Source organism: Herbaspirillum sp., assembly GCF_017744395.1.
Lineage (GTDB): Bacteria > Pseudomonadota > Gammaproteobacteria > Burkholderiales > Burkholderiaceae_D > Herbaspirillum.
On the sequence record NZ_JAGIBI010000002.1, the window covers coordinates 562321 to 619991 of the forward strand.

The following is a 57671-nucleotide window of genomic DNA, read 5'->3' on the forward strand; positions in this document are numbered from 1 at the left end:
CAGCGATACCGCCAGCGCGTCGCCCATGGCCAGCGTGGCGGTGGTGCTGGCGGTCGGCGCCAGGTTCAGGGTGCAGGCCTCCTTGTCCACCCCCACATTGAGGTGGATGGTGGCCAGCTCGGCCAGGCTGGAGGCATCGTTGCCGGTCATGGCGATGATCGCCGTGCCCATGCGCTTGATGATGGGGACGATGGCCAGCAGCTCGGCGGTTTCGCCCGAGTTGGAAATGGCGATGAGGACATCCTTGGGCGTGACCATGCCGAGGTCGCCGTGGGCGGCTTCGGCCGGATGCATGAACAGCGAAGGGGTGCCGGTGGAGGCCAGCGTCGCCGCGATCTTGCGGCCGATGTGGCCGGACTTGCCGATGCCCGAGACCACGGCGCGGCCTTGGCAGCCGAGCAACAGTTGCACGGCGCGGGCGAGCGGTTCGGAACTGTCGTCGGACAGGCGGTTTTTCAGCGCCAGGATGGCATCGGCCTCGATCTGCAAGGTTTGGCGGGCAAGCGCGATTGCGCGCCGCGCGTCCTCGGCCGAAAAAGATGCTGGCATGTTTTTATCATCGGTTACACTCATAACCGAAGTATAAACGAATTAGCAAAGCAAGAAACTTGCCAGATGTAAGGCGGAGGTAAGGTCGGCAAGAATGCCGCCAGTGCGGTTGCGATGCAGCATGCGCGCCCCATGACCCAGGCATGTTTCTCGCTTAGTTGGTTCGCATATAACAATAAGTTCTGACAAGCGAATCCTCCCCACATGTTCTCCGGACTGGAACTGACCTTATTCCTGCTCGCCGCCGCCGTGCTGGGCGTGGTGGCCTTCCGCATGATGCACCTGCCGCCGATGCTGGGCTATCTGGTGGTCGGCATCGTGATCGGTCCCCACGGCCTGGGTTTCGCCGAGGACAATGAAACCACCCACGCGCTGGCCGAGTTCGGCGTGGTGTTCCTGATGTTCTCGATCGGGCTGGAATTCTCGCTCAACAAGCTGTCGGCGATGCGGCACATCGTGTTCGGCCTGGGGCTGGCGCAGGTGCTCTCCACCATCGCCGTGACCATGGTGTTCGGCTGGGCGGTGGCCTATTTCCTGCCGCAGTTCACCAACATCAGCTGGCAGGGCGCCTTCGCCCTGGGCGGCGCGCTGACCATGTCTTCCACCGCCATCGTCTCCAAGCTGCTCACCGAACGGCTGGAGCTGGAGACCGAACACGGCCGCCGCATCCTCGGCGTGCTGCTGTTCCAGGACCTGGCGCTGGTGCCGCTCCTGATCGTGGTGCCGGCGCTGGCCAGCCATTCCGGCAACCTGATGGTGACGCTGGGCTGGGCGGTGGCGAAGGCGATGATCGTGCTGGCCCTGCTGCTGTTCTTCGGCCACAAGCTCATGCGTAGCTGGTTCAAGATCGTGGTCAAGCGCCGCTCGCAGGAGCTGTTCATGCTCAACCTGCTGCTGATCACGCTGGGCGCGGCCTGGATTACCGAGAAGGCGGGGCTGTCGCTGGCGCTGGGCGCGTTCATCGCCGGCATGCTCATTTCCGAGACCGAGTTCAAGCACCAGGTGGAGGAAGACATCAAGTCCTTCCGCGACGTGCTGCTGGGCCTGTTCTTCATCACCGTCGGCATGCTGCTCAACGTGCAGACGCTGATCGAGCACTGGTTCCTGGTGCTGTTGTTGCTGGCCGGGCCGGTGCTGCTGAAGTTCGGCCTGATCGCGGCGCTGGCGCGCCTGTTCGGCTCGGGCACGGGCGTGGCCTTGCGCACCGGCCTGGCGCTGGCGCAGGCGGGTGAATTCGGTTTCGTGCTGTTGAATCAGGCCGGCGGGCTGCAACTGATCGATCCCCTGCTGATCCAGGTGATCCTGGCCTCGATGGTGCTGTCGATGCTGGCCGCGCCGTTCATCCTGGCCAAGTCCGATGCCATCGTGATGAAGCTGTCGGCCAATGAATGGATGTTGCAGTCGCTGGCGCTGACCCAGCTGGCCACGCGCACCATGAGCGTGCAGAAGCACGTGATCATCGCCGGTTTCGGCCGCAGCGGGCAAAGCCTGGCGCGCCTGCTGGAAGAGGAAGGCATCGCCTACCACGCGCTGGAGATGGATCCGGAACTGGTGCAGGACGCCCGCAGCGGCGGCGCCAACGTCTCCTATGGCGACGCCGCCCGGCGCGAGAGCCTGGTGGCCGCCGGCATCCACCGCGCCGCGGCGCTGGTGGTGACTTACGCCAGCACCCCGTCGGCCCTGAAGGTGCTGCACCATGCGGCCGAACTGGCGCCGGAACTGCCGGTGATCGTGCGCAGCTACGACGACGCCGACCTCGACAAGCTGCTCGCCGCCGGCGCCACCGAGGTCGTGCCGGAGTCGCTCGAAGGCAGCCTGATGCTGGCCTCGCACGCGCTGGTGATGCTGGGCATCCCGCTGCGCCGCGTGGTGCACCGGGTGCAGGACGCGCGCGACGAGCGCTACGCCTCCCTGCGCGGCTATTTCCACGGCGCTTCCGATATCGACGACGCCAACGACGGCCTCAACGTGCGCCTGCAGTCGGTGACGCTGATCGACGGCGCGCACGCCATCGGCAAGACCTTGGCCGAGATCGACCTGCCCGGCCAGTGCGACACCGAGGTCGCCATGCTCAGGCGCGGCAAGCAGCGTGTCGAGGCGGCCCAGGAGACGGTCCTGATGGGCGGCGATATCGTGGTGCTGCGCGGCACGTCGGAAAACATCCTGCGGGCGGAGAAGCGCCTGCTCAGCAAATAAGCCCCGCATGGCGCTCATCGAACGCATCTGCAGCATCATCCTTCCGGTGTTCGCCATCATCGGCATGGGCTACGGCTACGCCCGCTGGCGCGGCGAGGTGGTGCGCATGGACATGGCCTCGGTCAACCGCGTCTCGATGGAAGCGCTGGCGCCGCTGATGATTTTCAGCGCGCTCTCCTCCAAATCCTTTGACCTGTACCACAACGGCTGGCTGATCCTGGCCAGCGTACTGATCTCGCTCGGTTCCGGCTTGCTGGCGTGGCCGCTGGCGCGGGCGCTGGGCTACGACCGGCGCACCTTCCTGCCGCCGATGATGTACAACAACGGCGGCAACATGGGATTGCCGCTGCTGGTGCTGGCCTTCGGCCAGGAGGCCTTGCCGGCGGCGGTGGCGCTGTTTACCGCCTCCACCTTCGTCTACTTTTCGCTGTGCGTGAAGATGATCCAGTCCGGCCGCGAGCAGCGCCCCGGCTCCTTGCTGCGGCTATTGTCCAGTCCAATTATGCTGGCCATGATCCTGGGCATCCTGTGCGCGGTGTTCCGCATCGGCCTGCCGGGGCCGCTGTTTTCGGCGATGAAGCTGCTGGGCGAGGCCAGCATCCCCATCATGCTGTTTTCGCTGGGCGTGCGCATGATGGATATCAGTTTCAAGAGCTGGCGCATCGGCCTGATCGGGGCGGCGGCGTGCCCGCTGTCCGGGCTGCTCTGCGCGCTGCTGCTGGACCGGTTGCTGCCGCTGACCGCGGTGCAGCGCGGCGAGATGTACCTGTTCGCCGCCTTGCCGCCGGCGGTGCTGTGTTTCATGGTCGCGGAGCAATACCGGCAGGAACCGGACAAGGTCGCCGCCATCGTGCTGATGGGCAACCTGGCGGCGATCGTGTTCGTGCCTTTCGGGCTCTGGCTGGGGTTGCCCGGCCATTGACCGCGGCTGAAGCTCTGGTACGGGAAATGCTTGGACTTAGCCGCGCTATTCCTCCATATCGGTAGCCGCCGGTCGCGGTATAAATAGGAAAACGCGAGAAAACGCGGGGAAATGCGAAAAAACGCGAGAAAACGGATGCCGCATGCATTTTTATCCGGCGTCCGTCGTCATGACTTTGGGGAGATATATGTTCAGTAAATTGACGATCAAGGCGCGCCTGATCTTCGTTATCGGTTTTCTGGCCGTTCTGCTGGTGGTTTCCGGCGTGGTCGGGTTGCTCAGCCTTAAATCCACCAATGCGCAAATGCGTTCGCTGTACGAGGACCGCATGGCCGCGCTGGCCCAGCTGGAGACGGTCGGGGGCGCCATCGATGCTGGCCGTTATGGGATTTCCACGGCCATTGTCGGCGACTCCGGGGAAATCGATAAAGGCATGGACAAGCTGGAAAAGACCATCAAGGACAGCGATGCGGTTCTGAAAGACTATCTCGCCACCTACCTGACGCCGGAAGAGAAGGTCCTGGCCGACAAGTTCATCCCGCAGCGCCAGAAGTTCATCGCCGAGGGCGTCAAGCCGGCGGTCGAGGCATTGCGCAACCGCGATTTCCAGAGCGCCGGCGACATTTACGGCGGCGTCATGCTCAAGCTGTTTTCCGAAGTGCATGCCACCATGGAAGAGCTGATGAGCCTGCAGCACCGGGTCGGCCGCGAACTCTATGAGGATGCGCAGCGGCGCTACCAGATCCTGGTGGTGGTGATCGCGGCGACCATCGTGGCGGGGCTGGCGGTCGCGCTGGTCATGGGCGTGCTGCTGGTGCGCGCTATCTCGCGCCCGCTGGAGAAGGCGGTACGGCTGGCGCAAGGCGTCGCCGCGGGCGACCTGACCCAGGAGATAGAGGTGCGCAGCCAGGATGAGACCGGCCAGCTGATGCAGGCGCTGAGGGACATGAACAGCAACCTGCGGAAGATCGTCGGCGAGGTGCGCATGAGCACCGACACCATCAATACCGCTTCGGCCGAAATCGCCAGCGGCAACCTCGACCTGTCTTCGCGTACCGAGCAGCAGGCCGGTTCGCTGGAGGAGACCGCTTCGGCCATGGAAGAACTGACTTCCACCGTCAAGCAGAACGCCGACAATGCGCGCCAGGCCAACCAGCTGGCCGCATCGGCCTCGGATGTGGCCTTGCGCGGCGGCGACGTGGTCAAGCAGGTGGTCGATACGATGAGTTCGATCAACGAATCCTCGCGCAAGATCGTCGACATCATCAGCGTGATCGACGGCATCGCCTTCCAGACCAATATCCTGGCCTTGAACGCGGCGGTGGAAGCCGCGCGCGCCGGCGAGCAGGGCCGCGGCTTCGCGGTGGTGGCTTCCGAAGTGCGTTCGCTGGCGCAGCGTTCGGCGGCGGCGGCCAAGGAAATCAAGGGCCTGATCGACGATTCGGTGGAGAAGGTCGGCAACGGCAGCGCGCTGGTGGCGCAGGCCGGCGAGACCATGGAGGAAGTGGTGGCCAGCGTGCGGCGGGTGACCGACGTGATGGGCGAAATCACCTCGGCCAGCCAGGAACAGAGCACCGGCATCGAGGAAGTCAACCGCGCCATTACGCAAATGGATGAGACCACCCAGCAGAATGCCGCCTTGGTCGAGCAGGCCGCCGCCGCCGCGCAGTCCCTGCAGGAACAGGCCGGCCGGCTGTTGGGCGCGGTCGGCGTATTCCGCCTGGATGGGGCGCAGGAGGTGCGTACGCATGTTGCTGCTGTTGCCGATACGGCATCTGCTCCTGCAGTGAAGGCGGCTCCCAAGCCAGCTGCGCTGGCGCGCGCCAAGCCGTTGGCGGCGCCGAAAGCCGTCGCTGCCAAAGCGGAGGCGCCCAAGGTGGCCGCCGCCAGGCTGGCGACGGACGATGGCGATTGGGAGCAATTCTGAGTGGCTGACCCGTCTTGGCGGTTTGTCTCCGCCAACAATAAAAAAGCGCAGCGGATGCTGCGCTTTTTTTGTCCCGGGAGTCCGGTCAGGATGGCCCGGGCTTCAGGCGTCCAACTGGATATCGTCCGACGCCGCCGAGCGCGTGCCCGGCACCGGCGGATTGCTGCGGCCATGGTAGGCGAACACCGCCGAGCATTTGACCTGTTCGCTGTCGTTGCGGCCGGCGGCATGGAACAGGCCGCTATGGAACAGCACCACGTCGCCCGGCTCCAGGCTGAGGGCGATGCCCTGGGCGAACAGCGCCTGGTTGGCCGGCACTTCCGGGCGCAGGAAGTCGAGCTCGTCCATCTGTTCCGGCTGCAGCTGCAGCAGGTGCGAGCCGGGGATGAACTTGAGCGCGCCGTTCTGCGGGGTTTCGGCGCCCAGCGCCAGCCATACCGAGATCAGCTCGTTGCGCGGGAAGGACCAGTAGCGGATATCGCGGTGCCAGCCGGTGGCGGTGCCGAAGGTCGGGTGCTTGGTCATCACGCAGTTGTGGTGGGCCAGCGTGATGCAGACCGGTTCGCCGAACAGCTGGTGCAGGATGGCGACCAACTGCGGGTCGCTGGCCCACTGGCGGTAGACCGGATCGCGCTGCCAGGCCGCGCGCAGGCGCCGGGCGGTGCGGCCGCCTTCGGCCTCGAGCGAGGAGGGGGCGCCTGCGTAGCCGACCTCGGCTTCGTATTCGAGCGGCGCGACGGCGCGGCTGAGGTGTTCCCGCGTCACGGCCAGCATCTGTTCGCGCCGGTCGGCGGGCAGCATGCCCTTCAGCAGCAGATAGCCCTCCTTGCGGAAAGATTCGACCTGGGCGGGGGAAAGCGGATTTTGCATGGCGTTTTTTTAACAGGTTCTAAGGCACGGGCCTGCCGATATTGTGCGCCTGACGGCGGCCGGATGCATGACTCTAATCGCATCGGGCCGGCGCGCAAGATACAGTTGCCGTTTTATCTGTATCGTTTGCGCGCCGTCAAGAACCTCACTTTTTCTTCTTGAGCAACGGCGCCAGGTACTTGCCGGTGACGCTGGCCGGGTTCTGCGCCACGTCTTCCGGCGTGCCGGTGGCCACGATCCGCCCGCCGCCGGCGCCGCCCTCGGGACCGAGGTCGATGATCCAGTCGGCGGTCTTGATCACGTCCAGGTTGTGCTCGATGATGGTCACCGTGTTGCCCTGGTCGCGCAGGCGGTGGATCACCTTGAGCAGCAGGTCGATGTCGTGGAAGTGCAGGCCGGTGGTCGGTTCGTCCAGGATGTACAGCGTGCGGCCGGTGTCGCGCTTGGACAGTTCCAGCGACAGCTTCACGCGCTGCGCCTCGCCGCCCGAGAGCGTGGTGGCGCTCTGGCCCAGCTTGATGTAGCCCAGGCCGACGTCCAGCAGGGTTTGCAGCTTGCGCGCGATCAGCGGTACCGGCTTGAAGAACTCGTGCGCGTCTTCCACCGTCATGTCGAGGATCTCGGTGATGTTCTTGCCTTTGTACTGCACTTCCAGCGTTTCGCGGTTGTAGCGCTTGCCGTGGCAGACGTCGCAAGGCACGTACACGTCCGGCAGGAAATGCATCTCGACCTTGATCACGCCGTCGCCTTGGCAGGCTTCGCAGCGGCCGCCCTTGACGTTGAACGAGAAACGGCCGGCGCTGTAGCCGCGTTCCTTGGCCATCGGCACGGTGGCGAACAGGTCGCGGATCGGCGTGAACAGGCCGGTGTAGGTGGCCGGGTTGGAGCGCGGGGTGCGCCCGATCGGCGCCTGGTCGACCGCGATCACCTTGTCGAAATGCTCCAGTCCGCCGATCGCCTCGTGCGCCGCCGGCTCGGTCTGCGAGCCGTACAGGTGGCGCGCCGCCGACAGGTAGAGGGTGTCGTTGACCAGCGTCGACTTGCCCGAGCCGGACACGCCGGTCACGCAGGTCAGCAAGCCCACCGGCAGTTCCAGGTCGACGTTCTTCAGGTTGTTGCCGGTGGCGCCGGAGATGGTCAGCATGCGCTCTTCGTCGCAGGGCGTGCGCTTCTTGGGCACGGCGATTTCCAGCGCGCCGTTGAGGTACTTGGCGGTCAGGGATTTCTTGTTCTTCAGGATGTCTTCCAGCGGGCCCTGGGCGATCACGTCGCCGCCGTGCACGCCGGCGCCGATGCCCATGTCGACCACGAAGTCGGCGGTGCGGATGGCGTCTTCGTCGTGTTCCACCACCAGCACCGTGTTGCCGATGTCGCGCAGGTGTTTCAGGGTATCGATCAGGCGGTCGTTGTCGCGCTGGTGCAGGCCGATTGACGGCTCGTCCAGTACATACATCACGCCGGTCAGGCCGGAGCCGATCTGCGAGGCCAGGCGGATGCGCTGCGCTTCGCCGCCGGAGAGCGTATCGGCGCTGCGCTCAAGGGACAGGTAGTCGAGGCCGACGTTGTTGAGGAATTTCAGGCGCGAGACGATTTCCTTGATGATGCGGTCGGCGATTTCCTTCTTGGCGCCGGTCAGCTTCAGGGTTTCGAAGAAATGCAGCGTGTCGCGTAGCGGCGTGGCCGCGACTTCATAGATGGCGCGCTGTTGCTTGCCTGCGCCGACTTTCACGTAGCGCGCTTCCACCCGCAGGCGGGCGCCGTGGCAGGAGGGGCACTGCTTTTCATTGATGAACTTGGCCAGTTCTTCCTTGACCGCCATCGAGTCGGTTTCGCGGTAGCGGCGCTGCAGGTTGTTGACCACGCCTTCGAAGGTGTGCTCCTTGACCACGGTGCGGCCGCGCTCGTTGACGTAGGCGAACGGAATCGTCTGGCGGCCGGAGCCGAACAGCACCGCCTGCTGGGCCTTTTCATCCAGTTGCTCGAAGGGGATGTCGAGGTCGAAGTTGTAGTAGGCGGCGATGCTGGTGAGCATCTGGAAATAGAACTGGTTGCGGCGGTCCCAGCCCTTGATCGCGCCCGAGGCGAGGGACAGGTTGGGGAAGGCGACGATGCGCTTGGGATCGAAGAACTCGATATGGCCCAGGCCGTCGCATTCCGGGCAGGCGCCCATCGGGTTGTTGAACGAGAACAGGCGCGGCTCCAGTTCCTGCAGCGAGTAGCCGCAGATCGGGCAGGCGAACTTGTTGGAATACAGGTGTTCCTTGCCGGTATCCATTTCGAGTGCGATGGCGCGGCCCTCGGCCAGGCGCAGCGCGGTCTCGAAGCTCTCGGCCAGGCGCTGCTTGATGTCGGCCTTGACCTTGACGCGGTCGATGACGACGTCGATGGTGTGCTTCTCGGTCTTCTTCAGCTTGGGCAGGTCGTCGACCTCGTATACCTTGGCCGTGCCGGTGCCGCTCTGGATGCGGAAGCGGATGAAGCCCTGGGCCTGCATTTCTTCGAACAGGTCGGCGTGCTCGCCCTTGCGGTTGGCCACCACCGGCGCCATGATCATCAGCTTGGTGTCTTCAGGCAGCGCCAGCACGGCGTCTACCATCTGCGACACCGACTGCGCTTCCAGCGGGTGCTCGGGATGGTCGGGGCAATACGGCGTGCCTACGCGCGCATACAGCAGGCGCAAGTAGTCGTGGATTTCGGTGACGGTGCCGACCGTCGAACGCGGGTTGTGCGAAGTCGCCTTCTGCTCGATCGAGATCGCCGGCGACAGGCCTTCGATCATGTCGACGTCGGGCTTTTCCATGAGTTGCAGGAACTGGCGCGCGTAAGCCGACAACGACTCGACGTAGCGGCGCTGGCCTTCCGCATACAGGGTATCGAACGCCAGCGACGACTTGCCCGAACCGGACAGGCCGGTGATCACGATCAGTTTGTTGCGGGGGAGGTCGAGGTTGATGTTCTTCAGGTTGTGCGTGCGTGCGCCGCGAATGCGAATTTCTTCCATGGATGCCTTCAGCAAAGTTTTCCTGCCGCCGCGCGGGCCAAGGCCGGGCGCGGGGGAACCGGGGGAGACAATCTGTAACTATAACAGGACTGCCAATCGCCGGCAGGGCTGGCCGGTGGGGCGAAGCGAGATAGGGACGGGGAGGGTAAATGCCCGTGGTGCCGGGCATGGGTCGAGGGTTGTTTCGTTGCGAAAACGCCCGATGCCATGCATCGGGCGTTTGGGTTGCGGTGCGCTGGATTTCGGGTTTCCGTTACGCTGGGACAGCGGCTTGCCGGCGTCATTGCTCCCGACGGTAAAGCTTGAGCATCTGCCCGTCGTCACCATCCCGATGGCCTTCCCAGAACTGTTTCCACGAACCCTGTGGCAAGGGCGGTTGGCCAGGGGTACCCTGGAGCAGCCAGCGGCACAGGGTTTGGTCACGGCCATCGAGAGGCTGGTGGAGGATACCGGTGTAGTAATACAGCATGGGGGCTTCGGACTCGCCGATGTTCTGGCTGGCCATGCAATCGCCGGGTTCCCATGCCTGAGCGATGGCCCGATGCAGGTCACGATAGACATATTCATAACTCTTGCCGTAGTCGCTCCAGGGCAGCAGCAATGTATAGGCCAATCCCCAGATCAGCGTGATCCCCGCGAACCAGCTGAAGGCACCACGCCATTTTCCCGCCAGCCGGAGCTTGCCGAGCGACCAGATCCAGAGGGCGCTCATGATGGCGGCAGCGGCCAGGGCCAGCGGCTGCAACGGCGTGACGAAGTCCAGCGGCAGCCACTTGCCGAAGTAGGCGATCCAGTGGTGCTGTTCGGCCGGCATGGACGAGACCACGTAGGTCACCCAGACGGCCGCGGCGATCAGGCCGAAACTGATGCGCGAGAACCAGTCCCAGGCGGTATACAGCCAATCCGGGAGCTGCGGCACCGCGCGGGCGCCGACCATGGCCAGCGGCAGCAAGACCGGCAGCAGATAGAGCTGGCGCGCCGTGGCCGAGCTTTGCAGCACGGCGATGCCGATGGCGGCAAACGACAGCGGCAAGGCTAGGCGCGGAGCCTGGATCTGGCGCCATTCGCCGGCGGCCAGGGCCAATACCGCGAGGAGCGAGCCCGGCAGGGCGAAACCGGAAAGCGCCCGCAGGATCACGGTCTGGTCATTGTCGGAACCGAGCTTGGCGACCGAGAAGCCGAAGAAGCGCCCGACGTTGTTGTCCCAGAACCATTCCATGAACAGCGGCATCGAATGCTGCGCCAGCAGCGCCGGCCAGATCACGAAGAACGGCAGCGACACCAGCACGGCGATGCCGACCATCTTCCAGTACGACCAGGAGCGGCATTCGCGCACCAGCACGCCTACGCACACGGCGGTGGCGGCGAACAGCAGCGGCACGAACAGGCCCTTGGTCATTTGCGTGATGCCGACTCCCAGGCCGAACCACAGCGCGGCCGCGAGGTGGGGCGTCTTGTTCTGCTCGTTCAGGGCGATGGTCAGCAGGCCGTAGATGGCGATGGCGCCGCCGCAGACCAGGGCAACGTCGGTGAACATGTCGTGGGCGTGCTTGACCATGCCGGGCGAGCCTGCGAACAACGCCAGCGTGCCGAGTACCGGCAGGCTCCAGAGCGTGCGCTCGTTCCAGGCCATCATCGCAATCCTGGCGATGAACACCAGCGTGACGATGTTGTAGAACACCGTGGCTACGCGCGCGCCATTGTGGTACGCCAGCAGCGGATGCAAGGCCTTGGCGAACAGCAGCGCGGTCCAGTAATACAGCGGCGGCTTTTCCATGAACGGCTGGCCGGCGTTGGTGGGCACCAGGTAATCGCCCGAGACCAGCATGTGGTGGATGATGCCGAAGGTATAGGTCTCATCCTGTTTCCACGGGCCATGGCCGAAGATGCCGGGCAGCAGCCAGGCGCAGGCGATGAGGATCAGCAGCAGCCAGGCGAAGCGGGGCGCGTAACCGGTGGTGGAGTTTGTGTGAAGCGGTTGGCCCGGTTTGGCGCCGGCAGCCGAAGTGAAGGAAAACATGCTGATATATACGAGCGCGGCGCTTGGCCGGCTGACAAGAAAAACAAAAAATCAAAGCTTGGGGACAGGTACGGGCCGACAATGGCCGCTGCAGTTGTCCGCCCAGGCTTTCCCCCTGCAATACCGAGAATGTCGAGCGATTGCTTCTTTTTCTTGGCGACAGTTATTGCTTAGGGGTAACGCGAATATGCATCGCGCGCCGGCGGCTTTTATGAATGGTGCAGAAAAATGAGCAAGGCCGTATTTTTACATAAAAATTTATGAACAATCCCGAGTTCAGCCGTGCGGGGATGAATTTTTCCTGAAGACAAAATGAAGTGTTGGCGGAATGCCGCACGTGGACGGATGCCGATTCGAATAAGCGCTATTGATCCCCGTTGGCTGGGACTTGCGCCGATGCTGTTACCATAACGCTTTCGTCTTGTAGCAAGCGCGCAGCAGGAACGACGCGCAGCCGCCATTTTCGTCATGACCCAGCCCGTTACCTTATCCGCACAGTCCGAAAAATCCGGCATGTCGCGCGCGGAAGTGCGCGCCAGCGCGTCGCTGGCGTCCATCTTCGCCTTGCGCATGCTGGGCCTGTTCCTGATCCTTCCGGTGTTCGCCGTGTATGCCCGCGGCTTGCCCGGCGGCGACAACGCGGCCATGGTCGGCCTGGCGATGGGGATCTACGGGCTGGCGCAATCGTTCGGCCAGATTCCGTTCGGCATCGCCTCGGACAAATACGGCCGCAAGCGCATCATTGTCATCGGCCTGGCGCTGTTCGCGCTGGGCTCCTTCATCGCTGCGGCGGCCGACAGCGTGGCCTGGGTCATCGCCGGCCGCGCGATCCAGGGCGCCGGCGCGATCTCCGCCGCCGTCACCGCCTTCATCGCCGACTCCACCCGGGAAGAGCATCGCACCAAGGCCATGGCCATGGTCGGCGCCTCGATCGGGCTGACGTTCGCCATTTCGCTGGTCGCTTCGCCGGTGCTCTACCGGCTCATCGGCATGGGCGGTATCTTCGGGCTGACCGGCGTGCTGTCGCTGCTGGCCATCGCCGTGGTGCTGTGGGTGGTGCCGGATGCGCCGATGATCAAGGCCGGCCGCGTGCCGTTCCGGGAGGTGCTGCGCCATGGCGAGCTGATGCGGCTGAACTTCGGCGTGTTCACGCTGCACATGACCCAGCTGGCCATGTTCGTGGTGCTGCCGGGCGCGCTGGTCCAGTATTCCGGTATTCCGGTCGATGAGCACTGGAAGATCTACCTGCCGGTGGTGCTGGCTTCGTTCGTGCTGATGCTGCCGCCGATCTTCGTCGCCGAGCGGCATGGCCGCATGAAGCAGGTATTCATCGGCGCCATCGCGCTGTTGCTGCTGGTGCAACTTGGTTTCTGGGCCGCGCTGTCGCACCCTGTCACGCACTGGTGGGTATTGGTGGCGCTGCTGTTCCTGTTCTTTGTCGCGTTCAATATCCTGGAAGCCTCGCAGCCTTCGCTGGTCTCGCGCATTGCGCCGCCGGCCGCCAAGGGCGCGGCGCTGGGCGTCTACAACACCTTGCAGGCGCTGGGACTGTTCTGCGGCGGCGCCATGGGTGGCTGGCTCAAACAAAATGTGAGTACGTCGGCAGTGTTCCTGTTGTCGGCTGCGGTGACCCTGTCCTGGCTTATAATCGCGGCTAACATGAAAAACCTGCCGCGGCGCGGTGCGCATGCGGCAGGTGCAACTGCCTAACAGTCATCAGTAATCCAGGAGAAACAATGGCCTCGGTCAACAAAGTCATCATCGTCGGCAACCTCGGGCGCGATCCGGAAACACGCTACATGCCGAACGGCGAAGCCGTCACCAACATCGCCGTCGCTACGACCGAAAGCTGGAAGGACAAGAACTCCGGCGAGAAGAAAGAGCTCACCGAGTGGCACCGCATCACCTTCTACCGCAAGCTGGCGGAAATCGCCGGCCAGTACCTGAAGAAGGGCTCGCAAATCTACGTCGAAGGCCGCCTGCAGACCCGCAAGTGGCAGGACAAGGAAGGCGTCGAGCGCTACACCACCGAAATCATCGCCGACACCATGCAGATGCTGGGCAGCCGCCAGGGCGGCGGCGGTGGCGGTTCCTCGATGGACGACGGCGGCTACGGCGGCGGCAGCCCGGCGCCGCGCCAGAACATGGGTGGCGGTGGCGGCAGCGCTCCGCGCCAGCAGCCGGCTTCGCGTCCTGCGTCGAATTTCTCGGACATGGATGACGATATCCCGTTCTGACCGTTGCGGATCGGCTTGCCGGTTTCGGCAAGAAAAACGGAAACCCGTGAATTATTCACGGGTTTTTTATTGGGCGAACGCCAGGGGATCAGCCGGAGCGCCGCTCTTGCCGACCGCCCAGTAATTCCAGCGTGGCGCGGTCATGCCGGTGGGCGAAGTACTGCCCCAGGGCATCGGCGAATTCGGGCTGCGTTGGCGCTGCCTGTGCGAATAGCGTCATTGATGAGTGGAATTTGATGTCGTCGGGATCGCCGAAGATGTCGTGGGCGCAACGTTGCGGGTCTTTCTGGCGTACCGCCAGCACGAGCTGTGTGCATTCGATCAGCCGGGGCCCGAGGATGGGGTGGCGCAGGTAGGCCCGCGCTTCGTCGAGGGAGCGGATCGCATAATGCCGCGCTGTCTCGCTGCGGCCCAGCCCGGCGAGTTGCGGGAAGATAAACCACATCCAGTGGCTGCGCTTTTCCCCCGCAAGCAGCTCTGCGATGACGTGCTCGAACACCGGCGCCTGGGCGTCGACGAAGCGTTGCAGGGAATAGGGATCTTGCATCGCCGTTCCTGTCCGGGAGAGGGAAGGGGAGGAAGGTTTTCATTATGGCCACTGCCGCGCGCTTTTCAAGGTCGGATAATTTCCCAATGCGGCGTCAGTGTTGGAGAGGGCCGGCGGCCGGCATCGCGTATAGGCCGTGGCGCGGATGGGCCCGGAAATAGAAAAAGGGCCCATCTGACGATGGACCCTTTTGCATTTGGTGCGGCTGGCAGGAATCGAACCCACGACCCCTTGGTTCGTAGCCAAGTACTCTATCCAGCTGAGCTACAGCCGCGTAAGGAGCGAGATTATATAGGCAATTCAAAAAAATGGGCAAATTTTTTTTAATATGTCTCATCAATACACCGGACTGGTCTTGAACGGGTGGTACTGGAACAGCCAGGTCTCGGTCAGCGCCTCGCCTTTGTCGCGCAGGAACAGGCGCATGTCGACCGGTTCGTCGCCATCCACCGCCAGGTCGAACTGGGCGCGCCAGTGGCCTGCCACGCCGTCGGGGACCGGTTCGGTGAAGATGTAGGAGAAGTTGCCGCGCGAGGCGCTCAGCACAGCTTCCGGCCTGGCGCCGAAGGGCAGTTTTTCCAGCGGCGCGCCTTTGAACTCGACCATGAACTTGCGCACATTCGGCGGGCGCGGCTGTCCCGGCTGGCCGCCGTTGCCCAGGCGCGTGGCCACGCAGCGCGCCAGCGGGGTGGGGAAGGGCTCGTCCTTCTGCCAGTACAGGCGATAGCGCAGGCGGTAGCTGCTGCCCGCGACCGCCTTGGCCTTGGGTACCCACATGGCGACGATGTTGTCGTGGATCTCGTCGTCGGTCTTGATCTCGATCAGTTGCACCGTGCCTTCGCCCCAGTCTTCCAGCGGTTCCACCCACAGGCTGGGCCGGCGCTGGTACATGACGCCGTCCTGGTAATGGTCGAAGTCGCGGTCGCGCTGCAGCAGGCCGAAGCCATGCAGGCTGCTGCCGGCGAAGGCCGAGGCCATGGTATGCGGCGGATTGTTGAGCGGGCGCCAGACGTGCTCGCCGTTGCCGCTCCAGATCGCCAGGCCGTCCGAGTCGTGTACTTCGGGGCGCCAGTCGACGCCGGCGCCTTTGACCGCTTCCGAGAACCAGTACATCGAGGTGGCCGGGGCCAGTCCCAGGCGTTCGACGTCGCGGCGCAGGAACAGCGACTTGTCGATTTCCATGGTCACGCCTTCGGCGCGGCGCATCGTGAACCGGTACGCGCCGGTGACGCTGGGGCCTTCCAGCAGCGCATAGGCCACCACGGTATCGCTGTCCGGCGCCGAGGGTTCGAAGAAGAAATGGGTGAAGTCGGGAAATTCCTCTTTCTTGTCGGCGATTGCCGCGTCGATGGCGATGCCGCGCGCCGATAGCCCGTATTGGTACTGGTCGCCGATGGCGCGGAAATAGGAGGCGCCGAGGAAGGCGATCCAGTCGTTGCGGCGCCAGTCCTTTTTCTGCTGGTCGGCAAGGCGGCTTTCCTGGAAGCGGAATCCGGCGAAACCGCTGCCGGCCGGCAGCTTGTGGGCGGGGCTGTCGGCCGGCATGTCGAAGTAGCGGTCGTCGTACAAAATCTCGCGCGCGCGGGTGGGGGCGTTGCCGGGGCCGTCCAGGATATGCATGCGCACCGGCACCAGGAAGAACTTGCCGAGGTGGAAAAATGTCAGCGGAAACTGGCCCGGGCCGTTGGCGAACGGCGCGTAAGCGGTATTGAATTTGATCTTGCCGTGCGCTTCGTAGTCGATCTGGCCGAGTATGTCGCGCGGGACCTTGTTGCGCGGGTTGTATGGGGTCTTCGCCATGTCGCGCGCGCGGGCCACCAGCGCATCGAAGGAGAAGGCTGCGGGCGCCCCCATCCTGATCCGCCCGGCGGCCATCGCTTGCGGCGGGATGCCCAGGGCGGCCAGTGCGGCGGCTGCGGTAGCGGAGGTCAGGAAGCGGCGTCGATTCGGCATGGGCAGGCGTTCTTGCAGTTTGTTGTCGGGAGTACGGGGCACGAAGGGCGCCATGCTGCGGCGCATTCGTTCCGGCCATGCCATTAAAGAGTTGCCGCCGGAGGCGATGGTTCCGCCGTCGGCGGGGCGGGCCGCGAAGTTCAGCGCTTGTCTGACGCGCCGTGTGGGAAATGAGGGGGCGGGCGCCTTGGCGCGAAAAATTCGCCGGGCGCATGGACTCGGCAATCCAAAGTCAGTACAATGCGCGGGTCATTGGGGAGTAGTCGCCCTTCGCCTGAGAAGGGGCCCGCGTCAACATACTTGATCCACAGATCATGGCGCCGGCGGTTCCTGGGAATGCATCCTTCAGCGGGATGTGTTCCTCGCTTGACAAGACCTTTGACCACGAAGCCTCCGACAATGGCCGGGGAGCGCGCGTGGTCATTCGTTTTAGTCCGGCCATGGAGAGAAAAACCCAATGGATGCATTCCTTGTTTCCACAGGCATCGTCGCACTCGCCGAAATCGGCGACAAGACCCAGCTGCTGGCCTTCATCCTGGCCGCCAAGTTCCGCAAGCCCGTTCCCATCATCGCCGCCGTCCTGGTCGCGACCATCGCCAACCACGCCTTTGCCGGCGCGCTGGGCGCGTGGATCACTTCGCTGCTGTCTCCTGAAACCCTGCGCTGGGTGCTGGGCGTTTCCTTCATCGCGATGGCGGTGTGGACGCTGATTCCCGACAAGTTCGATGAAAGCGAAGCCAGGTTCGGCCGCTTCGGCGTGTTCGGCACGACCTTGCTGACCTTCTTCCTGGCCGAGATGGGCGACAAGACCCAGGTCGCCACCGTGGCGCTGGCGGCGCAATACCATGCCTTCGTGCCGGTGGTGGCCGGCACCACGCTGGGCATGATGATCGCCAACGTGCCGGCGGTGATCCTGGGCGACCGCATCGCCGGCAAGATCCCGGTGCGCGTGGTGCATGCGATCGCCGCGGCGATCTTCGCCATCCTGGGCGTGGCGACCTTGCTGGGCGCAGGAAAATCGCTGGGATTCTGAGTTAGCTGGCCGGATAAGAAACAGCCCGCTGCATTTGCATGCAGCGGGCTGTTTTTATTGCGCCTCCATGAAGCGGCGGCCTGTCCGGCGCGCCGCCCTGGCGGATCAATATTCCCAGAACATCTTCTGGATTTCCTTGGTGTCGGTGGTCTTGGTCAGCGCCAGCATCAGCAGGATGCGGGCCTTTTGCGCGTTCAGCGTATCGGAGACGACGAAGTCCAGCTTGTCGTCGTCGGCTTCGCCGTTGCGCGCCACGATGCCCTGGCCGACACGGCTGGCGCGCACGATTACCACGCCCTTCTTGCGGGCTTCGGTCAGCGACGGCACCACGGTGTTGTTCAGGCTGCCGTCACCCACGCCGGCGTGGATGATGCCTTGCGCGCCGGCTGCCACGAAGGCGTTGAGCGCGATCGGGTTCATGTTGGCGTAGCCGTAGACGATGTCGACTTGCGGCAGCTTGTCCAGGTTGCTGACGTCGAACGGGGTGTCAGCGGTGTTCTTGCGGGTCGACTGGCGATAGAAGAACGGCTTGCTGCCCTGGATGTAGCCCAGGAAGCCCAGTTCCGGCGTCTTGAAGGTATCCAGCGTCGAGGTGTTGGTCTTGGTCACTTCACGGCCGGCGTTGATCTGGTCGTTCAGGGTGACCAGCACGCCCTTGCCGATGGCTTCCTTGCTGCCTGCCAGCAGGACGGCGTTATACAGGTTGATCGGGCCGTCGGCGCTGATCGCGGTCGACGGGCGCATGGCGCCGACGATCACGACCGGCTTCTTGCTCTTGACCACCAGGTCCAGGAAGTAGGCGGTTTCTTCGATGGTGTCGGTACCGTGGGTGATCACGATGCCGTCGACATCGCTCTGCGCCAGCAGGGTGTTGACGCGCTTGGCCAGCTTCAGCCAGTAGTCGTTGTTCATGTTTTCGCTGGCGATCTGGAAGACTTGTTCGCCCTTGACGTTGGCGACCTTCTTCAGCTCGGGCACGGCGGCGATCAGCGCGTCCACGCCGACCTTGGCGGCGGTGTAGCCGACCGTGGTGGTGCTGGTGGCGCCGGTGCCGGCGATGGTGCCGCCGGTCGCCAGGATGACGACGTTAGGCAGGTTTTGCGCTTGTGCGACGGCGGTTGCAGCCAGGCAGAGCAGGACCAGGATATGGCCGAGGAATTTTCTTGCGAGCATGTGTGTGCCTCTGTAGGTATGTTGGGTGTTTTTATGACTCCGATAAGCCGGTGTGGATCGGTTGGCCGGCGAGCCGTGTGGGCTTCGGAGTCTGCAAGATAGCACTCGGCTGTGCCGCGATCAAAGTTTTTTTTAATGGATTTTGGGCATGCACCGGCAACGGGAACGGATGCTCTTGGATGGTGTGCGGCAAGCACTGTTGCAGAGCAAAAATGCTGGACCTGTCCAGGATTTCCGGCCTCGATGCCGGTGTTTGGGACTGGGGGCGTCAAGCCCTATGGAAGAATTCCACGATAGCACCGAACCCGCGGTTGGCAAAGGGAATGAAAGGGGGATGTTGCGCCGCCAGATCGGCGCCGATGCAGAAGCGCCGACTCGGGTAATATCGGAGGTGCACACAAGGATTTTCAATCTCCGGCAATGGCCGGTAAAAGCCGCACACCGGTTGTGCTGCGTGCGGCAATGATGGAGAAAGATGATGTTTGCCACCGAAAAATTCACCGACCCCGAAGCCGCGTATGCGCGCGTGCTTGAAATCTACGAACGCAACACTTCCATCCTGCGCGATGCCTTCCGCAAGTTCTCGTCCGGAGCGGTCCTGGAGCAGCGCGTGCGCGCCTGCTATCCCTTCGTGCGCATCACGACCGAGAAGACGGCCCATACCGATACCCGCCAGTCCTTCGGCTTCGTGGCCGGCCCCGGCTGCTACGAAACCACGCTGACCCGGCCGGCGCTGTTCCGCAATTACCTGCTGAGCCAGTTCAAGCTGGTGCTGGAAAACCACCAGGTGCCGCTGGAGATCGGCGTGAGCGATCTGCCGATCCCGGTGCATTTCGCTTTCCCGGAGGGCATCCACGTCGAAGGCAGCCTCGATCCGGAGCACTTGCGTTCGCTGCCGGACGTGTTCGACCTGCCGGATCTGGCGGCCATGGACGACCGCATCGTCAACGGCACCTATGAGGTCGACAACGGCGCCTGGCGCGACGGCGTGCATCCGCTGGCGCTGTTTACCGGACCGCGCGTCGATTATTCGCTGCATCGGCTGCGCCATTACACGGCCACTTCGCCGGACCAGTTTCAGCGCTACGTGCTGTTTACCAACTATGCGTTCTATGTGGACGAGTTCGTGCGCCTGGGGCGCAAGCTGATGGAACCTACCGACGATCCGCAAGAGCGCGCCTACCGCCAGCAATATGTGGCCTTCGTCGAACCGGGCAACGTCACCACCTGGAGCGCCAACCAGGAAGGCGGCGGCGCCCAGCCCGCTTCGGGCGTGGCGCCGGCGCGCCAGCCGCAGATGCCGGCCTACCACCTGCAGCGCGCCGACGGCAGCGGCATTACGCTGATCAATATCGGCGTGGGGCCGTCCAATGCCAAGACCGTCACCGACCATGTGGCGGTGCTGCGCCCGCACGGCTGGCTGATGCTGGGCCACTGCGCCGGCCTGTCGGCGTCGCAGCGCATGGGCGACTACGTGCTGGCGCACGCCTATGTGCGCGACGACCACGTGCTGGACGACGACTTGCCGCTGTGGGTGCCGATCCCGGCGTTGGCCGAGGTGCAACTGGCGCTGCAGGATGCGGTGGCCAGCATCACCCAGCTCAAGGGATACGAGCTCAAGCGCATCATGCGCACCGGCACGGTGGCGTCGGTGGACGACCGCAACTGGGAGCTGCGCGATCACCGCCTGCCGCTGCTGCGCTTTTCCCAGAGCCGCGCCATCGCGCTCGACATGGAAAGCGCCACGGTGGCGGCCAACGGTTTCCGTTTCCGCGTGCCTTACGGCACCTTGCTGTGCGTGTCGGACAAGCCGCTGCATGGGGAGATCAAGCTGCCCGGCATGGCCAACAGCTTTTATGAGCAGCGGGTGGCGCAGCACCTGCAGATCGGTATCCGCGCGCTGGAGCTGCTGCGCACCAACGGCATCGAACAGTTGCATAGCCGCAAGCTGCGCAGCTTCGCCGAACCGGCGTTCCGCTGATGCGCCGTCCGGGCTCCAGGCCCGGATGCGAAAACGCCCGCTGCATCGTCTGCAGCGGGCGTTTTTGTTGGGGGCTTCGGCAGCCTGGTCAAGCCGCCTTGCTGGCCAGCTTGTGGCTCAGCGTCAGCCGGTAATAGAGCAGGGCGCCGAGCAGCAGGGCCGCCACCGCCACGCACAGCGATGGCGTGAACGAGCCGCTGCTGCGCACCAGGGCGGTCGCCAGCGGCGGGCCGGCGATCTGGCCGATGCCGTAGGCGGCCGTCATCAGCCCCATCAGGCTGCTGGCTTGCGCCTGGCGCAGGCGGCGCGCCTCGCGCATCGCAAACAGCGTGATGGCGGTGAACGGCAGGCCCAGCAGCAGGCAGCTCAGCGCGAAGCCGATGGCGTTGGGCAGCAGGATAGAGAGCGCCACGCCCGCGGCTTGCATGACGTAGCTGCAGGCCAGCAGCCGGCGCTGGTCGCCGTGCACCGGCAGGCGCGTCGCGCCGAAGGCGCCCAGCGCCACGCCGAAGCCGAAGATGGGCCAGAAGAAATCGGGCCAGTTCGACCCCGGCAAGGCCTGGCGGGCGATCACCGGAAGGAAGGTGGCAGTGATGATGTAGCCGAAGCCGGCCATGCCGTAGGCGATCACCTGCTGGCGCACCTCGCGCTTTTGCTCCGGGGATCCCTGCCGGAGGTTGTCGGCGTGGGCGGTGGACGCGCCGTTTTGCGCGTGGCCGGCGTCGAACTGGAAGGTCTTCCAGATCAGGCCCGTCAACAGCAGCGAGATGAGGCCGAACGCAATCCATCCCGAGGCGGCCAGCCAGCCGGCCGTCACCATGGCGCCGGTCAGCAGGCCGCTGACGGCGATGCCGATGCCGGGGCCGCAGAAGATCACGCCGCCCAGTTCGGGATGCTTCAACTGCGTCAACTGCTGCAGGCACCAGCCGGCGGTATAGACGAACACATAGGCGCTGGCGACGCCCGAAAGAAAGCGCAAGCCCAGCCACACCGCATCGTCGTGCAGCAGCCCCATGCCCAGCGTGAGCAGGATGGTGGCGACCAGGCCGCCGCGTATCAGCGGCACCGGCTTGTCGCTGCGGCGCAAGGCGCACAGCATGGCGCCGATGAAATAGCCCAGGTAGTTGGCGGTGGCCAGCCAGCCGCCCATCTGCAGGTTGAGGCTGCCTTCATGCAGCATCATCGGCAATAGCGGGGTGAAGGCGAAGCGGCCGATGCCCATGGCCACCGACAGGGCCAGCATGCCGGCCAGGCAGACTTTCCAGGCGGTGGCGCGGCCGGCTTGCGGCGTTGGGTTGGGGGCGGCGGCGTTCATGTGCGAGATCTCGGCTCGGCGGCAAGATGGCGGGGATGGTTTCGGCTGCGATGGCGATTCATGGCGGGCGAATATTCTTATTGGGAAGGGGCTCCATGCTATCTTGTTTCATGCATTCGAAAAAATGAATAATAAGAATGACTTCATCTTGAATGGAGAATGATATGGAACTGGCCGAGCTGGAAATCTTCCGCGCCGTGGTGGCTGAAGGCGGCATTACGCGCGCCGCGGAACGCCTCAACCGCGTGCAATCCAACGTCACCACGCGCATCAAGCAGCTGGAGGAATCGATCGGCGTGCCGCTGTTCGTACGCGACCGCCGCCGCATGGTGCTGACCGCCGCCGGCGAGGCCATGCTGGATTACGCCGAGCGCATCCTCGACCTGGTGCAGGAGGCGCGCCAGGCGGTCGCGCCGCAAAGCCCGCGCGGGCGCCTGCGGATCGGTTCGATGGAGAGCGCCGCGGCCAGCAGGCTGCCGGTGCCGCTGGCCGAATTCCACAGCCGCTGGCCGGAGGTGCGGCTGGAACTGTCGACCGGCCCGACCGAGACGCTGATCGCCCAGGTGCGCGACTTCAAGCTCGACGCCGCGCTGGTGGCCGGCCCCATCGACGATCCGGCCTTCGATGCCACGCCCCTGTTCAAGGAAGAGCTGCTGCTGGTGGCGCCCAAGAGCCACCGCCGGGTGCGTTCGCCCGAGGATGTCGTGCTCGATACGCTGATCGTGTTCGAGCAGGGCTGCGCCTATCGCCGCCATGCCGAGAGCTGGTTCCTGGCCGCCGGGAAGGGGCGGCGGCCCGGCCGCACGCTGGAGTTGGCGTCTTACCATGCCATCCTGGCATGTGTGGCCGCCGGCGCCGGCGTGGCGGTGGTGCCGCGTTCGGTGATCGATATGCAGAGCGAGCCGCACGGCTTTTCGACTTATTCGCTTGGCAAGGATGGACGCATCATCACTTATCTGATCAGTAGGCGAGAGCAGCATTCCTCGTCTTTTCTGGCGTTGCGTTCTTTACTTATGGCTCGTGTTTGATATATTGAAATCAGCGATGGAGGCAGCGGTTCGCTTCGTATCTACGTCATATGAAGATGGCGTAACAATTTGTAAAAAACACTGCGGCCCAACACTGTTTTTTTTATATTGAAGTTCCCCCTCCATTCTCTCCCCCGAGAATGGGATTTGCCCCACGGACTGCAAAGGACGTGGGGCCTTTCTTTTGCATCTTCCCTTTTTTTTCTTCTTCGAAACCCGCAGCAGGACTGGCTTTGCGAGGAATGCGCAAAATGTGCGCGACAACATCGGGCATGTCGGTTCCCGTTGCGCGGGAGGATTTTCATCTTGTCTCCACTCCATCCGGATTATCCGTGCGGCAAGCCGGGAGCAGCGCTTTGCTTGTGTATCTGCAAGCTTATCGGCGCGAGCTGCCGATGATGAGGTTGTCGCGCGCCGCGGATTGGATGGCGAGCACGGCCGGGTGCGTGAGCTTGCGTTCTACCGAGATGGCGTAGAACTGTTCCCTGACGGCATCCGTCTTGCCTATTTCCACCAGGCCATATTGCTTCTTGATCTGCGCGGCGATGGCGGCGGGCGCGGCAAAGATGCCGGCGCCGGCATCGCCGAAGGCCAGCAGCAGGGCGCCGTCGTCGAATTCGCCGGTGATTTGCGGGCGGATCCTTTCCTTTTCGAACCAGCGCAGCAGGCGTGGACGCACCGCCGCATCCTCTCCCGGCATCAGGAACGGCGCGCCGTCCAGGCTGTGCGGGAATCCCTTCTTGTAGCGCCTGGCCAGTTCGGGCGTGGCGAAGAAGCTGGTATCGCACTCGCCCAGCAGGTGGTGGTAGCCGCGTACGTCGACGTTGGCCGGCATCGGGCTGTCGGCGATGACGATGTCGAGACGATGGATGGCCAGGTCGGCCAGCAGCACGTCGAGTTTGCCTTCCCGGCAGACGATACGGATCGGTTCCTGCATCGCCAGCGCGGTTTCCAGCAGCAGGTAGGCGATCGCCTTGGGGACGGCGTCGGCCACGCCCACGCGCAGCTGCAGCGCACGGCCGCCGGGGCGGAAGCGCAAGGCTTCTTCCAATTCCTCGCCGATGGTGAAGATGCGGTCGGCGTAATCGAACACCATGCGCCCTTCGTCGTTCAATTCCAGCCTGCGCCCGACGCGGTCGAACAGCTGGTATCCCAGGTTTTCCTCGAACAGCGCCAGCTGGCCGCTGACGGTTTGCGCCGTCAGGTGCAAGCGTTCGCTGGCGCGCGCTACGCCGCCGGCCTTGGCGATGGTCCAGAAATAATGGAGATGCTTGTAATTGAGCGAGGCCATCTTGGGATCGTCGTATCATCGGTTTTTCCGATGAATTATCTCAGAATATTCGAATTTTCATTCATATCGTTTTTCCCTAAAGTGACGCTGTTTACGGTCGGACTACGGCCGGACGGCCAACAATGGAAAGGGGAAAAACGTGAACGGCGTTGAGAGTTTCGCAACCGGGCCGATGTGGCTGGGTTTCATCGTATTTGTGCTGGGCATGCTGGCGCTGGATATGTTCGCCCTGGGCGGACGCCAGGCGCACCGCGTCTCGCCCAGGGAGGCGCTTGGCTGGTCGCTGGTATGGGTGTCGCTGGCGCTGCTGTTCGCGGGCGCGCTGTGGTGGTACCTGGATGTGAACGTGGGGCGCGAATTCGCCAACCAGAAGGGGGCCGAATTCCTTTCCGGCTACCTGATCGAGAAGGCGCTGTCGGTCGACAACATCTTCGTGTTCCTGATGATCTTCGGCTACTTCGCGGTGCCGCCCGAGATGCAGCGCCGCGTCCTGCTGTATGGCGTGTTCGGCGCAATCGTGATGCGGGCGGTGATGATCCTGCTGGGCGCCTGGCTGATCGCGCAATTCAGCTGGATCCTGTACCTGTTCGGCGCTTTCCTGGTCTTCACCGGCGTGAAGATGCTGCTGTTCGCCGACAAGGAGGCCGACCTGGGCGACAACCCGCTGCTGCGATGGCTGCGCAATCATCTGAAGATCAGCAAGGATTATGACGGCGAGAAGTTTTTCACCGTCCAGAACGGCGTCAAGTACTTCACGCCGCTGATGCTGGTGCTGCTGCTGATCGAGATATCCGACCTGATCTTCGCGGTGGACAGCATCCCGGCCATCTTTGCGATCACCAAGGACCCGTTCATCGTCTTCACCTCGAACATGTTTGCGATCATGGGCTTGCGCGCGCTGTACTTCCTGCTGGCCGACTCGGCCGAGCGCTTCCACCTGCTCAAGTACGGCCTGGCGTTGGTGCTGCTGTTCGTCGGCGTGAAGATGCTGGCCGCTTACTGGTTCCACATTCCGGTGGTGTGGTCGCTGGCGGTGGTGGGGGCGATCCTGCTGGTGTCGATCGTCCTGAGCCTGCTGTTGTCGCGGAAGGCCAAAGAAGTCTGAGTGGTGGGCGAGTTGGCATTGAAGCGGCCGGAGCGATCCGGCCGTTTTTTTTTGTGCAAGTGGCCAGCGGCAAATGTCTTGCAATAATTGGGGACGGAGTGGATTAGAATATCGCCTCCCTATCCAGTATTGAGCGAATCGTCCCATGGCCCGTCTTCCGCGTCTTGTCGTTCCCAACCATCCCCACCACGTCATCCAGCGGGGCCATGACGGTTTGGTGATTTTCCGCGACACGGACGATCACCTTGCCTTCCTCGGCTGGCTGAAAGAGGCCGCGCGCCAGTTCAAGGTCGCGATCCATGCGTATGTCCTGATGCCCGACCATCTGCACTTGCTGGCCACGCCGGCCGACGACCAGGGGCTGGCACGGATGATGCAATGGATAGGACGCCACTACGTCCCCTATTTCAACCAGAAATACGGACGCAGCGGCACGCTGTGGCAGGGGCGCTACCGGGCCACCGTGATCGATGCCGAGCCCTACCTGCTGGCCATTTGCCGCTACATCGAGCTCAATCCCGTGCGCAACGGGCTGGCAAGCGCGCCCGGGGAATATCCGTGGTCCAGCTATATGCATCATATTGGTGCCAAGCAGGATGGCTTGATCACCGACCATCCGATGTATTGGTCGATTGGCAACACGCCGTTCGATCGCGAGATTGCCTACAGGCAATCGATCGAAGACGGTTTGGCGCAGGAAGAGGTCGCGCGTATTACGGACGCCACACTCAAAGGCTGGGCGCTCGGAACCGACGCCTTCAAGCTGGCGCTGGAACGCCAGACGCAGCGCCGGGTCAGCCCGGCCAAGCGCGGGCGGCCGGCTATTGTGCGGCCGCTGCCGGATGCCGAAGGAACGCAGGAAGAATAGGTCGGAGCGATATCGAAAAATAAAGTTGCTGAATCAATGACTTAAGTCGAAGTCTTTTACTTTGTCCCTAATTTAAAAATCACAAAAATAATGAGAGTATTAATTTAACTCAGACCCTATTTATTCTTGTTGAACAATTAGGTGCGCTGCACTATTCTTCAAATCCTTACTGTCAATGTGGTGGAGTACCGTTATGCACGCGCAAGGCCTTTACGACCCAGCCAATGAACATGACGCCTGTGGCGTCGGTTTCATCGCCCACATCAAGGGCAAGAAGTCCCATTCCATCGTTGACCAGGGTTTGCTGATTCTGAAGAACCTGGACCACCGGGGCGCGGTTGGCGCGGATCCGCTGATGGGCGACGGCGCCGGTATCCTGATCCAGATCCCCGACCAGTACTACCGTGAAGAGATGGCCAAGCAGGGTGTGGACCTGCCGCCTCCGGGCGAGTACGGCGTGGGCATGGTGTTCCTGCCCAAGGAAAACGCTTCGCGCATCGCCTGCGAACAGGAAATCGAACGCGCGGTGCTGGCCGAAGGCCAGATCGTGCTGGGCTGGCGCGACGTGCCGGTCGACCGCGACATGCCGATGTCGCCCACCGTGCGCGAAAAAGAGCCGGTGATCCGCCAGATCTTCATCGGCCGCGGCCCGGACATCATGGTGACCGACGCGCTGGAACGTAAGCTCTACGTGATCCGCAAGTCATCCGGCCACGCCATCCAGGCGCTGAACCTGCTGCACGGTAAGGAATTCTTCGTGCCCTCGATGTCGGCCCGTACCGTGGTCTACAAGGGCCTGCTGCTGGCCGACCAGGTCGGCGTGTATTACAAGGACCTGCAGGATGAGCGCTGCGTCTCGGCCCTGGCCCTGGTGCACCAGCGTTTCTCCACCAACACCTTCCCCGAGTGGCCGCTGGCCCACCCGTACCGCCTGATCGCCCACAACGGCGAAATCAACACCGTCAAGGGCAACTTCAACTGGATGCGCGCCCGCGAAGGCGTGATGCAGTCGGCCGTGCTGGGCTCGGACCTGAAGAAGCTGTTCCCGCTGATCTATGAAGGCCAGTCCGACACCGCCAGCTTCGACAACGCGCTGGAACTGCTGGTCATGGCCGGCTACCCGCTGCCGCAGGCGATGATGATGATGGTGCCCGAAGCCTGGGAAAACCACACCGCGATGGACGACAACCGCCGCGCCTTCTACGAATACCACGCCGCCATGATGGAGCCGTGGGACGGCCCGGCCGCGCTGGCCTTCACCGACGGCCGCCACATCGGTGGCACGCTGGACCGCAACGGCCTGCGCCCGGCGCGCTACATCGTCACCGACGACGACCTGGTGGTGATGGCTTCCGAATCGGGCGTGCTGCCGATTCCCGAATCCAAGATCATCCAGAAATGGCGCCTGCAGCCGGGCAAGATGTTCCTGATCGACCTGGACGCCGGCCGCATCATCGACGACAAGGAACTGAAGGACACCTACGCCAACGCCAAGCCGTATAAGCAGTGGATCAACTCGGTGCGCGTCAAGCTCGACGAGCTCGCGGACGAGCCGCGCGAACCGTCCTCCAAGCTGGCGCTGCTGGACCTGCAGCAAGTGTTCGGCTACACCCAGGAAGACACCAAGTTCCTGATGGCGCCGATGGCCACCGGCGGCGAAGAGGCGATCGGTTCGATGGGCAACGACTCGCCGCTGGCGGTCATGTCCAACAAGAACAAGACGCTGTACAACTACTTCCGCCAGCTGTTCGCGCAAGTGACCAACCCGCCGATCGACCCGATCCGCGAAGCGCTGGTCATGTCGCTGGTGTCGTTCATCGGCCCCAAGCCCAACCTGCTCGACACCAACAACATCAACCCGCCGATGCGCCTGGAAGTGTCGCAGCCGGTGCTGGACTACGACGACATCGCCAAGCTGCGCAACATCAGCAAGCACAGCGGCGGCAAGTTCAAGTCCTATGAACTGAACATCTGCTATCCGGTCGCCTGGGGCAAGGAAGGCATCGAAGCGCGCCTGGCCTCGCTGTGCGCCAAGGCGGTGGACGCCGTCAAGTCGGGCCACAACATCCTGATCATCTCGGACCGCAAGGTCGATGCCGACCAGTTGCCGATCCCGGCGCTGCTGGCCACTTCCGCGATCCACCAGCACCTGGTCAGCAAGGGCCTGCGCACCTCCACCGGCCTGGTGGTGGAAACCGGCTCGGCCCGCGAAACGCACCACTTCGCCCTGCTGGCGGGCTATGGCGCCGAAGCCATCCACCCGTACCTGGCGATGGATACCCTGTCGGAAATGGCCAAGGGCCTGCCGGGCGACCTGTCGCCGGAAAAGGCTATCTACAACTTCCAGAAGGCCATCGGCAAGGGCCTGATGAAGGTCATGTCCAAGATGGGCATCTCGACCTACATGTCCTACTGCGGCGCGCAGATCTTCGAAGCCATCGGCCTGTCGAAGTCGCTGGTCGACAAGTACTTCAAGGGCACCGCGTCCAACGTCGAAGGCATCGGCGTGTTCGAAGTGGCCGAAGAAGCGCTGCGCCTGCACACCGCGGCCTTCAGCGCCGACCCGGTGCTGGCCAACGCGCTGGACGCCGGCGGCGAGTACGCCTTCCGCATCCGCGGCGAAGAGCACATGTGGACGCCGGACGCGATCGCCAAGCTGCAGCACTCGACCCGCTCCAACAGCTACAACACCTATAAAGAGTACGCCCAGCTCATCAACGACCAGTCCAAGCGCCACATGACGCTGCGCGGCCTGTTCGAGTTCAAGATCGACCCGTCCAAGGCGATCTCGATCGATGAGGTGGAACCGGCCAAGGAAATCGTCAAGCGCTTCGCCACCGGCGCCATGTCGCTCGGCTCGATCTCGACCGAAGCGCACGCCACACTGGCCATCGCGATGAACCGCATCGGCGGCAAGTCCAATACCGGTGAAGGCGGCGAAGACGTCAACCGCTACCGCAACGAACTCAAGGGCATCCCCATCAAGCAGGGCGCGACCCTGGCGTCGGAAATCGGCCGCGACGTGATCGAAGTCGACATCCCGTTGCAGGAAGGCGACTCGCTGCGTTCGCGCATCAAGCAGGTGGCGTCGGGCCGCTTCGGCGTCTCGGCCGAGTACCTGATCTCCGCCGACCAGATCCAGATCAAGATGGCGCAGGGCGCCAAGCCGGGCGAAGGCGGCCAGCTGCCGGGCCACAAGGTGTCCGACTACATCGCCAAGCTGCGTGTGTCGGTGCCGGGCGTGGGCCTGATCTCGCCGCCGCCGCACCACGACATCTACTCGATCGAAGACCTGGCGCAGCTGATCCACGACCTGAAGAACGTCAACCCGCGCGCTTCGATCTCGGTCAAGCTGGTGTCCGAAGTGGGCGTGGGCACCGTGGCCGCGGGCGTGGCCAAGGCCAAGTCCGACCACGTCGTGATCGCCGGCCATGACGGCGGCACCGGCGCATCGCCTCTGTCCTCGATCAAGCATGCCGGTTCGCCGTGGGAACTGGGCCTGGCCGAAACCCAGCAGACGCTGGTGTTGAACGGCCTGCGCAACCGTATCCGCGTGCAGGCCGACGGCCAGATGAAGACCGGCCGCGACGTCGTCATCGGCGCCATGCTGGGCGCCGACGAGTTCGGCTTCGCCACCGCGCCGCTGGTGGTCGAGGGCTGCATCATGATGCGCAAGTGCCACCTGAACACCTGCCCGGTGGGCGTGGCCACGCAAGATCCGGTGCTGCGCGCCAAGTTCTCAGGCAAGCCGGAGCACGTGGTCAACTTCTTCTTCTTCATCGCTGAAGAAGCGCGCCAGATCATGGCCCAGTTGGGCATCCGCAAGTTCGACGAGCTGATCGGCCGCGCCGACCTGCTGGATCGTTCCAAGGCGATCGCGCACTGGAAGGCCAAGGGCCTGGACTTCTCCCGCATCTTCCACCAGCCGGAATCCTCGGCGCCGGTGTACCACACCGACGACCAGGACCATGGCCTGGACAAGGCGCTGGACCACAAGCTGATCGCGCAAGCGCAGATCGCGCTGGAAAAGGGCGAGAAGGTTTCCTTCATCTCCCCGATCAAGAACCTGAACCGCACCGTCGGCGCCATGCTGTCGGGCGAAGTGGCCAAGCGCTACGGCCATGAAGGCTTGCCGGACGATACCATCCACATCCAGCTGCAAGGCACCGCAGGCCAGTCGGCCGGCGCCTTCCTGGCGCACGGCGTGACGCTGGACCTGGTGGGCGAGGGCAACGACTACGTCGGCAAGGGCTTGTCGGGCGGCCGCATCATCGTGCGTCCGAACACCGAGTTCCGCGGCCGCGCCGTGGACAACATGATCGCCGGCAACACCGTGCTGTACGGCGCGATCAATGGCGAAGCCTTCATCAACGGCGTGGCCGGCGAGCGCTTCGCGGTGCGTAACTCCGGCGCCATCGCCGTGGTGGAAGGCACCGGCGACCACGGTTGCGAATACATGACCGGCGGCACCGTGGTGGTGCTGGGCAACACCGGCCGCAACTTCGCAGCCGGCATGTCGGGCGGCATCGCCTACGTCTACGACCCGGACGGCGATTTCGCCGGCAAGTGCAATACCTCGATGGTGGCGCTGGACAAGGTCCTGTCCGACACCGAGCAGGAAGCCTCTGTCGGCCGCAACGTCTGGCACAGCCTGGAACGCGGCGGCGAGCGCCAGACCGACGAAGCGATCCTGCGCGGCTTGATTGAACGGCACTTCAAGTACACCGGCAGCACGCGCGCGCGCTACCTGCTGGACAACTGGGCGGCATCGCGCAGCAAGTTCGTGAAGGTATTCCCGACCGAATACAAGCGCGCGCTGGCTGAACTGGCCGCCGCTGCCGAAACGAAGAAGGAAAAGGTCGCCGCCTGAGCGGCGGTCTTTTCGGACCAATCAAGCACGCCGACGGGCGCCGCGGAATTGAATCGCCGCCCGTCGCATCCTTAGCGAGAAATGTGAGAGGAAAATGGGAAAAGCAACCGGTTTCATGGAGTACCAGCGCCTGAAAGAGGCGAGCGAAGCGCCTGCCGCGCGCACCAAGCACTACAAGGAATTCGTCCTGCACCTGAGCGACGCCGACGCCAAGATCCAGGGCGCGCGCTGCATGGACTGCGGCATTCCGTTCTGCAATAACGGCTGCCCGGTCAACAACATCATTCCGGACTGGAACGACCTGGTCTACCGCGGCAACTACAAGGAAGCGCTGGACACGCTGCACTCGACCAACAACTTCCCCGAGTTCACCGGCCGCATCTGCCCGGCGCCGTGCGAGGCCGCCTGCACGCTGGGCATCAACAGCGACGCCGTGGGCATCAAGTCGATCGAGCACTTCATCATCGACAAGGGCTGGGAAAACGGCTGGGTGGTGCCGCAACCGGCCGCCATCAAGACCGGCAAGAAGGTCGCCGTGGTCGGCTCCGGCCCCGCCGGCATGGCCGCGGCCCAGCAACTGGCGCGCGCCGGCCATGACGTGACCGTGTTCGAGAAGAACGACCGCGTCGGCGGCCTGCTGCGCTATGGCATCCCCGACTTCAAGATGGAAAAGTCGCACATCGACCTGCGCGTGGAACAGATGAAGTCCGAAGGCGTGACCTTCCGCACCGGCGTGTTCGTCGGCAAGGACTTCCCGGAGACCGTCAACAACTGGTCCAAGGAAACCGTGTCGCCCGACGAGCTGAAGAAGGAATTCGACGCCATCGTCATCGCCGGCGGCGCTGAAGCCCCGCGCGACCTGCCGGTGCCCGGCCGCGAGCTCAAGGGCGTGCACTTCGCGATGGATTTCCTGCCGCTGCAAAACAAGGTCAACGCCGGCGACAAGCTGAAGAACCAGATCATGGCCACCGGCAAGCACGTGGTGGTGATCGGCGGCGGCGATACCGGTTCCGACTGCGTGGGCACTTCCAACCGCCATGGCGCCGATTCCGTGACCCAGTTCGAGCTGATGCCGCAACCGCCGGAGTCCGAAAACAAGCCGCTGGTCTGGCCGTACTGGCCGATCAAGCTGCGCACTTCCTCTTCGCACGAAGAAGGTTGCGCGCGCGATTTCGCCGTCACCACTAAGCGCCTGGAAGGCAAGGGCGGCAAGGTCGAAAAGCTGATCGCCGCGCGCGTCGAGTTCAAGGACGGCAAGATGATCGAAGTGCCGGACTCGGAATTCGAAGTCAAGGCCGACCTGGTGCTGCTGGCCATGGGCTTCGTCTCGCCGGTGCAGCAAGTGCTGGACGCCTTCGGCGTCGAGAAGGATGCGCGCGGCAATGCCAAGGCCACGACTGATGGCGAAGGCTGCTACAAGACTTCGGTGGACAAGGTGTTTGCCGCCGGAGACATGCGCCGCGGCCAGTCGCTGGTGGTTTGGGCGATCCGTGAAGGACGCCAGTGCGCACGTGCGGTCGACGAGTACCTGATGGGTGCATCGTTGCTGCCGCGCTGATGCCGGTTCGATAATAAGTTTTGCTTCATTTTTTCCTGGAGCCGGACAGATGAAAGTCTGTCCGGTTTTTTTTCGCCCGGTCGGACGGCCCGCGCCAATCCTTGGAATGCGCGAGGTGCCGGGCGCTCAAGTAAAATGAGCCGGTTCACTGTTGTATTCGCTAGGCTCACAGGACCCACATGGCTACTCCCATCCGCTACACCATCACTTCCAACGATCCGGCCTCGCACGTCTACGACGTCACCGTCACGGTCGACAAGCCTGCTGCCGACGGCCAGGTGTTTTCGCTGCCGGCATGGATTCCGGGCAGCTACATGATCCGCGAGTTCGCCAAGAACATCGTGCGCCTGCGCGCCGAGTCCGGCGGCAAGAAGGTGTCGATCAGGAAGATCGACAAGCACACCTGGCAGGCCGCCGCCTGCGCCGCGCCATTGACGCTGAGCTACCAGGTCTATGCCTGGGACTTGTCGGTGCGCACCGCGCACCTGGACCAGACCCACGGCTTCTTCAACGGCACCAGCGTGTTCCTGGCGGCGCATGGGTTCGAGCAGGCGCAGCACGTGGTCGACATCCGCCGTCCGGAAGGCGAGGCCTTCAAGCGCTGGCGCGTGGCGACCGCCATGCCGGAACTCAAGGCCAAGCGCTATGGCTTCGGCACGTATGCGGCACGGAACTACGATGAACTGATCGATCATCCGGTTGAACTCGGTGATTTCGCGCTGGCCAGTTTCAAGGCGCATGGCGTGCCGCACGACGTGGTGATCACCGGGCAGGTGCCCAATCTCGACATGCCACGCCTGTGCGACGACCTCAAGAAGATCTGCGAGGCGCAGATCGCGTTCTTCGAGCCAAAGAGCAAGCGCGCGCCGATGTCGCGCTACGTCTTCATGACGCTGGCGGTGGGCGACGGCTACGGCGGCCTGGAGCATCGCGCCTCGACCGCGCTGATCTGCGCGCGCGCCGACCTGCCGGTCAAGGGCCGGCCGGAGCAGACCGAGGGCTACCGCACCTACCTCGGCCTGTGCAGCCATGAATACTTCCATACCTGGAACGTCAAGCGCATCAAGCCGGCGGTGTTCGCGCCCTACGACCTGCGCCAGGAAAACTACACTTCGCTGCTGTGGCTGTTCGAGGGCTTCACCAGCTATTACGACGACCTGTTCCTGGTGCGCACCGGCGTGATCGATACCGATGCCTATCTCGACATGCTGTCCAAGACCGTCACCGGCGTGCTGCGCGGCAGCGGGCGCAAGAAGCAGAGCGTGGCCGAATCCAGTTTCGACGCCTGGGTGAAGTACTACCGCCAGGACGAGAATGCGCCCAACGCCATCGTCAGCTATTACACCAAGGGTTCGCTGGTGGCGCTGGGGCTGGATTTGACGATACGCCAGCAGACGCGCGGCCGTCGGACCCTGGACGATGTCATGCGCGGCTTGTGGAACCGTTTTGGCCGGGATTTCTATGAAGGCGGCGCGCGCGGGCAGGGGGTGCCGGAGGACGAAATCCTGGTGCTGCTTGAAGAATTGGGCGGCGCCGACCTGAAGCGTTTCTTCGAGCGCTGCATCAAGGGAACGGAAGATGTGCCGATGGCTGATTTGTTGCCGGGATTTGGCGTCAGCTACGATGATGCATTGCCGAAGGAGGCCAAGCCCTGGCTGGGCGCGCGCATTGTCAAAGACGGCGGCGACGCCAAGCTGGCCAGCGTCTACGAAGGCAGCCCGGCTGCGCAGGCGGGCTTGTCGGCCGGCGACAAGCTGGTGGCGCTGGACGGTTTGCGCGTGCCGGCGTCCGGCCCGGATGGCTTGCTGGCGCGCTATCGCGTCAACGATGCGGTGCGTGTGCATGCCTTCCGCCGCGATGAATTGATGGAGTTTGTCGTGCGCCTCAAGGCCGATGTCGCGCCAAAGGTGAAGCTGTCGGCGCTGGGCAAGCCGGCGGCGGTGCGCCAGCGCGAAGCCTGGTTGAAATGATCGGTGACCGGTTCCGGAGGATCTGCCGGAATTGGAATTGGCAGGCATAAAAAAACCCGCTTCGGTTGAAGCGGGTTTTTTCTTGATGCCGAAGCGAATTACTTGGCTTCTGCAGCGTCGCCGGCAGCGGCTTCGCCTTCAGCGGACACTTGACCGGCCGGCACGGTAGCGGTGACGATGGTCAGGTTTTCCTGGGACACGGCGGTCACGCCGTTGGGCAGCTTCAGGTCAGCCAGGTGGATCGATTGGCCGACGTCCAGCTTGGACAGGTCGACTTCGATGAATTCCGGCAGGTTCTTCGGCAGGCAGGAAACGTCCAGTTCCGATTGCACGTGGGAGATGATGCCCGAGTGCAGCTTCACGGCCGGCGAGACTTCAGCGTTCACGAAGTGCAGGGGGACCTTGGTGTGCAGCTTTTGCGATGCGTCGACGCGTTGGAAGTCGACGTGCAGGACCAGTTGCTTGTATGCGTGGACTTGGAAGTCGCGCAGCAGGACTTGCTCGACCTTGCCGTCGATTTCCAGATCCAGGATCGACGAGTGGAAGGTTTCCTTCTTCAGCGCGTGGTACAGCGCGTTGTGGTCCAGGGAGATGTTCAGCGGCGCAGCGGTGCCGCCGTAGACGATACCCGGGGTTTGGCCGGCATTACGCAGGCGGCGGCTCGCTCCGGTGCCCTGTTCTTTGCGCGGAAATGCGATGACTTTCATGTTAAAGCTCCAATGTTGGCAGGGCGCGTCGTTGGTTTGACGTATGCCCTGCGTGGTAAATATCCCCCGCGACCAGGGGATACGAAAAACCTCGCTGCATTGCTGCAGCGAGGCGAATCCTGTTTCTTACTCGGCGAACAGCGACATCACCGAGTCGCCCTTCGTGATGCGCTTGAAGGTCTCGGCCAGCAGGTCCGCGCAGGTCAGTTGGCGGATCTTCGGGCAGGCGCGGGCGGCGGGCGACAGCGGAATGGTGTCGGTCACTACCAGCTCGTCCAGCGGCGAATTGCTGATGCGGTCGATGGCCGGGCCCGACAGCACCGGGTGCGTACAGTAAGCCACGACCTTCTTGGCGCCGCGGTCCTTCAGCACTTCGGCGGCCTTGGTCAGGGTGCCGGCGGTGTCGACCATGTCGTCCATGATCACGCAGTTGCGGCCTTCGACTTCGCCGATGATGTTCATCACTTCCGAGACGTTGGCCTTCGGGCGGCGCTTGTCGATGATGGCCAGGTCGCAACCGAGGCGCTTGGCCAGCGCGCGGGCGCGCACCACGCCGCCGACGTCGGGCGAAACCACCAGCAGGTCGTCGTAGTTCTTGGCCACCAGGTCGCCCAGCAGGATCGGCGAAGCGTAGATGTTGTCCACCGGGATGTCGAAGAAGCCCTGGATCTGGTCCGCATGCAGGTCCATGATCAGGACGCGTTCGACGCCGGCTTCCTGCAGCATGTTGGCGACCACCTTGGCCGAGATCGCGACGCGCGCCGAACGCGGGCGGCGATCTTGGCGGGCGTAGCCGAAATAGGGGATGGCGGCGGTGATGCGGCCGGCCGACGCGCGCTTCAATGCATCGACCATGATCATGATTTCCATCAGGTTGTCATTGGTCGGCGCGCAGGTGGACTGCAGCACGAAAACGTCCTTGCCGCGAACGTTTTCATTGATCTCGACCATGACTTCGCCGTCGGAGAACTTCGAGACGTTGGCCTTGCCCAGCGGGATACCGAGCTTGTCAGCGACGCCGCGCGCCAGTTCCGGGTTGGCGTTGCCGGTAAAAACCATCAGGTTCTCAAGTGCCATGTGGGTATCCCTGAATGCAATCGTAAAAAAAGTCGAAAAGCAAAAAGTCGAAAAGCCGACAATGCTTGACTGTTCGGTCTCACATTGACGGCTTATTTTTCTGACTGGACGCTCAGTCTGAGACCGGTCCTGAATTAATGGCAGGGGAACAAGGATTCGAACCTTGGAATGCCGGAATCAAAATCCGGTGCCTTAACCAGCTTGGCGATTCCCCTACACAATCTGCTGTTTTCCGTTTCATCTCGCCTGCGACTGCTTTGCATGCGGCGCTGATTCTACGTCAAACCAATTCTTTTCACGACTGCAACAAATGGGCGAGAGGATGTTCCTGCATCGCTTTGGCTTTCCAGCCGATCCAGCGCGAAGGCAATTGTTTCAGCACTTCGTCTGCCTGTCGTTCGTGCTCGAAGGCACAAAATACACAGGCGCCGGACCCGGTCATTCTGGCGTTTCCGAATTTGCCGAGCCACTCGATGGCTTCTGCAATTTGCGGGAAATGCCGTGTTGCCACCATTTCCAGATCGTTCTTCCCGAAGCTCGAAGCGATTTGTTTCGTCGCATCAGGAAAGTCCGTTATTCTGACGGCTTTTGTATCTCGTGTCAATTCTATTGACGAAAAAATTATTGCGGTCGGTACGGAGACGCCCGGTTCGATCACCACATACCAGCAATTCGCGGTTTCCAGCGGCGAAAGCGCCTCGCCGACACCCTCGGCGAAGGCATTGCGGCCGAACAGGAAGAACGGGACGTCGGCGCCCAGTTTCAGGCCGATGTCCATCAATTCCCGGCGCTTGAAGCCGGTTCCCCATAAATGATTCAGCGCCAGCAGGGTGGTGGCGGCGTCGGAAGAACCGCCGCCCAGGCCGCCGCCCATGGGCAGCCGCTTTTCCACGGTGATCGAGGCGCCCAGATCCGGCTGGCCGGCGGCTTCGCGCAGCAGGCGCGCGGCGCGCACCACCAGGTCGGTTTCGGCCGGCACGCCCGGGATGTCGTTGGTGCGCACGATCCGGCCGTCCGCGCGCACGGCGAAGTCCAGGCTGTCGCAGCGGTCGATCAGCTGGAACGCCGATTGCAGCAGGTGGTAGCCGTCGGGGCGGCGGCCGGTGACGTGCAGGAACAGGTTGAGCTTGGCGGGGGCCGGGCAGGCCTTCAGGGTGGCGGTCATGGTCAAGCGTGGTGCGTCAGGGTTTCTTCCAGCTGTCGACGGCGATGCGGATCGACACCTTGCCGGCTTGTTCGGTGTTGCGGGTCAGGTCGATGCGCTTGGGGCGGGTGGCGCCGCTGTCCGGGTCGGTTTGCCAGTTGGCATACGCCACGCGCCAGCCGTCCAGGGTGGCGAAGGCGGCGTAGTCGGTGCCCGGCTGGGCACGGAACGGCTTGCCGGCGCTGTCGGTGCCGCTGCCTTGCAGCCACTGGCGCATGCCTGAGACCGGCAGCGGCCAGCCCAGCGATTGCGCGGCCAGTTCATCCACATCAGGCGCTACCCGCGGCGGCTTGCCCGACTCCACCAGCGTGGCGATGCCCGGCTTGACGCTGATGGTCGCCACGGTCTGGCCCAGCGGAGAGAGCAGTTCCAGGTCGGTGTTTTGCGCGGTCTGCGACCAGATGAAGCTGCCGTGCAAGGATTGCGGGCGGTCGTTCTGTTCGTATTGCACCGAGATGCGGCCGCTGATATCGATGCTTTCCTGATAAGCAGGCGCCGCCGTCGCAGGCGCGGCCGATTCTTGCCCGGGCATGCCGGCGCAGCCGCCCAGCAGCAATGCGGCCGAAGCCGCGCCCAGCGCGGCGGCCCGGCGCAGGCCGGGGCGTGGCAGTCGCGTCATGGCTTCACGTTCAGCCGCGCCAGCGTGCTTTTCAGGACGTCGTTGTTGGGATCCTTGGCTTGCACTTCACGCCAGACCTGCCGGGCTTCATCCTGCTTGCCGCGCGTCCACAGCACTTCGCCCAGGTGTACGCCGATTTCCGGATCGGGGCGCAGCGAATAGGCCAGGCGCATCTGGGTTTCGGCCTGCTCCAGGCGGCCCATGCGGAATTGGACCCAGCCCAGGCTGTCGGCGATGAAGGCATCCTGCGGCGCCATGTCGGCCGCCTTCTGGATCAGTTCCAGCGCCTCCGGCAGGCGGATGTTGCGGTCGGCCAGCGAATAGCCCAGCGCGTTGTAGGCGTGCTGGTTGCCGGGCGCCAGCTTCATCACGCGGCGCAGCGAGCTTTCCATCTCGGTGTAGTTGCCCAGCTTCTCGCTCACCATCGCATAGTCGTACAGCAGGTCGGTGTTGTTGGGGAAGCGCCCCAGGCCGCCCTTGAGGACGTCGGCCGCTTCCCGGTTGCGGTTGGCGTCGCGCAGCAGCAGCGATTCGGCCTGGATCAGTTGCAGCTGTTCGGCATCGGTGGCCGATTCGGACTGGGCCGCTTCCAGCGCCTTGCGGGCGCCGTCGATGTCGTTCTTGCGCGCCAGCAGCTGGGCGCGGCGCACCTGGATGTTGATGTAGCCGTCGGCGCCGAGTTCGGCCTGGTCCAGGTAGCGCAATGCGCCGTCGAGGTCGTTGCGCTCTTCGGCGATGCGCGAGAGCAGCAGGATGGCCTGGCTCGGGTCGCGATCGTCTTCCGGCTGCGCGGCCAGCACCTGCAGGTAGCGTTTCAGGTAATTTTCGGCATCGTTCAACTGGTCGGTCTGGGCCGACAGCACGCCCAGCGCGAACAGCGTGGTCGGATCGTCGCCGTCGTCCTTGAGCAGCGTCTCGAACTGGGAACGGGCATCCTTGTAGTTCTTCTGTTCCACCAGGCTGCGCGCATAGGCTACGCGCACTTCCCGCGAATTCGGGTACTTGCGCAGGAAGTCCGACACCAGCCTGGTGGCTTCCCTGGTATCGGGGGCGACTTGCGCCGCGGTCAGGATCGCCAGTTCGGAGTCGGGCTTGATCTTCAGCGCCGCGCGCGCTTCGCGCTGCGCATAGGCGGCGTCGCCGGTGTTGAAGGCGCCTTGCGCCAGCGCCAGATGGGTTTCCATCAGGTCGCCGTAGGGCTGCGTCACTTTTTGCAGGATGGCGAAGCTGGCCTGTTTATCCTTGGCGCGCGCCAGCAGGCGCTGGATCTGCAGGATCATCGGGCCGCGCGCCTGCGGCGCGGCATCGGCCAGGCGCTGGGTCAGCAGCGGTTCGATCTCGTCGATGCTGTCGGAGAGCATGATCAGGCCGAGGTAGTTCTGCAGCGCCTCATCCGAGTGCGGCGCCAGTTCGGTCCACAGGCGCACCGCCACCAGCGCTTCGCTGGGCTGGCGGGCGGCCACCGCCATCTCGGCGGCGCGCTTGGCCAGGCGCGGATCGCGCGTTTGCTGGGCGGCGGCCAGGATGGTCACATAGGCCGATTGCCACTGGCCGCGCTGGAAAGCGATCTCGGCCGTCAAGACCTTGTACAGGATGTCTTCGCTCAGTTCGACCGCCGGCAGCGCGTCTTCCTGTTGCTGGGCGCGGGCCTTGGGCGTTTTCTTGCGGCTGGCCGCGGAGGATTTCGCGAGAGCGGGTTTCTTGTCTTGCGCCGCTTCGGCATTCGCCTTGTCGCCGGACTGCTGGAAGCTTGCGCACGCGGTCAGCAGCAGGGAACTGGTGAGGAGGGCGAGAGTTTTTTTCAAGGTCTAGTCCTGAATATTCGGTAAGTTTCGATTTTACGCCCAACGACAATGTGTTTGCTGTAGGCAGAGTGTAATTCATCCCTGTGCTGAGATAGCGCCTGCGGCCTCGTTTCCGGCATCTGGATTATCATACGGGGCTTCTCATCCGCAGCCTTACCGACGTAGCCAGATGCCAGAACTGCCAGAAGTTGAAGTCACCCGACGCGGGGTCGCCCCTTATCTAGAGGGGAAGACCGTGACCGGCGTCGTCACCCGCCACACCGGGCTGCGCTGGCCTTTTCCGGCCGGGCTCGACGCGCTGCTGGCCGGGCGCACCGTGCGCAGCACCAGCCGCCGCGGCAAATACCTGCTGATCAATTTCGACCACGGCACCCTGATCGTGCACCTCGGCATGTCCGGCCACCTGCGCATTTTGCCGCCCGGCATCGCCCCGCAGAAGCACGACCACTTCGACCTGCTGGTCGGCGGCCAGGTATTGCGGATGACCGATCCGCGGCGCTTCGGCGCGGTGCTCTGGCACGACCTGGCAGACGGCTCGGTCGAAGAGCATATGCTGCTGCGCAGCCTGGGGCTGGAGCCGCTGGAAGACAAATTCACCGCGCGCGAGCTGTTCCGGCAGACACGCGCGCGTTCGGCGCCGATCAAGCAGGTGCTGCTGGCCGGCGACATCGTGGTCGGGGTGGGCAACATCTACGCATCGGAAAGCCTGTTCAAGGCGCGCATCAATCCCAAGACGCCGGCCTACAAGATCAGCCTGGCGCGCTACGAGCGCCTGGTCGATGCCATCCGCGAGACGCTGGCGGCGGCCATCGAGCAAGGCGGCAGCACGCTGCGCGACTTCATCGCCGTCAACGGCCAGTCCGGCTACTTCCAGCAAAGCTATTTCGTCTATAACCGCGCCGGCCTGGAATGCCGCGTGTGTGGCACGGCTATCCGCCAGATCAAGCAGGGCCAGCGATCCACCTTCTACTGCGTGAGTTGCCAGAAATGAAGGGCCTGGTTGACAAGCCGCGACGCAAGGGCGCGCCGGTCGATGGCGAGCGTTATGAAGATCCGTCGTTCTCGGCGGCGGTGATCGCCTGGCAAAAACAGCATGGCCGCCATGCGCTGCCCTGGCAGAACACGCGCGACGCCTATCGCGTGTGGCTGTCGGAGATCATGCTGCAGCAGACCCAGGTGGCCGCGGTCATCCCTTATTACCAGCGCTTTCTGGAGCGCTGCCCGGATGTGTTCAGCCTGGCGGCGGCGCCTTCCGAAGACGTGATGGCGCTGTGGAGCGGCCTCGGTTATTACACCCGCGCGCGCAACCTGCACAAGTGTGCGCAGCGCGTGGTCGCCGAATATGGCGGGCGCTTTCCCGACGATCCCGATTTGCTGGCCGACCTGCCGGGCATCGGCCGTTCCACCGCTGCCGCCATCGCGGCCTTTTCCTACGGTCGGCGCGCCGCCATCCTGGACGGCAACGTCAAGCGCGTATTCGCGCGCGTGTTCGGCATCGACGGCTATCCCGGCGCCAAGCCGGTCGAAGACAAGCTGTGGCTGCGCGCCGTGGCATTGTTGCCGGATGAAGGCATCGAAGCCTACACGCAAGGTTTGATGGATCTCGGCGCCACGCTGTGCGTGCGCGGCACGCCTTCATGCGGCAAATGTCCGCTGGCCGATCGTTGCGTGGCGCTGGCGCAGGGCCGGGTGGCGGAGCTGCCAGTGAGCAAGCCGAAGAAGGCGGTGCCGGAAAAGGAAACCGTCATGCTGGTGGTCGCGCACGGCGGCGATGTGCTGCTGGAGCAGCGCCCCGACAGCGGCATCTGGGGCGGTTTGCTGTCGCTGCCGGAAATCGCGGCAGGCGATGCCGAACGCTTCGACGCGGCAGTGCGCACTCTGGTCGCGCCCTATGGGGAACTGGAAGGCTGTCGCAAGCTGCAGCCGTTCTCGCACGTCTTCACGCACTTCAAGCTGCACGTCGCGCCGTTCCAGGTCGCGCTGAAAAGCCGTTCGCAGCGCATCGCGCAACATGCGCTGGTCTGGTATCCGGTGCAAAAGCTGGCTGACGCGCCGTTGCCGGCGCCGGTGAAGAAGCTGCTGCTTGGGGTATTGCGCAGCGACGACCTGTTGTCGGCGGTCTAGGCGGCGCGGGCCGGATCAGTCCAGCTGGCGATGCCGGCACACGACCTGTTCGGTGGCGCGGAAATGCCGCGCCAGCTGTTCGGCGATGTAGACCGAGCGGTGCTGGCCGCCGGTGCAGCCGATGGCGACGGTGAGGTAGCTGCGGTTGTCGTCCTTGAAGGACGGCAGCCATTTCTCCACGAAGCCGCGGATGTCGCCCAGCATGTCGGCCACTTCCTGGTAGCCCGAGAGGAACTCGATCACCGGATCGTCGCGCCCGGTCAGCGGACGCAGCGCCGCGTCATAGTGCGGGTTGGGCAGCATGCGCACGTCGAACACCAGGTCGGCGTCCAGCGGCAGGCCGTGCTTGAAGGCGAAGGATTCGAACAGCAGGGTCAGCGGCGAGCGCTCGATGTCCACCAGGCCCTTGATCCAGCGGCGCAGCTTGTTCGAACTCAATTGCGAGGTGTCGATCACGTGCGCGATTTCCTGCATGTCGCCCAGCATCTCGCGCTCGATGGCGATGCATTCGATCAGCGTCAGGCGGTCGGCCGGGTTGCGGCCGGGCAGCAGGCGGTGCGACAGCGGATGGCTGCGGCGGGTTTCGGAGAAGCGGGTGATCAGCGCCTCGTCGGAGGCGGTCAGGAAGAATACCTTGACGTCGTGGCCGGCAGCCTTGAGCTTGTCGATATCGGTGCGCAGTGTCGCCAGCGAGTCGGCGCTGCGGGCGTCGGTGGCCACGGCCAGCGTGCTGGCGCCTTCGCGGATGCGGGTGTCGACCAGGTCGCACAGCAGGGCTGGCGGCAGGTTGTCGACGCAGAAATAGCCGGCGTCCTCGAGCACATGCAGTGCCACCGATTTGCCGGAACCGGAGATGCCGGTGATCAGAACGATTCGCATGCGGACAATGATAACGCATGCGACATGAACGCCGCATGACAGAACAGAGGCGTCTCGCCGGGCGGGATTATTCTCCGTTCATCGCGCGGCGCTGGCGTTCGATGAATTCCTTGAGGGTGTCGATGCCGCGCAGCTGCAGGATGGTGTTGCGCACCGCCGCTTCCAGCAGCACCGCGATGTTGCGGCCGGCGGCAACGGGGATCACCACCTTGCGGATCGGCAGGCCCAGCACTTCCTCGTATTGCGCATCCAGCGGCAGGCGTTCGTAGTTCTCTTCCAGCGTGCTGCGGCGGACCAGGTGCACGATCAGCTTCAGGCGCATCTTGCGGCGCACCGCGGTCTCGCCGAAGATGGCCTTGATGTCCAGGAGGCCCAGGCCGCGCACTTCCAGCAGGTTCTGCAGCAACGGCGGGCAACGGCCTTCGATCATGTTGGGGGCGATGCGCGCGAACTCCACCGCGTCGTCGGCCACCAGGCCGTGGCTGCGCGAAATCAGTTCCAGCCCCAGTTCGCTCTTGCCCAGGCCGGATTCGCCGGTGATCAGCACGCCCACGCCCAGCACATCCATGAACACGCCGTGCATGGTGATCTGCTGGGCCAGTTTCTTGGACAGGTAGACGCGCAGGTAGTCGATCACCTGCGCCGCCGGCAGCGGGGTCGAAAACAGCGGGATGTTCTTCTCGTCGCACACCGCGAGGATGTCAGGCGGCGTCGACAATCCTTGCGCGATGATGAAGGCGGGCGGCTCGCCGGCCACCAGCTCGGAGGTCTGGTAGGCGCGCGAGGTGTTGGACAGGCGCTGGTAATACTCGACTTCCTGGTGCCCGAAGACCTGGATGCGGCCGGGGTGGATCAGGTTGAGGTGGCCGACCTGGTCGGCGGCCGAGACCGCGTCGCCGGAGATCAGGCGTTCGCCGCCAGGGAAACCGGCGAACCAGCCCAATTGCAGGGATTCGCGGTTTTCTTCATAGAGCTGCTGTATCGACAGCGCGGAGTAATGGGGCATGTAGATCCGATTCTGCTGGCAGAGGTGGGCAAGGGACGGCCAGGGCGCGCTCTACCCTGCTTTTTCCAGAGACGGTTGCCAGGTCACGATACGGGAATGCACCGTTGCGCTGTCGGGTTCGGCGGTCAGCTCGTTGCGGAAGGCGTCGTCGGAAAACATCTCGGCGATCTCGGAGAGGATTTCCAGGTGCTGCTGCGTGACATGGTCAGGGATCAGCAGGAACACCAGCAGCTTGACCGGTTGCCCGTCGGGGGATTCGAACGGGATCGGGTCTGCCAGCCGCATGAACAAGGCCAGCGGCGCCTTGAGGCCCTTGATGCGCCCATGCGGGACTGCGACGCCATGGCCAAGCCCGGTCGAACCGAGGCGCTCCCGCGCAAACAGGTTTTCGGAAACGGTGGAGCGGGCGATGCCGCAGTTGTTTTCGAATGTCAGGCCGGCTTGTTCGAAAGCTCTTTTTTTGCTGGAGACTTCCAGGTCCAGAACGACATTTTCTGGAGACAGGATTTTTGCAAGATTAGTCATGACGCTCAAAGAATTACTACAGGGGTGGTACTTTGAGCAGGATTATAGGCTTGTTTGGGAACCCCGCAATGCTCTGGAAGCGTGAAACAACGGGGGAATTTGACCAGACCGGCGGGATTTGAAGCGAGCTGGGGGATTTCCCCGGGAAATCAGGCGGAAGTTGTTGAAAATCAAGTCTTTCCGCCCTTGTCCCGGCCGCGCGGGGCCGGGCCGGCTTTACATTTCGATGCGGCCGAAAATCAGCAAGACGTCGCCGTTGTTCTTGTTGGCACTCAGGCGCGGCACGTAGGCGAACATCAGCTTGCCTTTCTTGGTGCCGATGGAGGCCAGCGGCAGCGGTACCGGGAAGGGGATGCTGTTGAAGTAGTCCTGGCGGCTCATGAGCATGGCGGTGCCACCCAGGCCGAGCTCCAGTCCGGTGTGCGCAATCGGGAACACCCATTCATAGGCATAGCCGGCCATGTATTGCGGATGGCGGTGGGAGTCCTTGATCACCAGGCCGTACAGCGATTCGTCGTCGCCCTTCTCGTTGCGCAGGGTCTTGCCGTAACCCAGGCCCCAGGCATGCTCGTTGAGCTCGTTCAGTTTTTCCTTGGTGTAGGTGCCGCGTCCATGGTGCGCCACGCCGGACAGGTAGATGGCGTCGTCGCCCTTGTCCCAGATGTTGGAGACATGGTCCTTGGTGCTTTGCCACAGGCTGTTCTGGTTGTCGTCGGCATGCGCGGCCAGCGGCATGCTCAAGGCGCAGGCGGCAGCGACGGCGGCAAGCAGGCCGGCCTTGTTGCGGCGGCTGGAATGGAATGAAGAAGAGGCGCCGTGGCGCGGGATGGTGTTTGTCATATTTATTGTCCGATGGGCCAATCCTCCGCGGGCCGGGGCCGGGAAGATGGCTGCATGTTGCTGATTGATCGGTGTTTTGTTTCGGCAGTCACTGCCGAAACGCGATGAGTGCCGTGAAGACAGGCATTTTCAGGGAAAAATTCCCTGACGGCTCCGTTTTACCTGGGCAATTTGTTACGAATGTGCAGGTTGCGTCGCCGGCGGTTGAACCCGGTGGCTGCCGCAAGCATGCGCTTGCGGCAAATTCCTCCGACATTTTAGCGTTTACCGGCGGCAAGAATCTGTAACAATTTATTGACGGATATTTGCCGCGAAACGAATCGTTCCGTGCCTTTGCCGGCACTTACTGGCGCGCGTTGCGCAACTGCGAAGGCGCGTGGCCGCTGGAGAAATTGCTGCGCCAGGGATTGATGTCCAGGCCGCCGCGGCGCGTATAGCGCGCGTAGACCGCCAGTTTCTGCGGTTTGCACTGGCGCATGACGTCGATAAAGATGCGCTCCACGCACTGCTCATGGAACTCGTTGTGCTCGCGAAAGCCGATGATGTATTTCAGCAGCCTTTCCTGGTCGATCGGCGCGCCCACGTAGTGGATCTGCACGCTGCCCCAGTCGGGCTGGCCGGTCACCGGGCAGTTCGATTTGAGCAGGTGCGAAACGAAGGTTTCCTCCACAGTGGCTTCGTCCTGGCTGGCGCGCAGGATGCTGCCGTCAGGATGGGACGATGCCTCGATTTCCACATCCAGGCGGTCGAGCGGCAGGCCGCCCAGTTCGCCGAATTGCAACTGGCCGAATTGCGCCGGTTCGGTCAGTGCTACCTGCACCGGGGCGCCGGCCGCGGCCGACAGGTCGGTGCGCAGTTTTTCCAGCAACTGCGCCGAGCTTTCCAGGCGTTCCTGGTTGAACGAATTCAGATACAGCTTGAACGACTTCGACTCGATGATGTTGGGCGAGTCGGCCGGCACCGTAAAGGTGGCGATGGCGATCTGCGGCTTGCCGCGCAGGTTCAGCCACGAGATTTCGTAGGCGGTCCAGATGTCCACGCCGAAAAAGGGCAGGGTGCCGGCGATCTGCAGTTCGGCGCGCTTGGGCGCGCGCGGGATCGGGAACAGCAGCGACGGATCGTAACGGTCGGGATAGGCCGAGCTCTTGCCCAGCGGCGAGGTTTCCGGCGAGTGGCCGGAAGCGGACGGGTTTGGCTTGTCCATATGATTTCTCCTGCGATGTTGCCGCGGCATCGCGATGGCGAGGCCGCGGCGCCCGGAATTTATCCGAGGAACAGCTTGTACAACGGGTTCTTGGTTTCATCCCAGTGACGGTAGCCGAGCTGGGCCAGGAAGGAGCGGAACTCCTTCATGTCCTTCTTCGGCACCTGCACGCCGACCAGGATGCGGCCGACGTCGCCGCCCTGGTTGCGGTAGTGGAACAGGCTGATGTTCCAGTTCGGGTTCATGCTGCTGAGGAACTTCATCAGCGCGCCCGGACGCTCGGGGAATTCGAAGCGGTACAGCAGCTCGTTGCCCGCCAGGTCGCTCTTGCCGCCGACCAGGTGGCGGATGTGCACCTTGGCCAGCTCATCGTGCGTCAGGTCCAGTACGCCGAATCCGGCCTTCTCGAAGTTGCGCGCGATCTTGCCGGATTCGTCGGCGCTGCCGATCTGGATGCCGACGAACACGTGCGCGGACTTGGCGTCGCTGATGCGGTAGTTGAATTCGGTGACGTTGCGCGGGCCGACGGTTTCGCAGAAGCGGCGGAAGCTGCCGCGCTCTTCGGGAATGGTCACCGCGAACACCGCTTCGCGCGCCTCGCCGACGTCGGCCATCTCGGCCACGAAGCGCAGGCGGTCGAAGTTCATGTTGGCGCCGCAGGCGATGGTCACCAGCGACTGGCCCTTGACCGGGTGCTTGCTGCCCTTGGCGCGTTCCACATACGCCTTGGCGCCGGCCACGGCCAGCGCGCCGGCCGGCTCGACGATGCTGCGGGTGTCCTGGAAGATGTCCTTGATGGCGGTACAGACGGCGTCGGTGTCGACGATGATGATGTCGTCGACATACTTCTTGGCCAGGCGGAAGGTTTCCTCGCCCACCAGTTTGACGGCGGTGCCGTCGGAGAACAGGCCGACGTCCGGCAGCGCCACGCGGCGGCCGGCTTTCAGGCTGCGCGCCATGGCGTCGGAGTCGGCGGTCTGAACGCCGATGATCTTGATGTCCGGGCGCACCGCCTTGACGTAGGCCGCCACGCCCGAAATCAGGCCGCCGCCGCCGATGGCCACGAAGATGGCGTGGATCGGATCGGGATGCTGGCGCAGGATTTCCATCGCCACCGTGCCCTGGCCGGCGATCACGTAAGGGTCGTCGAACGGGTGGACGAAGGTCAGCTTGTGCTTCTTCTCCAGCGTCAGCGCGTGGTTGTAGGCGTCGGTGAACGAGTCGCCGAACAGCACCACCTCGCCGCCGCGCGCCTTGACGGCGTCGATCTTCACCTGCGGCGTGGTGGTCGGCATCACGATCACGGCGCGGCAGCCCAGCTTGGCCGCGGACAGCGCCACGCCTTGCGCGTGGTTGCCGGCCGAGGCGCAGATCACGCCACGCTTCAATTGCGCCGGCGGCAGGTGCGCCATCTTGTTGTAGGCGCCGCGCAGCTTGAAGCTGAATACGCTCTGCATGTCTTCGCGCTTGAAGTAAATTCGATTATCAATCCGTTGCGACAGCGTGTTGGCCAGTTCGAGTGGCGTTTCTTGGGCGACGTCGTAGACGCGGGCGGTCAGGATTTTCTGGAGATAATCGTTATTACTCATTTTGGTCATGAAGAATGGCGTTTCAGCGCAGTCATAGAATGAAAAGATGGTGGGGAAAACGGCTTGGTAAGCCGGAGTCGGGCTCCTCCCGCATGCGGCAGGCGATAGCCGGCCGGCGCGGGGGAACTGATCATTATAATGGAGCCGCGTTGCCTGCCAACTTCTTGATATGCGCCGTTGCGGCACAGGCTAGAATGCGGGCTTCGCCATTTGCCGCGGCAGGGCCGCCGGCACGTTTCCATCCGGACTTCCGGCCGCCGACAATCCATATCTCGCCCGCATGATCGAATCCGCCATCCTCTGGCTCCTGAATGTCCTCGCCGTTCCCACCGTTGGCCTGACTTCCGTCTTCCTTATCAGCTTCATTTCCGCGACCCTGCTGCCGCTCGGTTCGGAGCCGGCGGTGTTCGCCGTCATCAAGGCCAATCCGGAGCTGTTCTGGCCGGTGATCCTGGTGGCCACGGTCGGCAACACGCTGGGCGGCGTGGTGGATTACTGGATGGGCTACGGCGCCAAGCAGGCTTTCGCCAAGGAACGCTCGACGCGCTGGTTCCACTGGCTGGAGCGCTTCGGCCCCAAGACCATGCTTTTGGCCTGGCTGCCGGGCATCGGCGACCCGATCTGCACGCTGGCCGGCTGGCTGCGCCTGCCGTTCTGGCCTTCGGTCGTCTACATGGCGATCGGCAAGTTCCTGCGCTATATCGCGATGACCTGGCTGTTGATGAATGTGCCTGACGGCTTCTGGCGCAGCGTGGCGGACTGGTTGGCCTGAGCGCTCAGGCCGGCAGGACTGCGAAGTAAGTGTGCAAGCCTTCATAGGATTTGGCGGCGACGAACACCAGCGCCACCAGCAGCATGACGATCTGGCGCGGCTTGAGGCCCAGTCCGGGGCGGGCGTCGGCGGCGCGGGCGGGTAGATTCTGGTTCTGCGATGTCGATTTCATGGCGATCTCCCTGATGGTGAAATGGCGTGGGTGTCGATTGGGGCGGTCAGGCCTTGCACTGGGCGTAGTCGGCCAGGTTTTCCAGAAGGGCGGTAATCAGGTTTTGCGGCATAGCTTCCTCCGTGTTTTCACGATGTATGGATGAATTATAGATTTTAATAATCAAAAACAATAAATTGATTGTTTTTATAAATTCAATCATCTATGGCTATCGGCATCGCTGCCATTCGTCCTGCATTGCCATCCCATCTTTTGCTGCTTTGCAAAAATTGATTGCAAGCCAATTTCCGCCAGCGCTTCGTTGATAAAGAGCAATCATTTGCATTGCGGCCGCAAAACCGGGGGCGTCCCGTCGCGACTCTTGGCAATAGGCTAAAATGCACATCCGGCAGCAGATTTATTTTTCTACATTAATGAACGCCCCCGCTCACATCCAAGCCTTGCTCACCGACGCGCCGCACGGCGCCACGCCCACGCGCTTGCGCGAAATTCCGTACAACTACACCTCGTTCTCCGACCGCGAGATCGTGATCCGGTTGTTGGGCGAAGAGTCCTGGTCCTTGCTGGATGAGCTGCGCGCCAAGCGCCAGACCGGCCGCTCGGCGCGCATGCTGTACGAAGTGCTGGGCGATATCTGGGTCGTGCGCCGCAACCCTTACCTGCAGGACGACCTGCTGGACAACCCCAAGCGCCGCGCCGCGCTGATCGAGGCGCTCAACCATCGCCTGAACGAAGTCGACAAGCGCCGCATCGATGTCGGCCAGGCCGATGCAGGCGACGCCGAGGCGGTGCGCCGCAGCGCCAGCGTGGAAGCGCTGATCAAGGCGGCCAAGAAGGCCATTGCCGATTTCGCCGAAGAATTCCGCCGCACCTACGATTTGCGCAAGCGCGCCACCAAGGTGCTGGGCCGTTATACCGCCAAGGACAACATCAAGTTCGACGGCCTGTCGCGCGTGTCGCACGTGACCGACGCCACCGACTGGCGCGTCGAGTATCCGTTCGTGGTGCTGACCCCGGACAGTGAAGACGAGATGGCCGGCCTGGTGAAGGCTTGCATCGAGCTCGGCCTGACCATCATCCCGCGCGGCGGCGGCACCGGCTATACCGGCGGCGCCATTCCGCTCACGCCGATGTCGGCCGTCATCAACACCGAAAAGCTGGAGCAATTGGGCGCGGTCGAGATGGAAGTGCTGCCGGGGCTGGACAAGCCCTACGCCACCATCTACTCGGGCGCCGGCGTGGTCACCAAGCGCGTATCGGATGCCGCCGAGAAGGCCGGCTTCGTGTTCGCGGTCGACCCGACCTCGGCCGAGGCCTCGTGCATCGGCGGCAACGTCGCCATGAACGCCGGCGGCAAGAAGGCCGTGCTGTGGGGCACCGCGCTGGACAACCTGGCCAGCTGGCGCATGGTCGACCCGCAGGGCGACTGGCTGGAAGTTACCCGCCTGGACCACAACCTGGGCAAGATCCACGACGTCGAAGTGGCCCGCTTCAAGCTGGAGTGGTCGCACCCCGGCGAAAAGGGCCAGAAGACCGAAGTCTTCAAGAGCGAGATACTGGAAATCTCTGGCAAGAAATTCCGCAAGGAAGGCCTGGGCAAGGATGTGACCGACAAGTTCCTGTCGGGCCTGCCGGGCGTGCAAAAGGAAGGCTGCGATGGTCTGATCACTTCGGCGCGCTGGATCCTGCACAAGATGCCCAAGCAGACCCGCACGGTCTGCCTGGAGTTCTTCGGCCAGGCGCGCGACGCGATCCCGTCGATCGTCGAGATCAAGGATTACCTGGACGCCGAAACCAAGAAGGGCGGCGCCATCCTGGCCGGCCTGGAACACCTGGACGAGCGCTACCTGCGCGCGGTCGGCTACTCCACCAAGTCCAAGCGCGGCGTGCTGCCCAAGATGGTGCTGATCGGCGACATCGTCGGCGACGATGAGAACGCGGTGGCCGCGGCCGCCTCGGAAGTGATCCGCATGGCCAACAACCGCGTCGGCGAAGGCTTCGTCGCGGTCAGCCCGGAAGCGCGCAAGAAATTCTGGCTGGATCGTTCGCGCACCGCCGCCATCGCCAAGCACACCAACGCCTTCAAGATCAACGAAGACGTGGTGATCCCGCTGCCGCGCATGGGCGAATACACCGACGGCATCGAGCGCATCAACATCGAGCTGTCGATCAAGAACAAGCTGCAATTGCTGGCCGAGCTGGACGGCTTCTTCGCCAAGGGCAACCTGCCGCTGGGCAAGAGCGACGACGCCGAAGGCGAGGATATCCCCGCTTCCGAAATGCTGGAAGACCGCGTGCACCAGGCGCAGGCGCTGCTGGAGCAGACCCATGCGCGCTGGTCCTACCTGCTGGCCAACCTCGACAAGCCGCTGACAGTCGCCAAGGGCGAGCTGGCCGCGCTGGGGCTGGACAAGATGATGGCCGTGTTCGACCAGCGCCTGGTCGAGCAGCCCGAAGCCAAGGTCTTCCACGTGGTGCAGGACCGCACCGTGCGCATCTCGTGGAAGCAGGAAGTGCGCGCCCAGTTGCGCCAGATCTTCAGCGGCGGCGCCTTCAAGCTGATCCTGGAAGAATGCCAGGCGATCCACAAGCGCGTGCTGCGCGGCCGCGTGTTCGTGGCGCTGCACATGCACGCCGGCGACGGCAACGTGCACACCAACATCCCGGTCAACTCCGACCACTACGAGATGCTGCAGGATGCCCACGTCGCCGTGGCGCGCATCATGGAACTGGCGCGTTCGCTGGATGGCGTGATCTCGGGCGAGCACGGCATCGGCATCACCAAGCTGGAATTCCTGACCGAAGACGAGATCGGCGAATTCCGCGAGTACAAGAAACGCGTCGACCCCGAAGGCCGCTTCAACAAGGGCAAGCTGCTCGACCTGCCGGGCATGGAAGCCGACCTGCGCAACGCCTACACGCCGTCGTTCGGCCTGATGGGCCACGAATCGCTGATCATGCAGCAAAGCGACATCGGCGCCATCGCCAACAGCGTCAAGGACTGCCTGCGCTGCGGCAAGTGCAAACCGGTCTGCTCGACCCACGTGCCGCGCGCCAACCTGCTGTACTCGCCGCGCAACAAGATCCTCGCCACCTCGCTGCTGGTCGAAGCCTTCCTGTACGAAGAGCAGACCCGCCGGGGCGTCTCGATCAAGCACTGGGAAGAGTTCGAAGACGTGGCCGACCACTGCACGGTATGCCACAAGTGCGTCACGCCCTGCCCGGTGGACATCGACTTCGGCGACGTCTCGATGAACATGCGCAACCTGCTGCGCAAGATGGGCAAGAAGTCCTTCAATGCCGGCACGACGGCTGCGATGTTCTTCCTGAACGCGAAGGACCCGGCCACCATCAATGCCACCCGCAAGGTCATGACCGACTGGGGCTTCAAGGCGCAGCGCCTGGGCAACGACCTGCTGAAGAAGTTTGCCAAGAAGCAGACCGCGAAACCCGCGGCTACGGTCGGCCGCGCGCCGGTCAAGGAGCAGGTGATCCACTTCATCAACAAGAAGATGCCGGGCAACCTGCCCAAGAAGACCGCGCGCGCGCTGCTGGACATCGAGGACGACAAGATCGTGCCGATCATCCGCAACCCCAAGACCACCACGGCCGAGACCGAAGCGGTGTTCTACTTCCCGGGCTGCGGTTCGGAACGCTTGTTCTCGCAAGTGGGTCTCGCGACCCAGGCGATGCTGTGGAATGTCGGCGTGCAGACGGTGCTGCCCCCGGGCTACCTGTGCTGCGGCTATCCCCAGCGCGGCACCGGCAATTACGATGCGGCCGAGAAGATCATCACCGACAACCGCGTGCTGTTCCACCGCATGGCCAACACGCTGAACTACCTCGACATCAAGACCGTCGTGGTCTCCTGCGGCACCTGCTACGACCAGCTGCAGGGCTATGAATTCGAGAAGATCTTCCCCGGCTGCCGCATCATCGACATCCACGAATACCTGCTGGAGAAGGGCGTCAAGCTGGAAGGCGTGACCGGTACCCGCTACATGTACCACGATCCCTGCCACACCCCGATGAAGCTGCAGGATCCGCTGAAGACGGTCAACTCGCTGATCACCACCGTGGACGCGCAGAAGATCGAGAAGAGCGACCGCTGCTGCGGCGAGTCGGGCACCTTCGGCGTGTCGCGTCCGGATGTATCGACCCAGGTGCGCTTCCGCAAGGAAGAGGAAATCCGCAAGGGCGCCGACAAGGTGCGCGCCGACGGTTTCAATGGCGACGTCAAGATCCTGACCTCGTGCCCGTCGTGCTTCCAGGGCCTGTCGCGCTACAACGAAGATGCCGGCACCACCGCCGATTACATCGTGGTGGAAATGGCCAAGCACCTGCTGGGCGAGAACTGGATGCCGGAATATGTCGAGCGCGCCAACAACGGCGGCATCGAGCGGGTCCTGGTGTAAACGATGAGCCAATGCGAACTGTGCGCCGGCGACGGCGGGGAACTGGTCTGGCGCCATCCGGATTTCCGGGTGTTGCTGGTCGATGAAGCCGCTTATCCCGGCTTTTGCCGCGTAGTCTGGAACGGCCATGTCAAGGAAATGACCGACCTCGCGCCGGCCCAGCGCACGCTGCTGGCCAACGCCGTGTGGGCGGTGGAGGAAGCGCTGCGCGAAGTGATGCAGCCAGAGAAGGTCAACCTGGCCACGCTGGGCAACATGACGCCGCACGTGCACTGGCACGTGATTCCACGTTATCTGGACGATCAGCATTTCCCCACCCCGGTCTGGGCAAGCGCGCGCCGGGAAGTCGACCAGCCGTCGCTGGAGGCGCGCCGCGCCAAGCTGCCGCAACTGCGCGAGGCCATCCGCAGGCAATTGGCGGAGGCGGGTTTCAGCGAAGCCTGATCCTGCCGGGAGGCGGCGTCGCATTGACGCCATCGTCTTTTTCAAAGTTCACAGCGAGTATCGGTATGGGTTCCCATTCTTCCCCGGTTCCAGTGTCGTTCAAGGTGCGCAAGGTATCGCGCGTGGTGGAAGTCGAATTCGACGACGGCGCCATGTTCGCGCTGCCGTTCGAGCTGATGCGCGTGTATTCGCCCTCGGCCGAGGTGCGCGGCCACGGTCCCGGCCAGGAAGTGCTGCAGACCGGCAAGCGCAATGTCGGGATCGACGGCATCGAACCGGTCGGCAACTACGGCGTCAAGCCGCTGTTTTCCGATGGACATGCCAGCGGCATCTACACCTGGGAGTTCCTTTACCAACTGGGCCGCGACCAGGGCACGCTGTGGGAAGCCTATCTGCAGAAGCTGGAAGATGCGGGTTTCACGCGTGAAAGCGGGCGCGACCAGGAAATGAGTGAAGGCGGCCACGGCTGCGGCCATCATCACTAACTTATAATGCGCAATTCGGCGCAAGCCGCGTCGGCAGGACAACATTCGGATTCAGGCTGAACCATGACCAATACCACCCATTTCGGTTACGAAACCGTCGCAGAAGAAGACAAGGTCCGCAAGGTCGCTGAAGTGTTCCACTCGGTCGCCGCCAAGTACGACGTGATGAACGACTTCATGTCGGCCGGCCTGCACCGCGTCTGGAAGGCGTTCACTATCGCCCAGGCGGGCATCCGTCCCGGTTTCAAGGTGCTGGATATCGCCGGCGGCACCGGCGACCTGTCCAAGGCCTTCGCCAAGCAGGCCGGGCCGACCGGCGAGGTGTGGCTGACCGACATCAACGAATCGATGCTGCGCGTGGGCCGCGACCGCCTGCTCAACAAGGGCATCGTCACCCCGACCGCGCTGTGCGACGCCGAGAAGCTGCCGTTCCCGGACAACTATTTCGACCGCGTGTCGGTGGCTTTCGGTCTGCGCAACATGACGCACAAGGATGTCGCGCTGAGCGAGATGCGCCGCGTGCTCAAGCCCGGCGGCAAGCTGCTGGTGCTGGAGTTCTCCAAGGTGTGGGAGCCGCTGAAGAAGCCCTATGACGTGTACTCCTTCTCGGTACTGCCGTGGCTGGGCAAGAAGGTCGCCAACGACGCCGACAGCTACCGCTACCTGGCCGAATCGATCCGCATGCACCCGGACCAGGAAACCCTGAAGCAGATGATGGAACAGGTCGGCCTGGAGCGCGTCCAGTATTTCAACCTGACCGCCGGCGTGGCCGCGCTGCATACCGGCATCAAGATGTAAAAAGTACGGGCCCGTCGGGCCCGTTGCGTTGTTGGCGCCCGGTCTGCAGGGTTAAGGATGGCTTAAGTCTGTCCCGCGACAATGGCGCCAGACCGGAAAGGATGGGCTTGCTTTCCCCGGGCGCCGTCCCCAGATCCGGCATTATCGACAAGAGGTAAGCGTATGAAAAAATTCCTTCTCGCAATGATGCTGGCGATCACGTCGCTGGCCCTGGTCATGTCGCCGGCCGACGCCAAGCGTTTGGGCGGCGGCGGTTCGTTCGGCAAGCAATCGTCCAATTACTCGCGCCAGGCGGCGCCGTCTTCGCCTTCCTCACCTTCCTATAACCAGGCGCCGAGCGCCACGCCCTACCGTCCGTCGGCGCCGGCGGCCACGCCGCAAAGCGTTCCGGCCAAGCCGGCCAGCCCGTGGCGCAACATCCTCGGCGGCGCCTTGCTGGGCTTCGGCCTGGGCGCGCTGATGTCGCACTTCGGCATCGGCGGCGCGGCCGGCGGCATGCTGGGTTCGTTGCTGACCATCGCGCTGCTGGTGGGCGCGGCCTTCTTCCTGTTCCGCCTGTTCTCCTCGCGCAACCGGTATGAACAGAACAATAACCCGGCCTATGCTACCCCGATGCCGGGTGTGAGCCCGATCGGCAGCGCCGCCGGCGCCACGCCCGAGATCGGTTCCGGCCTGAAAGATATCAATCCGCCGCCGGGCTACGCGCCGGCCGCGCTGCAAGGCAACGGTTTCGGCAGTGCCGGCAACGGCGCCCAGGCGATCGCGCCGGCCCAGATCGAGAAGTGGGGCATCCCGGCCGATTTCGACACCGCCGGTTTCGTGCGCAATGCCAAGACCTATTTCATCCGCCTGCAAGCGGCATGGGACAAGGCCGACATCAACGACATCCGCGAATTCACCACGCCGGAAATGTTCGCCGAGCTGCGCATGCAGCTGACCGAACGCGGCGCCTCGCCCAATACCACCGATGTGGTCCAGCTGGATGCCGAACTGCTGGGCATCGAGACCCTGGCCTACGATTACATGGCGACGGTGCGTTTCCAGGGCCTGATCAAGGAAGCGCCGGAGCTGTCGGCCGAGCCTTTCGCCGAAATCTGGAACCTGTCCAAGCCGCAAAGCGGTGGCGGCGGCTGGGTGCTGGCGGGCATCCAGCAAGTCTGATCAGGCTTGCATGCTGCCTCGGCGCTTGGCCGGCAAACTGTTAAACTTGAAACCGCCCGGCTTTTCGGGCGGTTTTGTTTTTGTCCGTCGAATTTCCCTATTACCGCATCCATGCCTGAACTGCCGCCACTGCCCGCGATAAATCCCATGAAACCCGCCGCCGCCGTGGTCAACCACCTGCTGGCGCAAGAGGCATGGGCGCGCCAGAAGTTGGCGGCGCATGCGCGCAAGGTGGCCTGCATCGACACCGGCGCCGCGCAACTGCGCCTGAGGGTTGCAGCTGATGGCTATGTCGAGGATGCCCCCGCCGAGGCTGCGGCTGACGTCACCATCCGCATCAAGCTGTCGGACCTGCTGCTGATCGCCGCCAACCGCGAGCGCGCGGTGTCCTACGTGAAGCTGGAAGGCGATGCCGACTTCGCCAATGCGATCTCGCAACTGAGCCAGAACCTGCGCTGGGACGCCGAGGACGACCTGTCGCGCGTGTTTGGCGATATCGCCGCCACCCGCATGGTGTCGGGCGCGCGCGGCCTGTTCGAGACCATCCGCACCACGCATCAAAAATTGACTGAAAACGTCGCCGAGTATTTTCTGGAAGAACAACCGATGCTGATACGCCCCCGCATGCTGCAGGACTTCTCCGCCGATGTGGTGCGCCTGCGCGATGACCTGGAGCGTCTCTCCAAGCGCATCGAGAAACTGGAGCGCCGCTGATGTTCCTGCGTTCCCTGCGCCTGTTCAAGATCATCCGCGTGGCGATCCGCTACGGCCTGGATGAAATCGTCGCCTCCGAATTCGCCCCGCCGCGCATCGCCCGCATCGTCAACGCCATCTTTTTCTGGCGCGACCTGTCGACCCCGCGCGGCGAGCGCCTGCGCCGCGCGCTGGAAGACCTGGGCCCGATCTTCGTCAAGTTCGGCCAGGTGCTGTCGACCCGGCGCGACCTGATGCCGCCGGACATCGCCAACGAGCTGACGCGCCTGCAAGACCGCGTGCCGCCGTTCGATTCCGACCTCGCCGTGCAGCAGATCCAGAAGTCGCTGGGGGCGCATCCGGATGAGCTGTTCGCCAGTTTCGAGCGCCAGCCGGTGGCCTCGGCCTCGATCGCCCAGGTCCACTTCGCTACGTTGAAAGACGGGAAAGAGGTTGCAGTCAAGGTGCTGCGCCCCGGCATGCGCGATGTGATCGACCATGACATCGGCCTGATGCACGTCGCCGCCGACTGGCTGGAGCGACTGTGGGCCGACGGCCGCCGCCTGAAGGCCAAGGAAGTCGTGGCCGAGTTCGACAAGTACCTGCACGACGAGCTCGACCTGATGCGCGAGGCCGCCAACGCCAGCCAGTTGCGCCGCAATTTCGCCGAATCGACGCTGCTGATCGTGCCCGAGATGTACTGGGACTACTGCTCACCGTCGGTGATCGTGATGGAGC

Annotated in this window: 46 protein-coding genes, 2 tRNA genes and 1 riboswitch (2 of these 49 only partly in view); of the genes, 24 read left to right on the top strand and 24 right to left on the bottom strand. The window is 63.6% G+C overall.

The window, feature by feature from the left end; genetic code table 11:
• Positions 1–573, bottom strand: partial view of a KpsF/GutQ family sugar-phosphate isomerase gene (locus J7548_RS08535; RefSeq protein ID WP_290973162.1) — the 5' portion only. The gene continues 456 nt to the left of window position 1, outside the view; 573 of the gene's 1029 nt are visible here — the first part of the coding sequence; the start codon lies at positions 571–573; the stop codon falls past the left edge of the window.
• Positions 574–753: 180 nt separating this feature from the next.
• Between J7548_RS08535 and J7548_RS08540 the strand changes: the two genes are divergently transcribed.
• From J7548_RS08540 to J7548_RS08550, 3 genes are all read left to right on the top strand, one after another.
• Entirely contained in the window at positions 754–2745 is a 1992-nt protein-coding gene (locus tag J7548_RS08540) for a cation:proton antiporter (RefSeq protein WP_290973164.1), read from the top strand.
• Positions 2746–2752: 7 nt separating this feature from the next.
• Positions 2753–3667, top strand: a complete 915-nt coding sequence (locus tag J7548_RS08545) for an AEC family transporter (RefSeq protein WP_290973166.1) — start codon at positions 2753–2755, stop codon at positions 3665–3667.
• A gap of 187 nt (positions 3668–3854) precedes the next feature.
• Positions 3855–5594 carry a methyl-accepting chemotaxis protein gene (locus tag J7548_RS08550; RefSeq protein ID WP_290973168.1) on the top strand — a complete coding sequence of 580 codons (1740 nt, stop codon included), beginning with the start codon at positions 3855–3857 and terminating at the stop codon, positions 5592–5594.
• 102 nt (positions 5595–5696) lie between these two features.
• Here the strand turns inward: J7548_RS08550 and J7548_RS08555 are convergent, their stop codons facing one another.
• The 4 genes from J7548_RS08555 to J7548_RS08570 form a co-directional block, all read right to left on the bottom strand.
• Positions 5697–6464, bottom strand: a complete 768-nt coding sequence (locus J7548_RS08555; protein ID WP_290973170.1) for a phytanoyl-CoA dioxygenase family protein — start codon at positions 6462–6464, stop codon at positions 5697–5699.
• 145 nt (positions 6465–6609) lie between these two features.
• Positions 6610–9465, bottom strand: a complete 2856-nt coding sequence (gene uvrA / locus J7548_RS08560; RefSeq protein WP_290973171.1) for an excinuclease ABC subunit UvrA — start codon at positions 9463–9465, stop codon at positions 6610–6612.
• 280 nt (positions 9466–9745) lie between these two features.
• Entirely contained in the window at positions 9746–11485 is a 1740-nt protein-coding gene (locus J7548_RS08565) for a glycosyl transferase (protein ID WP_290973173.1), read from the bottom strand.
• 209 nt (positions 11486–11694) lie between these two features.
• Positions 11695–12042, bottom strand: coding sequence for a hypothetical protein (locus J7548_RS08570; RefSeq protein WP_290973175.1), 348 nt, complete (start codon positions 12040–12042; stop codon positions 11695–11697).
• Between J7548_RS08570 and J7548_RS08575 the strand changes: the two genes are divergently transcribed.
• Both J7548_RS08575 and ssb read left to right on the top strand, forming a co-directional pair.
• On the top strand, positions 11999–13195 hold the full coding sequence (locus tag J7548_RS08575; RefSeq protein ID WP_290973177.1) for an MFS transporter: 1197 nt from the start codon (positions 11999–12001) through the stop codon (positions 13193–13195). The genes J7548_RS08570 and J7548_RS08575 overlap by 44 nt on opposite strands.
• A gap of 26 nt (positions 13196–13221) precedes the next feature.
• Positions 13222–13722, top strand: a complete 501-nt coding sequence (gene ssb, locus J7548_RS08580) for a single-stranded DNA-binding protein (protein ID WP_290973179.1) — start codon at positions 13222–13224, stop codon at positions 13720–13722.
• Between the two features lie 88 nt (positions 13723–13810).
• Here ssb and J7548_RS08585 read toward each other — a convergent pair whose 3' ends face one another.
• The 3 genes from J7548_RS08585 to J7548_RS08595 all read right to left on the bottom strand — a co-directional run bounded on the left by J7548_RS08585 (position 13811) and on the right by J7548_RS08595 (position 16222).
• Entirely contained in the window at positions 13811–14269 is a 459-nt protein-coding gene (locus J7548_RS08585) for a DUF1810 domain-containing protein (RefSeq protein ID WP_290973181.1), read from the bottom strand.
• A 197-nt stretch (positions 14270–14466) separates the two neighbouring features.
• Positions 14467–14543, bottom strand: a tRNA-Arg gene (locus tag J7548_RS08590).
• Between the two features lie 62 nt (positions 14544–14605).
• The gene (locus J7548_RS08595; RefSeq protein ID WP_290973182.1) at positions 14606–16222 is read right to left on the bottom strand and encodes a glucan biosynthesis protein D; all 1617 of its coding nucleotides are present in this window, start codon (positions 16220–16222) and stop codon (positions 14606–14608) included.
• 237 nt (positions 16223–16459) lie between these two features.
• Positions 16460–16669, top strand: a riboswitch (yybP-ykoY riboswitch).
• 10 nt (positions 16670–16679) lie between these two features.
• Between J7548_RS08595 and J7548_RS08600 the strand changes: the two genes are divergently transcribed.
• Positions 16680–17255 carry a TMEM165/GDT1 family protein gene (locus J7548_RS08600; protein WP_290973184.1) on the top strand — a complete coding sequence of 192 codons (576 nt, stop codon included), beginning with the start codon at positions 16680–16682 and terminating at the stop codon, positions 17253–17255.
• A gap of 105 nt (positions 17256–17360) precedes the next feature.
• Here the strand turns inward: J7548_RS08600 and J7548_RS08605 are convergent, their stop codons facing one another.
• A complete protein-coding gene (locus J7548_RS08605) occupies positions 17361–18428 on the bottom strand; it encodes a type II asparaginase (protein ID WP_290973186.1) in 1068 nt (355 codons plus the stop codon).
• Positions 18429–18906: 478 nt separating this feature from the next.
• Here J7548_RS08605 and J7548_RS08610 point away from each other — a divergent pair, with 478 nt between their 5' ends.
• On the top strand, positions 18907–20409 hold the full coding sequence (locus tag J7548_RS08610) for an AMP nucleosidase (RefSeq protein ID WP_290973355.1): 1503 nt from the start codon (positions 18907–18909) through the stop codon (positions 20407–20409).
• 88 nt (positions 20410–20497) lie between these two features.
• Here J7548_RS08610 and J7548_RS08615 read toward each other — a convergent pair whose 3' ends face one another.
• Entirely contained in the window at positions 20498–21724 is a 1227-nt protein-coding gene (locus J7548_RS08615; RefSeq protein ID WP_290973188.1) for a YbfB/YjiJ family MFS transporter, read from the bottom strand.
• Positions 21725–21888: 164 nt separating this feature from the next.
• Here J7548_RS08615 and J7548_RS08620 point away from each other — a divergent pair, with 164 nt between their 5' ends.
• Complete coding sequence (locus J7548_RS08620) at positions 21889–22752, top strand: LysR substrate-binding domain-containing protein (protein WP_290973190.1); 864 nt, start codon at positions 21889–21891, stop codon at positions 22750–22752.
• A gap of 376 nt (positions 22753–23128) precedes the next feature.
• On the opposite strand, the gene nhaR is transcribed toward J7548_RS08620, so the two are convergent.
• Positions 23129–24043, bottom strand: a complete 915-nt coding sequence (gene nhaR / locus J7548_RS08625) for a transcriptional activator NhaR (RefSeq protein ID WP_290973192.1) — start codon at positions 24041–24043, stop codon at positions 23129–23131.
• Positions 24044–24182: 139 nt separating this feature from the next.
• On the opposite strand from nhaR, the gene J7548_RS08630 reads away from it, so the two are divergent.
• The 5 genes from J7548_RS08630 (at position 24183) to J7548_RS08650 (ending at position 34414) form a co-directional block, all read left to right on the top strand.
• Complete coding sequence (locus J7548_RS08630) at positions 24183–25148, top strand: TerC family protein (RefSeq protein WP_290973194.1); 966 nt, start codon at positions 24183–24185, stop codon at positions 25146–25148.
• Positions 25149–25293: 145 nt separating this feature from the next.
• Positions 25294–26016 carry a transposase gene (locus tag J7548_RS08635; RefSeq protein ID WP_290973196.1) on the top strand — a complete coding sequence of 241 codons (723 nt, stop codon included), beginning with the start codon at positions 25294–25296 and terminating at the stop codon, positions 26014–26016.
• Positions 26017–26209: 193 nt separating this feature from the next.
• On the top strand, positions 26210–30886 hold the full coding sequence (locus J7548_RS08640) for a glutamate synthase-related protein (RefSeq protein WP_290973198.1): 4677 nt from the start codon (positions 26210–26212) through the stop codon (positions 30884–30886).
• A 94-nt stretch (positions 30887–30980) separates the two neighbouring features.
• Positions 30981–32444 carry a glutamate synthase subunit beta gene (locus tag J7548_RS08645; protein ID WP_290973200.1) on the top strand — a complete coding sequence of 488 codons (1464 nt, stop codon included), beginning with the start codon at positions 30981–30983 and terminating at the stop codon, positions 32442–32444.
• A 179-nt stretch (positions 32445–32623) separates the two neighbouring features.
• On the top strand, positions 32624–34414 hold the full coding sequence (locus tag J7548_RS08650; protein ID WP_290973202.1) for a M61 family metallopeptidase: 1791 nt from the start codon (positions 32624–32626) through the stop codon (positions 34412–34414).
• A gap of 98 nt (positions 34415–34512) precedes the next feature.
• Here J7548_RS08650 and J7548_RS08655 read toward each other — a convergent pair whose 3' ends face one another.
• The 6 genes from J7548_RS08655 to J7548_RS08680 form a co-directional block, all read right to left on the bottom strand.
• Positions 34513–35121 carry a 50S ribosomal protein L25/general stress protein Ctc gene (locus J7548_RS08655; protein WP_290973204.1) on the bottom strand — a complete coding sequence of 203 codons (609 nt, stop codon included), beginning with the start codon at positions 35119–35121 and terminating at the stop codon, positions 34513–34515.
• A gap of 126 nt (positions 35122–35247) precedes the next feature.
• The gene (locus J7548_RS08660; protein ID WP_290973206.1) at positions 35248–36198 is read right to left on the bottom strand and encodes a ribose-phosphate pyrophosphokinase; all 951 of its coding nucleotides are present in this window, start codon (positions 36196–36198) and stop codon (positions 35248–35250) included.
• 138 nt (positions 36199–36336) lie between these two features.
• Positions 36337–36413 (bottom strand) — tRNA-Gln (locus J7548_RS08665).
• Positions 36414–36493: 80 nt separating this feature from the next.
• Positions 36494–37363 (bottom strand): 4-(cytidine 5'-diphospho)-2-C-methyl-D-erythritol kinase, encoded by an 870-nt coding sequence (ispE, locus tag J7548_RS08670; RefSeq protein WP_290973207.1) that lies wholly within the window; start codon positions 37361–37363, stop codon positions 36494–36496.
• A gap of 16 nt (positions 37364–37379) precedes the next feature.
• Positions 37380–38021, bottom strand: coding sequence for a lipoprotein insertase outer membrane protein LolB (gene lolB / locus J7548_RS08675; RefSeq protein WP_290973209.1), 642 nt, complete (start codon positions 38019–38021; stop codon positions 37380–37382).
• Positions 38018–39826: a tetratricopeptide repeat protein gene (locus J7548_RS08680; RefSeq protein WP_290973211.1), complete on the bottom strand. Its 1809-nt coding sequence runs from the start codon at positions 39824–39826 to the stop codon at positions 38018–38020. Before J7548_RS08680 ends, lolB begins: the two co-directional genes overlap by 4 nt.
• A gap of 169 nt (positions 39827–39995) precedes the next feature.
• On the opposite strand from J7548_RS08680, the gene mutM reads away from it, so the two are divergent.
• Positions 39996–40817: a bifunctional DNA-formamidopyrimidine glycosylase/DNA-(apurinic or apyrimidinic site) lyase gene (mutM, locus tag J7548_RS08685; RefSeq protein WP_290973213.1), complete on the top strand. Its 822-nt coding sequence runs from the start codon at positions 39996–39998 to the stop codon at positions 40815–40817.
• The gene (mutY, locus tag J7548_RS08690; protein WP_290973215.1) at positions 40814–41950 is read left to right on the top strand and encodes an A/G-specific adenine glycosylase; all 1137 of its coding nucleotides are present in this window, start codon (positions 40814–40816) and stop codon (positions 41948–41950) included. Before mutM ends, mutY begins: the two co-directional genes overlap by 4 nt.
• Before the next feature lie 15 nt (positions 41951–41965).
• Here the strand turns inward: mutY and rapZ are convergent, their stop codons facing one another.
• The 4 genes from rapZ to J7548_RS08710 all read right to left on the bottom strand — a co-directional run bounded on the left by rapZ (position 41966) and on the right by J7548_RS08710 (position 45095).
• The gene (gene rapZ, locus J7548_RS08695; RefSeq protein ID WP_290973218.1) at positions 41966–42829 is read right to left on the bottom strand and encodes an RNase adapter RapZ; all 864 of its coding nucleotides are present in this window, start codon (positions 42827–42829) and stop codon (positions 41966–41968) included.
• Positions 42830–42896: 67 nt separating this feature from the next.
• Positions 42897–43835 (bottom strand): HPr(Ser) kinase/phosphatase, encoded by a 939-nt coding sequence (hprK, locus tag J7548_RS08700; RefSeq protein WP_290973221.1) that lies wholly within the window; start codon positions 43833–43835, stop codon positions 42897–42899.
• 51 nt (positions 43836–43886) lie between these two features.
• Positions 43887–44360, bottom strand: a complete 474-nt coding sequence (locus J7548_RS08705) for a PTS sugar transporter subunit IIA (protein WP_290973224.1) — start codon at positions 44358–44360, stop codon at positions 43887–43889.
• 216 nt (positions 44361–44576) lie between these two features.
• Positions 44577–45095 carry a hypothetical protein gene (locus J7548_RS08710; RefSeq protein ID WP_290973358.1) on the bottom strand — a complete coding sequence of 173 codons (519 nt, stop codon included), beginning with the start codon at positions 45093–45095 and terminating at the stop codon, positions 44577–44579.
• Between the two features lie 209 nt (positions 45096–45304).
• On the opposite strand from J7548_RS08710, the gene J7548_RS08715 reads away from it, so the two are divergent.
• Positions 45305–45487: a hypothetical protein gene (locus J7548_RS08715; RefSeq protein ID WP_290973227.1), complete on the top strand. Its 183-nt coding sequence runs from the start codon at positions 45305–45307 to the stop codon at positions 45485–45487.
• 56 nt (positions 45488–45543) lie between these two features.
• On the opposite strand, the gene queF is transcribed toward J7548_RS08715, so the two are convergent.
• Together queF and ilvA are read right to left on the bottom strand one after the other, a co-directional pair.
• Positions 45544–46404: an NADPH-dependent 7-cyano-7-deazaguanine reductase QueF gene (gene queF, locus J7548_RS08720; RefSeq protein WP_290973228.1), complete on the bottom strand. Its 861-nt coding sequence runs from the start codon at positions 46402–46404 to the stop codon at positions 45544–45546.
• A 59-nt stretch (positions 46405–46463) separates the two neighbouring features.
• Positions 46464–48002, bottom strand: a complete 1539-nt coding sequence (gene ilvA / locus J7548_RS08725; RefSeq protein WP_290973231.1) for a threonine ammonia-lyase, biosynthetic — start codon at positions 48000–48002, stop codon at positions 46464–46466.
• Between the two features lie 271 nt (positions 48003–48273).
• Here ilvA and J7548_RS08730 point away from each other — a divergent pair, with 271 nt between their 5' ends.
• Entirely contained in the window at positions 48274–48765 is a 492-nt protein-coding gene (locus J7548_RS08730; RefSeq protein ID WP_290973233.1) for a YqaA family protein, read from the top strand.
• Between the two features lie 4 nt (positions 48766–48769).
• Here the strand turns inward: J7548_RS08730 and J7548_RS08735 are convergent, their stop codons facing one another.
• Positions 48770–48937 (bottom strand): hypothetical protein, encoded by a 168-nt coding sequence (locus J7548_RS08735; protein ID WP_290973234.1) that lies wholly within the window; start codon positions 48935–48937, stop codon positions 48770–48772.
• Between the two features lie 413 nt (positions 48938–49350).
• Between J7548_RS08735 and J7548_RS08740 the strand changes: the two genes are divergently transcribed.
• The 7 genes from J7548_RS08740 to ubiB form a co-directional block, all read left to right on the top strand.
• Positions 49351–53352 carry an FAD/FMN-binding oxidoreductase gene (locus J7548_RS08740; protein ID WP_290973236.1) on the top strand — a complete coding sequence of 1334 codons (4002 nt, stop codon included), beginning with the start codon at positions 49351–49353 and terminating at the stop codon, positions 53350–53352.
• A gap of 3 nt (positions 53353–53355) precedes the next feature.
• Complete coding sequence (locus J7548_RS08745) at positions 53356–53796, top strand: HIT family protein (protein WP_290973239.1); 441 nt, start codon at positions 53356–53358, stop codon at positions 53794–53796.
• 65 nt (positions 53797–53861) lie between these two features.
• Positions 53862–54281 carry a DUF971 domain-containing protein gene (locus tag J7548_RS08750; RefSeq protein ID WP_290973242.1) on the top strand — a complete coding sequence of 140 codons (420 nt, stop codon included), beginning with the start codon at positions 53862–53864 and terminating at the stop codon, positions 54279–54281.
• Positions 54282–54344: 63 nt separating this feature from the next.
• On the top strand, positions 54345–55079 hold the full coding sequence (gene ubiE, locus J7548_RS08755) for a bifunctional demethylmenaquinone methyltransferase/2-methoxy-6-polyprenyl-1,4-benzoquinol methylase UbiE (protein ID WP_290973245.1): 735 nt from the start codon (positions 54345–54347) through the stop codon (positions 55077–55079).
• Positions 55080–55241: 162 nt separating this feature from the next.
• Complete coding sequence (locus J7548_RS08760; RefSeq protein ID WP_290973248.1) at positions 55242–56240, top strand: TIM44-like domain-containing protein; 999 nt, start codon at positions 55242–55244, stop codon at positions 56238–56240.
• 147 nt (positions 56241–56387) lie between these two features.
• Positions 56388–56954 (top strand): SCP2 sterol-binding domain-containing protein, encoded by a 567-nt coding sequence (locus J7548_RS08765; protein ID WP_290973251.1) that lies wholly within the window; start codon positions 56388–56390, stop codon positions 56952–56954.
• Positions 56954–57671, top strand: partial view of a ubiquinone biosynthesis regulatory protein kinase UbiB gene (ubiB, locus tag J7548_RS08770; RefSeq protein ID WP_290973253.1) — the beginning only. The gene runs 854 nt beyond the window's last position; only the first 718 of its 1572 coding nucleotides appear in the window; the start codon lies at positions 56954–56956; its stop codon lies off the right edge, out of view. Before J7548_RS08765 ends, ubiB begins: the two co-directional genes overlap by 1 nt.

Coding starts and splice junctions, on each gene's coding strand:
- J7548_RS08540 (WP_290973164.1), top strand. CDS start 754: ATGTTCTCCGGACTGGAACTGACCTTATTCCTGCTCGCCGCCGCCGTG.
- J7548_RS08545 (WP_290973166.1), top strand. CDS start 2,753: ATGGCGCTCATCGAACGCATCTGCAGCATCATCCTTCCGGTGTTCGCC.
- J7548_RS08550 (WP_290973168.1), top strand. CDS start 3,855: ATGTTCAGTAAATTGACGATCAAGGCGCGCCTGATCTTCGTTATCGGT.
- J7548_RS08555 (WP_290973170.1), bottom strand. CDS start 6,464: ATGCAAAATCCGCTTTCCCCCGCCCAGGTCGAATCTTTCCGCAAGGAG.
- uvrA (WP_290973171.1), bottom strand. CDS start 9,465: ATGGAAGAAATTCGCATTCGCGGCGCACGCACGCACAACCTGAAGAAC.
- J7548_RS08565 (WP_290973173.1), bottom strand. CDS start 11,485: ATGTTTTCCTTCACTTCGGCTGCCGGCGCCAAACCGGGCCAACCGCTT.
- J7548_RS08575 (WP_290973177.1), top strand. CDS start 11,999: ATGTCGCGCGCGGAAGTGCGCGCCAGCGCGTCGCTGGCGTCCATCTTC.
- J7548_RS08570 (WP_290973175.1), bottom strand. CDS start 12,042: ATGGACGCCAGCGACGCGCTGGCGCGCACTTCCGCGCGCGACATGCCG.
- ssb (WP_290973179.1), top strand. CDS start 13,222: ATGGCCTCGGTCAACAAAGTCATCATCGTCGGCAACCTCGGGCGCGAT.
- J7548_RS08585 (WP_290973181.1), bottom strand. CDS start 14,269: ATGCAAGATCCCTATTCCCTGCAACGCTTCGTCGACGCCCAGGCGCCG.
- J7548_RS08595 (WP_290973182.1), bottom strand. CDS start 16,222: ATGCCGAATCGACGCCGCTTCCTGACCTCCGCTACCGCAGCCGCCGCA.
- J7548_RS08600 (WP_290973184.1), top strand. CDS start 16,680: ATGGATGCATTCCTTGTTTCCACAGGCATCGTCGCACTCGCCGAAATC.
- J7548_RS08605 (WP_290973186.1), bottom strand. CDS start 18,428: ATGCTCGCAAGAAAATTCCTCGGCCATATCCTGGTCCTGCTCTGCCTG.
- J7548_RS08610 (WP_290973355.1), top strand. CDS start 18,907: ATGTTTGCCACCGAAAAATTCACCGACCCCGAAGCCGCGTATGCGCGC.
- J7548_RS08615 (WP_290973188.1), bottom strand. CDS start 21,724: ATGAACGCCGCCGCCCCCAACCCAACGCCGCAAGCCGGCCGCGCCACC.
- J7548_RS08620 (WP_290973190.1), top strand. CDS start 21,889: ATGGAACTGGCCGAGCTGGAAATCTTCCGCGCCGTGGTGGCTGAAGGC.
- nhaR (WP_290973192.1), bottom strand. CDS start 24,043: ATGGCCTCGCTCAATTACAAGCATCTCCATTATTTCTGGACCATCGCC.
- J7548_RS08635 (WP_290973196.1), top strand. CDS start 25,294: ATGGCCCGTCTTCCGCGTCTTGTCGTTCCCAACCATCCCCACCACGTC.
- J7548_RS08640 (WP_290973198.1), top strand. CDS start 26,210: ATGCACGCGCAAGGCCTTTACGACCCAGCCAATGAACATGACGCCTGT.
- J7548_RS08645 (WP_290973200.1), top strand. CDS start 30,981: ATGGGAAAAGCAACCGGTTTCATGGAGTACCAGCGCCTGAAAGAGGCG.
- J7548_RS08650 (WP_290973202.1), top strand. CDS start 32,624: ATGGCTACTCCCATCCGCTACACCATCACTTCCAACGATCCGGCCTCG.
- J7548_RS08655 (WP_290973204.1), bottom strand. CDS start 35,121: ATGAAAGTCATCGCATTTCCGCGCAAAGAACAGGGCACCGGAGCGAGC.
- J7548_RS08660 (WP_290973206.1), bottom strand. CDS start 36,198: ATGGCACTTGAGAACCTGATGGTTTTTACCGGCAACGCCAACCCGGAA.
- ispE (WP_290973207.1), bottom strand. CDS start 37,363: ATGACCGCCACCCTGAAGGCCTGCCCGGCCCCCGCCAAGCTCAACCTG.
- lolB (WP_290973209.1), bottom strand. CDS start 38,021: ATGACGCGACTGCCACGCCCCGGCCTGCGCCGGGCCGCCGCGCTGGGC.
- mutM (WP_290973213.1), top strand. CDS start 39,996: ATGCCAGAACTGCCAGAAGTTGAAGTCACCCGACGCGGGGTCGCCCCT.
- mutY (WP_290973215.1), top strand. CDS start 40,814: ATGAAGGGCCTGGTTGACAAGCCGCGACGCAAGGGCGCGCCGGTCGAT.
- rapZ (WP_290973218.1), bottom strand. CDS start 42,829: ATGCGAATCGTTCTGATCACCGGCATCTCCGGTTCCGGCAAATCGGTG.
- hprK (WP_290973221.1), bottom strand. CDS start 43,835: ATGCCCCATTACTCCGCGCTGTCGATACAGCAGCTCTATGAAGAAAAC.
- J7548_RS08705 (WP_290973224.1), bottom strand. CDS start 44,360: ATGACTAATCTTGCAAAAATCCTGTCTCCAGAAAATGTCGTTCTGGAC.
- J7548_RS08710 (WP_290973358.1), bottom strand. CDS start 45,095: ATGCCGCTGGCCGCGCATGCCGACGACAACCAGAACAGCCTGTGGCAA.
- J7548_RS08715 (WP_290973227.1), top strand. CDS start 45,305: ATGAGTGCCGTGAAGACAGGCATTTTCAGGGAAAAATTCCCTGACGGC.
- queF (WP_290973228.1), bottom strand. CDS start 46,404: ATGGACAAGCCAAACCCGTCCGCTTCCGGCCACTCGCCGGAAACCTCG.
- ilvA (WP_290973231.1), bottom strand. CDS start 48,002: ATGACCAAAATGAGTAATAACGATTATCTCCAGAAAATCCTGACCGCC.
- J7548_RS08730 (WP_290973233.1), top strand. CDS start 48,274: ATGATCGAATCCGCCATCCTCTGGCTCCTGAATGTCCTCGCCGTTCCC.
- J7548_RS08735 (WP_290973234.1), bottom strand. CDS start 48,937: ATGAAATCGACATCGCAGAACCAGAATCTACCCGCCCGCGCCGCCGAC.
- J7548_RS08740 (WP_290973236.1), top strand. CDS start 49,351: ATGAACGCCCCCGCTCACATCCAAGCCTTGCTCACCGACGCGCCGCAC.
- J7548_RS08745 (WP_290973239.1), top strand. CDS start 53,356: ATGAGCCAATGCGAACTGTGCGCCGGCGACGGCGGGGAACTGGTCTGG.
- J7548_RS08750 (WP_290973242.1), top strand. CDS start 53,862: ATGGGTTCCCATTCTTCCCCGGTTCCAGTGTCGTTCAAGGTGCGCAAG.
- ubiE (WP_290973245.1), top strand. CDS start 54,345: ATGACCAATACCACCCATTTCGGTTACGAAACCGTCGCAGAAGAAGAC.
- J7548_RS08760 (WP_290973248.1), top strand. CDS start 55,242: ATGAAAAAATTCCTTCTCGCAATGATGCTGGCGATCACGTCGCTGGCC.
- J7548_RS08765 (WP_290973251.1), top strand. CDS start 56,388: ATGAAACCCGCCGCCGCCGTGGTCAACCACCTGCTGGCGCAAGAGGCA.